This is a genomic window from Pseudomonas sp. WS 5503, assembly GCF_012985385.1.
Classification (GTDB): domain Bacteria; phylum Pseudomonadota; class Gammaproteobacteria; order Pseudomonadales; family Pseudomonadaceae; genus Aquipseudomonas; species Aquipseudomonas paracarnis.
On record NZ_JAAQWI010000008.1, the window covers coordinates 115,344 to 173,014 of the forward strand.

Annotated in this window: 47 protein-coding genes and 1 pseudogene (2 of these 48 cut by a window edge); 18 read left to right on the forward strand and 30 right to left on the reverse strand. The window is 58.6% G+C overall.

Annotated elements, in window-relative coordinates; genetic code table 11:
- From HBO10_RS20415 to HBO10_RS20450, 8 genes are all read right to left on the reverse strand, one after another.
- Nucleotides 1-1,037: the 5' portion of a site-specific DNA-methyltransferase gene (locus tag HBO10_RS20415; RefSeq protein ID WP_026067335.1), read on the reverse strand. 844 nt of this gene lie to the left of the window's left edge; only the first 1,037 of its 1,881 coding nucleotides appear in the window; it begins with the start codon at nucleotides 1,035-1,037; the stop codon falls past the left edge of the window.
- Between the two features lie 81 nt (nucleotides 1,038-1,118).
- Nucleotides 1,119-3,812, reverse strand: coding sequence for an ATP-binding domain-containing protein (locus HBO10_RS20420; protein ID WP_017528841.1), 2,694 nt, complete (start codon nucleotides 3,810-3,812; stop codon nucleotides 1,119-1,121).
- On the reverse strand, nucleotides 3,809-4,510 hold the full coding sequence (locus tag HBO10_RS20425; RefSeq protein ID WP_017528842.1) for a DUF4391 domain-containing protein: 702 nt from the start codon (nucleotides 4,508-4,510) through the stop codon (nucleotides 3,809-3,811). The genes HBO10_RS20420 and HBO10_RS20425 overlap by 4 nt, the downstream gene beginning before the upstream one ends.
- Nucleotides 4,507-7,806, reverse strand: a complete 3,300-nt coding sequence (locus HBO10_RS20430) for a helicase-related protein (RefSeq protein ID WP_026067336.1) — start codon at nucleotides 7,804-7,806, stop codon at nucleotides 4,507-4,509. Before HBO10_RS20430 ends, HBO10_RS20425 begins: the two co-directional genes overlap by 4 nt.
- The gene (locus tag HBO10_RS20435) at nucleotides 7,793-8,002 is read right to left on the reverse strand and encodes a hypothetical protein (protein ID WP_017528844.1); all 210 of its coding nucleotides are present in this window, start codon (nucleotides 8,000-8,002) and stop codon (nucleotides 7,793-7,795) included. The genes HBO10_RS20430 and HBO10_RS20435 overlap by 14 nt, the downstream gene beginning before the upstream one ends.
- Nucleotides 8,003-8,005: 3 nt before the next feature.
- Nucleotides 8,006-8,170 (reverse strand): hypothetical protein, encoded by a 165-nt coding sequence (locus tag HBO10_RS20440; RefSeq protein ID WP_169922097.1) that lies wholly within the window; start codon nucleotides 8,168-8,170, stop codon nucleotides 8,006-8,008.
- A 309-nt stretch (nucleotides 8,171-8,479) separates the two neighbouring features.
- Nucleotides 8,480-8,680, reverse strand: a complete 201-nt coding sequence (locus tag HBO10_RS20445) for an AlpA family transcriptional regulator (RefSeq protein WP_017528845.1) — start codon at nucleotides 8,678-8,680, stop codon at nucleotides 8,480-8,482.
- 271 nt (nucleotides 8,681-8,951) lie between these two features.
- Nucleotides 8,952-9,608 carry an inovirus Gp2 family protein gene (locus tag HBO10_RS20450; protein ID WP_017528847.1) on the reverse strand — a complete coding sequence of 219 codons (657 nt, stop codon included), beginning with the start codon at nucleotides 9,606-9,608 and terminating at the stop codon, nucleotides 8,952-8,954.
- Between the two features lie 985 nt (nucleotides 9,609-10,593).
- On the opposite strand from HBO10_RS20450, the gene HBO10_RS20455 reads away from it, so the two are divergent.
- From HBO10_RS20455 to HBO10_RS20475, 5 genes are all read left to right on the forward strand, one after another.
- Nucleotides 10,594-11,460, forward strand: a complete 867-nt coding sequence (locus HBO10_RS20455; RefSeq protein WP_026067337.1) for a hypothetical protein — start codon at nucleotides 10,594-10,596, stop codon at nucleotides 11,458-11,460.
- A 773-nt stretch (nucleotides 11,461-12,233) separates the two neighbouring features.
- Entirely contained in the window at nucleotides 12,234-12,752 is a 519-nt protein-coding gene (locus tag HBO10_RS20460) for a cysteine hydrolase family protein (protein ID WP_034126968.1), read from the forward strand.
- 339 nt (nucleotides 12,753-13,091) lie between these two features.
- Nucleotides 13,092-13,346 (forward strand): DUF6124 family protein, encoded by a 255-nt coding sequence (locus tag HBO10_RS20465; RefSeq protein WP_034126967.1) that lies wholly within the window; start codon nucleotides 13,092-13,094, stop codon nucleotides 13,344-13,346.
- A 105-nt stretch (nucleotides 13,347-13,451) separates the two neighbouring features.
- Nucleotides 13,452-14,477: a hypothetical protein gene (locus tag HBO10_RS20470; protein ID WP_034126966.1), complete on the forward strand. Its 1,026-nt coding sequence runs from the start codon at nucleotides 13,452-13,454 to the stop codon at nucleotides 14,475-14,477.
- Between the two features lie 116 nt (nucleotides 14,478-14,593).
- A complete protein-coding gene (locus HBO10_RS20475) occupies nucleotides 14,594-16,027 on the forward strand; it encodes a glycosyltransferase family 39 protein (protein ID WP_034126965.1) in 1,434 nt (477 codons plus the stop codon).
- 15 nt (nucleotides 16,028-16,042) lie between these two features.
- Here HBO10_RS20475 and HBO10_RS20480 read toward each other — a convergent pair whose 3' ends face one another.
- Nucleotides 16,043-16,531: a TIGR00645 family protein gene (locus tag HBO10_RS20480; RefSeq protein ID WP_014719996.1), complete on the reverse strand. Its 489-nt coding sequence runs from the start codon at nucleotides 16,529-16,531 to the stop codon at nucleotides 16,043-16,045.
- A 162-nt stretch (nucleotides 16,532-16,693) separates the two neighbouring features.
- Between HBO10_RS20480 and HBO10_RS20485 the strand changes: the two genes are divergently transcribed.
- A complete protein-coding gene (locus HBO10_RS20485) occupies nucleotides 16,694-18,517 on the forward strand; it encodes a hypothetical protein (RefSeq protein ID WP_080757743.1) in 1,824 nt (607 codons plus the stop codon).
- Nucleotides 18,518-18,576: 59 nt separating this feature from the next.
- On the opposite strand, the gene HBO10_RS20490 is transcribed toward HBO10_RS20485, so the two are convergent.
- Nucleotides 18,577-18,894: a hypothetical protein gene (locus tag HBO10_RS20490; protein ID WP_003194269.1), complete on the reverse strand. Its 318-nt coding sequence runs from the start codon at nucleotides 18,892-18,894 to the stop codon at nucleotides 18,577-18,579.
- A gap of 314 nt (nucleotides 18,895-19,208) precedes the next feature.
- A complete protein-coding gene (locus HBO10_RS20495; protein WP_034126964.1) occupies nucleotides 19,209-21,647 on the reverse strand; it encodes an ATP-binding protein in 2,439 nt (812 codons plus the stop codon).
- 263 nt (nucleotides 21,648-21,910) lie between these two features.
- Here HBO10_RS20495 and HBO10_RS20500 point away from each other — a divergent pair, with 263 nt between their 5' ends.
- From HBO10_RS20500 to HBO10_RS20520, 4 genes are all read left to right on the forward strand, one after another.
- Complete coding sequence (locus HBO10_RS20500; RefSeq protein WP_003194274.1) at nucleotides 21,911-22,399, forward strand: DUF3015 domain-containing protein; 489 nt, start codon at nucleotides 21,911-21,913, stop codon at nucleotides 22,397-22,399.
- A gap of 92 nt (nucleotides 22,400-22,491) precedes the next feature.
- Complete coding sequence (locus HBO10_RS20505) at nucleotides 22,492-24,345, forward strand: DUF4105 domain-containing protein (RefSeq protein ID WP_034126963.1); 1,854 nt, start codon at nucleotides 22,492-22,494, stop codon at nucleotides 24,343-24,345.
- A 217-nt stretch (nucleotides 24,346-24,562) separates the two neighbouring features.
- The gene (locus tag HBO10_RS20510; RefSeq protein WP_019818009.1) at nucleotides 24,563-24,919 is read left to right on the forward strand and encodes a hypothetical protein; all 357 of its coding nucleotides are present in this window, start codon (nucleotides 24,563-24,565) and stop codon (nucleotides 24,917-24,919) included.
- Between the two features lie 172 nt (nucleotides 24,920-25,091).
- Nucleotides 25,092-25,589 carry a GreA/GreB family elongation factor gene (locus tag HBO10_RS20520; RefSeq protein WP_034126962.1) on the forward strand — a complete coding sequence of 166 codons (498 nt, stop codon included), beginning with the start codon at nucleotides 25,092-25,094 and terminating at the stop codon, nucleotides 25,587-25,589.
- On the opposite strand, the gene gdhA is transcribed toward HBO10_RS20520, so the two are convergent.
- From gdhA to HBO10_RS20555, 7 genes are all read right to left on the reverse strand, one after another.
- On the reverse strand, nucleotides 25,586-26,923 hold the full coding sequence (gdhA, locus tag HBO10_RS20525) for an NADP-specific glutamate dehydrogenase (RefSeq protein ID WP_034126961.1): 1,338 nt from the start codon (nucleotides 26,921-26,923) through the stop codon (nucleotides 25,586-25,588). The genes HBO10_RS20520 and gdhA overlap by 4 nt on opposite strands.
- A 351-nt stretch (nucleotides 26,924-27,274) precedes the next feature.
- Nucleotides 27,275-28,165 (reverse strand): phosphoenolpyruvate mutase, encoded by an 891-nt coding sequence (aepX, locus tag HBO10_RS20530; protein ID WP_034126960.1) that lies wholly within the window; start codon nucleotides 28,163-28,165, stop codon nucleotides 27,275-27,277.
- 48 nt (nucleotides 28,166-28,213) lie between these two features.
- Nucleotides 28,214-29,059 (reverse strand): hypothetical protein, encoded by an 846-nt coding sequence (locus HBO10_RS20535; RefSeq protein WP_034126959.1) that lies wholly within the window; start codon nucleotides 29,057-29,059, stop codon nucleotides 28,214-28,216.
- Between the two features lie 24 nt (nucleotides 29,060-29,083).
- The gene (locus tag HBO10_RS20540; RefSeq protein WP_034126958.1) at nucleotides 29,084-30,313 is read right to left on the reverse strand and encodes a pyridoxal phosphate-dependent aminotransferase; all 1,230 of its coding nucleotides are present in this window, start codon (nucleotides 30,311-30,313) and stop codon (nucleotides 29,084-29,086) included.
- Nucleotides 30,314-30,352: 39 nt separating this feature from the next.
- Entirely contained in the window at nucleotides 30,353-31,570 is a 1,218-nt protein-coding gene (locus HBO10_RS20545) for an MFS transporter (RefSeq protein WP_034126957.1), read from the reverse strand.
- Between the two features lie 33 nt (nucleotides 31,571-31,603).
- Nucleotides 31,604-32,428 carry a hypothetical protein gene (locus HBO10_RS20550; RefSeq protein WP_019818016.1) on the reverse strand — a complete coding sequence of 275 codons (825 nt, stop codon included), beginning with the start codon at nucleotides 32,426-32,428 and terminating at the stop codon, nucleotides 31,604-31,606.
- A 35-nt stretch (nucleotides 32,429-32,463) separates the two neighbouring features.
- Nucleotides 32,464-33,657 carry an MFS transporter gene (locus HBO10_RS20555; RefSeq protein ID WP_034126956.1) on the reverse strand — a complete coding sequence of 398 codons (1,194 nt, stop codon included), beginning with the start codon at nucleotides 33,655-33,657 and terminating at the stop codon, nucleotides 32,464-32,466.
- Between the two features lie 95 nt (nucleotides 33,658-33,752).
- On the opposite strand from HBO10_RS20555, the gene HBO10_RS20560 reads away from it, so the two are divergent.
- A complete protein-coding gene (locus HBO10_RS20560) occupies nucleotides 33,753-34,682 on the forward strand; it encodes a LysR family transcriptional regulator (RefSeq protein WP_034126955.1) in 930 nt (309 codons plus the stop codon).
- A gap of 66 nt (nucleotides 34,683-34,748) precedes the next feature.
- Here HBO10_RS20560 and ettA read toward each other — a convergent pair whose 3' ends face one another.
- Nucleotides 34,749-36,413 (reverse strand): energy-dependent translational throttle protein EttA, encoded by a 1,665-nt coding sequence (gene ettA / locus HBO10_RS20565; protein ID WP_014720011.1) that lies wholly within the window; start codon nucleotides 36,411-36,413, stop codon nucleotides 34,749-34,751.
- A gap of 285 nt (nucleotides 36,414-36,698) precedes the next feature.
- Here ettA and HBO10_RS20570 point away from each other — a divergent pair, with 285 nt between their 5' ends.
- Both HBO10_RS20570 and glyA read left to right on the forward strand, forming a co-directional pair.
- Complete coding sequence (locus HBO10_RS20570) at nucleotides 36,699-40,550, forward strand: bifunctional diguanylate cyclase/phosphodiesterase (protein WP_169922098.1); 3,852 nt, start codon at nucleotides 36,699-36,701, stop codon at nucleotides 40,548-40,550.
- A 228-nt stretch (nucleotides 40,551-40,778) separates the two neighbouring features.
- Entirely contained in the window at nucleotides 40,779-42,032 is a 1,254-nt protein-coding gene (gene glyA, locus HBO10_RS20575) for a serine hydroxymethyltransferase (protein ID WP_003194304.1), read from the forward strand.
- Nucleotides 42,033-42,302: 270 nt separating this feature from the next.
- On the opposite strand, the gene yjiA is transcribed toward glyA, so the two are convergent.
- From yjiA to HBO10_RS20590, 3 genes are all read right to left on the reverse strand, one after another.
- Nucleotides 42,303-43,259: a GTPase gene (yjiA, locus tag HBO10_RS20580; protein ID WP_014720013.1), complete on the reverse strand. Its 957-nt coding sequence runs from the start codon at nucleotides 43,257-43,259 to the stop codon at nucleotides 42,303-42,305.
- 156 nt (nucleotides 43,260-43,415) lie between these two features.
- Nucleotides 43,416-43,613, reverse strand: a complete 198-nt coding sequence (locus tag HBO10_RS20585; RefSeq protein WP_003194308.1) for a YbdD/YjiX family protein — start codon at nucleotides 43,611-43,613, stop codon at nucleotides 43,416-43,418.
- A gap of 14 nt (nucleotides 43,614-43,627) precedes the next feature.
- Nucleotides 43,628-45,694, reverse strand: a complete 2,067-nt coding sequence (locus HBO10_RS20590) for a carbon starvation CstA family protein (RefSeq protein ID WP_034126953.1) — start codon at nucleotides 45,692-45,694, stop codon at nucleotides 43,628-43,630.
- A gap of 174 nt (nucleotides 45,695-45,868) precedes the next feature.
- On the opposite strand from HBO10_RS20590, the gene HBO10_RS20595 reads away from it, so the two are divergent.
- A complete protein-coding gene (locus HBO10_RS20595; RefSeq protein WP_034126952.1) occupies nucleotides 45,869-46,237 on the forward strand; it encodes a PilZ domain-containing protein in 369 nt (122 codons plus the stop codon).
- Nucleotides 46,238-46,364: 127 nt separating this feature from the next.
- Here the strand turns inward: HBO10_RS20595 and radA are convergent, their stop codons facing one another.
- From radA to katB, 3 genes are read right to left on the reverse strand one after another with little or no spacing between them, the layout of a single operon-like run.
- Complete coding sequence (gene radA / locus HBO10_RS20600) at nucleotides 46,365-47,732, reverse strand: DNA repair protein RadA (RefSeq protein ID WP_003194313.1); 1,368 nt, start codon at nucleotides 47,730-47,732, stop codon at nucleotides 46,365-46,367.
- A 35-nt stretch (nucleotides 47,733-47,767) separates the two neighbouring features.
- Complete coding sequence (locus HBO10_RS20605; protein WP_169922099.1) at nucleotides 47,768-48,307, reverse strand: ankyrin repeat domain-containing protein; 540 nt, start codon at nucleotides 48,305-48,307, stop codon at nucleotides 47,768-47,770.
- Nucleotides 48,308-48,364: 57 nt separating this feature from the next.
- Nucleotides 48,365-49,906, reverse strand: coding sequence for a catalase KatB (katB, locus tag HBO10_RS20610; protein WP_034126950.1), 1,542 nt, complete (start codon nucleotides 49,904-49,906; stop codon nucleotides 48,365-48,367).
- 287 nt (nucleotides 49,907-50,193) lie between these two features.
- On the opposite strand from katB, the gene mscL reads away from it, so the two are divergent.
- Complete coding sequence (gene mscL, locus HBO10_RS20615; protein ID WP_014720019.1) at nucleotides 50,194-50,610, forward strand: large-conductance mechanosensitive channel protein MscL; 417 nt, start codon at nucleotides 50,194-50,196, stop codon at nucleotides 50,608-50,610.
- 41 nt (nucleotides 50,611-50,651) lie between these two features.
- On the opposite strand, the gene HBO10_RS20620 is transcribed toward mscL, so the two are convergent.
- A complete protein-coding gene (locus tag HBO10_RS20620) occupies nucleotides 50,652-51,428 on the reverse strand; it encodes a ferredoxin--NADP reductase (RefSeq protein ID WP_034126949.1) in 777 nt (258 codons plus the stop codon).
- A gap of 446 nt (nucleotides 51,429-51,874) precedes the next feature.
- On the opposite strand from HBO10_RS20620, the gene HBO10_RS20625 reads away from it, so the two are divergent.
- Both HBO10_RS20625 and HBO10_RS20630 read left to right on the forward strand, forming a co-directional pair.
- Nucleotides 51,875-52,585, forward strand: a complete 711-nt coding sequence (locus HBO10_RS20625; protein ID WP_034126948.1) for a LuxR family transcriptional regulator — start codon at nucleotides 51,875-51,877, stop codon at nucleotides 52,583-52,585.
- A gap of 140 nt (nucleotides 52,586-52,725) precedes the next feature.
- Complete coding sequence (locus HBO10_RS20630) at nucleotides 52,726-53,850, forward strand: class I SAM-dependent methyltransferase (protein WP_034126947.1); 1,125 nt, start codon at nucleotides 52,726-52,728, stop codon at nucleotides 53,848-53,850.
- A gap of 12 nt (nucleotides 53,851-53,862) precedes the next feature.
- Here the strand turns inward: HBO10_RS20630 and HBO10_RS31395 are convergent.
- From HBO10_RS31395 to HBO10_RS20645, 4 genes and pseudogenes are all read right to left on the reverse strand, one after another.
- Nucleotides 53,863-53,952, reverse strand: a pseudogene (locus tag HBO10_RS31395) (outer membrane lipoprotein carrier protein LolA); the annotation flags it as partial.
- 16 nt (nucleotides 53,953-53,968) lie between these two features.
- Entirely contained in the window at nucleotides 53,969-54,133 is a 165-nt protein-coding gene (locus tag HBO10_RS20635; RefSeq protein WP_003194328.1) for a DUF2474 domain-containing protein, read from the reverse strand.
- Between the two features lie 12 nt (nucleotides 54,134-54,145).
- Nucleotides 54,146-55,153, reverse strand: a complete 1,008-nt coding sequence (gene cydB / locus HBO10_RS20640; protein WP_034126946.1) for a cytochrome d ubiquinol oxidase subunit II — start codon at nucleotides 55,151-55,153, stop codon at nucleotides 54,146-54,148.
- A 1-nt stretch (nucleotide 55,154) separates the two neighbouring features.
- On the reverse strand, nucleotides 55,155-56,594 hold the full coding sequence (locus HBO10_RS20645; protein WP_034126945.1) for a cytochrome ubiquinol oxidase subunit I: 1,440 nt from the start codon (nucleotides 56,592-56,594) through the stop codon (nucleotides 55,155-55,157).
- A 317-nt stretch (nucleotides 56,595-56,911) separates the two neighbouring features.
- Between HBO10_RS20645 and HBO10_RS20650 the strand changes: the two genes are divergently transcribed.
- Nucleotides 56,912-57,671: the 5' portion of an MFS transporter gene (locus HBO10_RS20650; RefSeq protein ID WP_034126944.1), read on the forward strand. The gene runs 479 nt beyond the window's last position; the window shows 760 of its 1,239 coding nt (coding positions 1-760); the start codon lies at nucleotides 56,912-56,914; its stop codon lies beyond the right edge, outside the window.

A 57,671-nucleotide genomic window follows, 5' to 3' on the forward strand; every position in this document is an offset into this window, starting at 1 on the left:
TGGGCCATCCCATTGCCGTCTTTACCAAAGTAAATTCGATCGTCAGCCAATAACACTTCGAATTTTTCCTTTGTAGTACTCCAACACCGTCCCGCTGGAGGCATAAGAACTCGCCCACCAGGCGTGGTGATAGGGTAAGTCAAATTAGGTCGAAGATTTGGCGCATGAAATGGAACCGCAAGCCAATCCCCTCTTGGGTCGTTATCGCGATTGGTATAGGTTGCGCGCTGCTTTTCATCCGCATCGACACGAAGTATTTGTGCTTTTGTAATGTCTCGCGCATAAGCCAGAATATATTCGTGAGCAGTAGAAACAAGGCGCGCATCATTTCTTCTTGTGAGTGTCTTTTGCCAAACGAAGCATGTGATGAAGTTTTCGCTTCCGAATACCTCATCGCAAATGCTTCTCAACCGGCTGACTTCATTGTCGTCAATTGATATGAATATAACGCCATCATCTTGCAGCAGATTCCTTGCCAGCCTCAGTCTTGGAAAAATCATTGTGAGCCAGTCCGAGTGAAACCGCCCATTGGCCTCGGTATTGAGGACTAAACGATTATTCTCCGTATCGGTCTGATTTGATCTCGCTAGATAGTCGCCGAAGCCTTCCGCAAAGTCATCGTCATATACGAAATCTCCCCCAGTGTTGTATGGAGGGTCGATGTAAATTGCTCTTACCTTGCCAAGGTAGTTATCCTGGATCAACTTCAGTGCATCAAGGTTATCGCCTTCGATGAAAATATTCTTCGTGGTATCAAAGTCCACGCTTTCCTCACGGCAGGGCCTAAGCGTCTTGGCAATGGGCGCATTCGCCGTCAACAGGGCCTCGCGCTTCCCTGGCCAGTTCAAGTGGTAGCGCTCTTGAGGGCCTTCGACAATTGATTCAGCCAACTCTTGTCGCAGTTGATCAAAGTCCACCGCCAGCTTCACCGCGCCATTTTCGCCCTTGGCTTCGGTGATGCAGTGCGGGAACAATTCGCGAATACGGGCGACGTTGTCCTGCGTGAGATTGGGTGAGTGCATTTTCAGTTTTTCCAAGTTCTTTTCCTCTAGCAGCCGTACTTCCTTGAAAGAAACTCAGCGGCTCAGTTCAAGTTCGTTTTGATAAATTCAGTCGCCTTATTGCCAGTCCTGGCAAAAGTGCACGCGCAGACTCTCGATAGTTGATGGCAAGATACCATCACAGGTCACGCCCAGATAAGTGGCCGCACGAGTGGTACCCACGTACAAGTATTTGTCGAAGAGAGCAGGATGTAGCTCGGCAAGCTGGTCGACGCCAATAAAGAAAACAGCCTCAAACTCCAGGCCCTTGATGTGCTGGATATCGAATACGCGCACATTGCTTTCTTGCCCTACCGCCTGGCCCTCACGGCAGGCGATGACCTGAATGTTGTGCTCGGCTAGGGCGGCATTCAGTGCCTCAGCCACCGGGGCCACGTCGTTTTCGGTATTCACAAAGATGGCGGTGGACGGCAATTGGCCAACAAAGCGCTCAATCTCACGAATGCGATCTGCGAGCCAGCCAACAACGACCACTGTCTCGCCGGCATGCTCCAATAAGACAGGTGCCACGCCAGAGCTATCCATATTCGCGGGTAAGCTGACGTTTTGCTCGGTGCCAGCGACGGCGTGGATCATGGCACGAGCCAAGTCGTTCAGTTGCTTGCTCTGACGGTAGGAGACGGTGATCTCCTTGATGACGAAGTCGGCAAAGACCCACTTCAAGTCGTCAGCGGAACGCGCGCCCCAGGTAGTTAGGCGCTGGTTGAAGTCGCCGCAGGCAAAGAACGAGCGCAGTTGTGGGTGAGCCAGTGCTGCCATGCAGGCGAGCTGAATAGGCGAAAAATCGGTCGCTTCGTCCACCAATACTTGGTTGCGGTAATGCCCTAGGATGGGCTGGAGCGATGACCAAGCGGGGCTGTCGATATCGCGCAGGACGCTGGGCCGGCTGATCAGGTCGCCTGCGGCGCGCAAGATGGCCAGCAGCACAATATCGAGTTCGAGTGGATGGATGTCGCGTGCCTCGAAGCCCTCGCTGCGATACCAGTTTCCGGTTTCTTGGCGTTCTCGCCGGAACGCACGGTAGTGTTTGGGAATGCCGTCGAGGTAGCGCTTGACCGGGCTCACGAAGCGCCGGGCGTTGGTCTGCACCAGAAGACTCGCTCCCACATCTGCACGGTCGGTCTCTGCCAGGCCACGATCGGCCAGCCACTCAATGATTTTGCCGTTGCGAGAGGTCTTGTTCAGCATACGCTTGGAGGCCGCTGACCGAGCCTGAGCACGCACGGCTTGCATGTAGGCGTTGAGAGCAGCCGCGCGCCCCGTGCGCGATGTTGTGGTGTCTTCTTCCTCGTCGGCATCGAAATCGTCTTGCTCGTCGGTCTCAGTTGCCTGCGCCTGCTGCAAACTGTCGATGACACGAGCTAACTCATCTAAAAATGCCCGGTTGCGGTTGAGCTGCAGGTTGAGCGCAGCTTTGATCTTGCCGTCAGAAGCTTCCTTCAGACTAGTGACGAGCGCCTGCACCTTGGGGAGCTCTGCGGCCAATGATCCGAATGTGGTGGCCAGAGTGCTATCACCGGCACGCGCTAAGATGTCTTGCAAGCGTGCGCCCAAGCTTTTGACGTCAGGGGTCTTGGCATCATGGAGTAGAGCCGCTGCTTCATGCAGCTCCTGCACGTAGGCGCTGCGTTGCCATGCATCGAAATCGTCAAACCATTGGATAGGCCGGTCGAGCGCAGCTTCGCTAAGGCTAGGCAAGCTCTCTTTCAGAACGAAGGTGCCACCGCCAGAAGCAGTTCTGAGAACACCAAAAGCATTTCTGGCCAGCTCGCGCCGATAGTCCTGCCAAGTTCTGATGCGCAGATCTGAGGCAGGAACGCCTTCTCGGGCAAAAGCCTCTTTGAGGTACTGCTTGAGCAGTTCGGTAGGCGTGAACATCAGCCAGCTATTGGAATGCGCAACGCCTTGCGCTGCAGCAACTGTCTCAGCCAGGCGTTGCTCGCCGTCTTCCAGAAAAGCAGTGTCGAGCTTTTGGCCGAGGCGCCGGATCAGGGTCGTCGTTTTGCCGGTACCGGGTGGACCCAAGATCAGCAGGCGCTTGTCGAGAGGAAGACGGAAAATCTCGTCTTGGTATTGATCGAGTACGGGCTGATCCCGCAACCCCATCTTGGTGATGACGCTGCGGCGAACGCCGTCGATGATGTTGGCCTTGACGGTCTCCTCAGCCAGCAATTGGCCCAGGATATCTTCTGTGACCTCTTCCCCGGCAACCTCAGTCAGCAGCGCTCGCAGCGACTCGATGGTGAGAGGCCCGAAATGTTCGGCTTCAACCACGGTGTCGCGGGAGTCCCACCCATTGGCGAGTGCACTTGGCCGGAGCTGAGCTCGCTCAAGAACCTCAACAACGGTTCCATTGGGAAGCGTGAACTCTGCACCAATCGCCAATGAGGCCAATCGTCCAACAGGAGCCCGGTAGCTGGCCAAGTTGGGAAAACCCGATACCGGCGTAGTGCGGCAGATGTAGTAGGTTTTCTCTTCGCCCTCTTCATCAACGACCACAACGCGAGCAATGGCGGGCTCTGCCACCAATACCCGGTAGCTTTCGCGGTTCGCCTGGCTGATCTGATCCAGTCTTTGGATAGCCGAACTGGACGTCATCGTATTGATGCTTGCCAGGGCATCGGATCCCAGTGTTCGTCCATCAAGAAGCTTGCTCTTGGAGGCCTCGGCGATGCTTTCGAGTTGCGCTAACGCCTCGCCCGCGACCTGCTCGATGTGTCTCTTCGATTCGTCATTCAGGCTCTGCGTCATGCGCTATCCCTACCGGTCAACTGTTCAAGTTCGTTTCTTAGCTTTCGCAAGAGCGCGTTGATCTCTACCTTGCGGTTGAATTGCTTTTCTTTGGCAAGCTTGCTCGCGGCCTTCTCGACCTCACGCTGCTTCGCCGCAACCTGTTCGACACGAGCGACCAAGTCAACAAGGTCTTCTTGCTGGCGCGCAGGTGTTGGAATCAGACGGTGAAGCAACTGTTCGTACAAGCCACCCAAGTCGAGCGCCAATGGCATGACTGCGCGCTCCACATCGCTCGGTAACCACGCCGTCGCAAAGTAGTCGCTCAACACCCAACGGCTCGCGTCTGATTCGTTCGGGCGCTTGAACGCGGCGACTACCTGCGTTCGGCCGTCAAAGCTCAGCTCGAAGATGATGGGGAACTGCACCGCACCATCTATGCAGCGCAACACATCCAAATTCAGCTCCGACGTCTTGAGCTGGATGGCGAAGATCTGAAGCTCCGGCACATTGGGTCTAGCGGGCAGGTTGATCGTTTCCGGAGCCAGCTTGTATTGCCAGACGATCTGTTCCACTTGGTAAACGAACAAGTCTTTCAGTCGTGTGTTGGCTCCACTGTGTTCGTAGATCTTATTCTTTGGCAGGTTGCGGCCAAAAGCGGCCTGCTTCGGGTAGCTGATGAACGCGGCGTTCGACTCCCATGGAGATATATGACTCATCCGGCCTCCTGAATTATCAAGAAGGTGATGAGCTCGAAGTCATCCAGTCCGGCAATAGTGTTGACCAGCGCAGTGGTTTTGCCGCTGCTGAACAGGCTGTCCAGATCCTTCTCTTCCTTCACCTCGATCATCGAACGAATGGTCTTGCCAAGCAGGTCGGAATACACCTGCATCTGCCGCCCGTCAGCAGTTTCCTTGTTAAACAAACTGCAAGCCTCCGGAATGGGCTGCGCTTGGCCCTTGCAGCAACTGCGCACCAGATCGAGCAGGCGTTTGACCTCGGTGTGATCATGAATGACCTCACCCTCACGACTGATGTAGACGAGGTAATACGGGTGCAGACGATTATGATGGCTAACGCTGACGCTCGAGTTGCGGTTACGCAGTGTAAAGATCACCCCTGGACGCAGGCCAAGCTCAGGTTTAGCTGACACAGCGGCGTGCATGCCGCTCGGTACGTTGTTCAACTCACCATTGGCTTTGACGTAATTGAGCAAGTCCATGCGGAAGTCATTGAGCCCCAGATCTGTGATCGAAACGCCCGTTTTCAGGTCTTCCAGCTCGATGACTTCGTCTTGTAGGCGGCGCAACTGCTCCTTGCGGTAGGACACGTCGTTGGCTTGAGCGCTCAACACATTGTCGTCGCCCGTGGCAGTGACGTCGGCAATCATCATCCGGCTCTCGACACGCTCCTTGAGGTTGATGTACTCGTCGAGCGAGATGTCGGGCCAGTAATTGACCAGTTGGATGCTGCTGTTGGGCGATCCAATGCGATCCACTCGACCGAAGCGCTGGATAATGCGCACGGGGTTCCAGTGGATGTCGTAGTTGATGAGGTAGTCGCAGTCCTGCAGGTTCTGGCCCTCGGAGATGCAGTCGGTGCCGATCAGCAAGTCAATCTCTGCCGGTTCGTTGGGCAGCACGATGGCCTTTTCTTTGGATCGTGGCGAGAAGAGGGTGAGCAGCTCTTGGAAGTCGTAGCTTTTCTTTTGAGCTGTGTTTTTTAGCGTCGACTGAGGCGCGCTACTACCAGTGACCTTCGCTGTATGCAGGTTCTGATTGGCGAGCAGCTCAGTGGCCAGATTGTCATAGAGGTAATTGGCCGTATCAGCGAAAGCCGTGAAAATCAGTACTTTTTTATTACCTGGATTAATGGGATTGGCAATCTTGTCGAGTACTAGCGATTTCAGGTGCTGCAACTTGGCGTCTTCGACTGGCGTGATTTTGCTCATCGAGATCAGTAAAGCGGAGATGATTTCCAGGTCAACCTGGAGTTCATGCTCCCAAGAAGGCAGATCCATATCTGCCAGCTTTATCCGAATTGTGTTGCCGATTTCTAAGTCATGAAACGACGGAATACCGTCTTCTTCAGCGTCAATTGAACCCATGGCTTCTGTAAGGCTGGCGACCTCTGTTACACCGCCCCGGCTCTCGAACTCCTTAATCAGGCCGAGAACGCGCTGGTGGTTTTCTTTCAAAGCATTAAGTGTGCTGCGGAATGCATAAACAGAGCTTTCAAGGCGCTTCAGCAAGTTCGTTGTCATCAGCGCTACCAGGCTTTTTTCCCGGTCAACCTGACGTAGCTTGCCTCGACCGCCTTCAACCTGCGTGTCGTACATCTCTTCATACTTCGCCAATCTGCTAGGCAAGATGTAGCTGATGGGGGCATATACGGCGAGCTTGAGCAGAGACAACTGCTCGAAAATCTCGTTGAAACTCATTACATCCGTTCGCTGCTCAGCATCCACAACCAGTGGGCTACGGAACGACAAGGGCTTGCGCCGTTCAGGGAATTGCCCGATATCCGTGGTGTCGTAGAAGGTCTGAATGTGTTTACGCGAGCGTGCAATCGTGACGCTGTCTAGCAACTCGAAGAAATCGAAGTCGAGCGAGTCCAAAATGGCACGCGCCGTGCGTTCCTCGGGCGGAAGTTTTGACCAAGCGTTAAAACTGGCCTGCGCACCACGGAAAATTTCCTCGACAGTTTTGCCAGTTCTCAGCTTCTTGCTTAGGTTTTCGGAGTTGCCTTCGTAGGCTAGAGCGAGTTGGTTGCGCAGATCATTGAAGCGGTTGTTCACTGGGGTCGCTGAAAGCATTAGCACCTTGGTTTTCACACCCTCCTTGATGACTTTGTTCATCAGCTTCTGGTATCGGGTTTCCTTGTCCTTGAAAGCATCGTTGTTGCGGAAGTTGTGCGATTCATCGATGACGACGAGGTTGTAGTTACCCCAGTTGATGCGGTTGAGCGGAGTGCCAAACGACTCTCCACTCGTGCGAGTGAGGTCGGTATGGCACAGCACGTCGTAGCTGAATCGGTCACGAGCAAAGATGTTCGTCTTAAGGTTACGGTTGTAATTGAGCCAATTGTCCGCCAGTTTTTTGGGGCAGAGCACCAGCACCGACTTGTTGCGCAGTTCGTAATACTTGACGACGGCTAGGGCTGTGAAGGTTTTCCCCAAGCCGACGCTGTCCGCCAGGATGCAGCCGCTATAGGTTTCTAGCTTGTTGATGATCCCGGTGGCCGCATCCTTCTGGTAGTTGAAGAGCTTGTTCCAGATGAGCGTGTCCTGATAGCCGGTACGTTCGTTGGGTAAAACGTCCTCATCGATGTCGTCCAGGAACTCGTTAAAGATGTTGTAAAGCATTAGGAAATAGACGCTCTCGGGCGAGTTCTCCTGGTAGACAGCCGCAATGTGATCACAGATCTGCGTGGTGACGTCTTCCAGTTTTTCCGGGTCGCTCCAGATCTGATTGAACAGACTCAGGTAAGTTGCCGTGAAGGTTGGCTCGTCCATTTTGTTGACTAGGTTAGAGACAGCATTGCCTTGCTGGTAACCAAGATCGACGGCTGTAAAACCGTGCAATGGCATGTAAGAGGTGTCCCCTCCAGCAGATTGCACGCAGGCGAACTGCTGCATAGGGGCCTTGCTACGGTTGGACTTGAAGGTAGCCTTGCGCCGCATCCAATCTGCGCACTCTTTGGCAACCGCTCGCTGGGTGAGCTTGTTGCGCAACTGAATCTCGAACTCGCTGCCGTACAGGCTGCGCTCACGATCCAGCTTCGGGATGTGGAACTCTTTTCGCTCTTTGCGGACCTTGTCGGCAACCTCGTTGGCAACGAACGTTGGCGAGGTGAAGATGAAGTTCAGCTCGTCGAGTTTTTCCAGCTCAGCTTTCAGCGCTTCGAATGCATACATCGAAAAACAAGACGCTGCGATACTCAGGCGGGAACCGGGTTTTAGCGTCGCTTTGAGGTCGTCACCCAACAGCCTTGTAATATTGTCAATGAGCTCCATCGTTTCCCTTACCTTTTTTCGTCTCTTCCACTGACGGCGTTTCTGCCTGCAGCCCCTGTTCCTGAGCATATCTCAGTATCAATACCTCAATCATCGAGGCAATGGAGCGCCGCTCTCTGTCCGCTGCAATTCGCAGCAGTTGCTTGATGTCACTCGAGGTACGAATGGACAGGGTTTCGTCCTTGGGACGCTTCATGACTCAGTCCTGCAGTTTTTGTGCTGCAAATGTACTGCGTCGTGCCTTCAATAGCGACTCAAAAAATCCAGAACCAGGCGAACTGCTATTCCCACCCACTAAATCTAAGATCAGGGTCGCGATCGACACAGCAGCCGCAGCTTGCAGGTTCTCAACAAATTCAGACAAGACAGGTTACCAACTGGTCCACCACACGCTTAGCTCGGCACTGCTGACGAATACATCAAAGCGCTGCAGCACTTGCTCCAGATAGTCTGCATAGTCAGCTAACTGCCATTTTGTTAACGGCAGCGTTGCTGGTGCCTCCCCAAAGTGCGTGAGTCAAGTTCGTAGCTTTTGGTTCATGTGGTAGTGAGCTCAACCGTCTCGTCCAACATTTCAGATTTGACGCTTTAGAAATAAAAGGAAGATTTGGGCCACACAGTCAGCAGCAACTGCCGACCGCATGGCTTGAAGAAATCTCAGTCAATTAGCTGATCACGCCGTGAGAGACTCGTGAACATCCCGCGCCTCGATCCTGGCCATGACCCAACCCATCACCTCACTTTCAACCCAGCCGACAGCCCTGTCGCCCAATGACACGGGTTTTGGAAAGCTCCCCTCGCTGATGTACTTGTAAATTGTGGACCGACCTAGGCCGGTGGAATGCTGGACATCTTTCAGGCGAATGATCCTCATGAACTGGCTCCTCTTATCCGTTCAGAGGATTGGCGTGCTGGTGAAGAAGTACCTATTTGAGCGTCACCTCGCGGTCTGGCTGATTCAGCAAGCCAAACCATCCTTTTAAATAATTCGGCCGCGAGCAGTGATAGCAACGTGTCATTATGCGAACAGGGTTACCTGCTACTCCTAGGCTGACACTAGCCGATAGGCTGCCCTTGGCTCACACCAGGGCAGTCAAGTGCACGGTGAACTCTCACTTATTGGATGCACTCCCCATATGGTGCGCTCAGCTCCTACTGCAACCAAAACCATGACTGCCATCACCAAAGACTTTCGTCGCTGACTTGCAGAGGTAGCTCGCTCTGTAAAAGAATGCAGCCTGTCCTTCCGATTCACCGCGATTAAGGTAATAGAACGGATTGGTGGGAATCTCGACCAAGCCGCTGACAGCCTCTATTGGCAACCCCAGCGCACCGGCCCAAGCCCCTTCGAGGCGATTAAACATGTTGTCCCTGCCAGCCTCGAATTTACCCAAGGCCGTAAACGCATCTCGGTTGAGCAAGATTGCCAGGTGATAGTGGGGCTTACCATGCTGCCCCAGCTCCCGCGCCCAGACGTAGCGGACCTTGCTGTCATGGGCATGCTTGTTCAATTTCCGAGCCTGACTACGGTTATGCTTAATCTTGGCTTTGAACGATTCGATGAACCGTTCAATCACTTCATTGGTAAAAGTGTAATCGGGTAACTGAGTGTGGGCAGGAAGTCGTAGATCAACCCTAAATGCAAATACACGACTGTATTGGATAAGCGCCCGTCCCAACGTTTGATGAAGGCGGTTTAGGTATTCACTGATAAATGGGCCTTTAGCATCCTGCACAGCCAAGCCTAGGTAAGTAGATCCTGCATGGAGAGTTAGATTAGTGTTTTGATGATGTCGGGCCATGATGGTGCTCCAAGTATGTGGGCTCATACCATAAGCACGCCTAGTACAACTTTACTGAAAATCTGAAACAAGCATAGCCCTACGACTACTTACACCCCATCCTCTCCCCGTTCGCATCTCGCCATACACTGACAACAGCCAACACCGAAGACCAATTAACTCAACAATAAGCAATCACACAAATTAACGCCCCCTCCATGGACACACCAGTAACAATTACTAGCCCTATAGTCATTAATGATACACATAAAAGCATATTACCAATACCGAGGACTTACCGAGATTTCTCGCGACTAAAACGCCAAGTGAAATCATTCCACAAACATCAAAATCAAGAAGGCAGGCACTCCGATAAAAAACCATCATGACTGAGTAGACCAGACATGTTTGGCGCCATCACCGACATACCCACCAAAGCCTTTGATAAAAAATTCTAGCTAATAACCCCCCCTGACTTTTCCTACAATCCACTCCTGCACCTCACTTTCCAGTCAATCTACACATCGCTCGCCCAGCGGCATCGGACTGCCCAAAGATAAATTCATAAACTCTTAATTGAACCAAGCCGATCGACTCGATGACTTTTTAGGACGAATAAACTTCATGAATGAGACTCTTTCTATTCGTTCAGAGGGTCGACTGCGCGGTAAAAGTTAACCGCCATCATCGTAACCCTCTACAAAGTAATACAGCTAGACCCGGACTCCTTGAGCTCAATTTCAGGAATTATCGAACGTCTGGGCGGACGATCTGACCGTGAGCGCCAAGAGGAGAGCGCGCCCTTCCATGCTTCACCCCCCCCTTCAGGATGGAGGTACCAAACGACGTATTTTTTTGTAGAAAATCTAGCTGAACCCCAGTAAATGATGGCCACTCAAGAATTTCATCTACTAGAGACATTCTAGAAAACAACCTAAAAAATTAGAAGACCCTTCTTTAACAATCAAATAAATGTTATATAGAACCTCTACAGTTAGGAGGCGATATGGCGATACACTTCAATGACCGGCTAGCACGTATACTTGATGATACGAGTCACAATCGCAGACATGACATTTGGCTATGGCTTCAGCTAACAACTAATAACGTTCAATTATCCGGAGACGTTAATCAGCCGGGAATGCGATCCACGATGACACACGTCATATCCAGCACCCCTGGCCTTTCCGAAATAATCAAAAACAAAGAAACCGAACAGCTTCTTCCAGAAAAATGTCTTGAATGGATGAATGAAGGAAAGCGGCAAGCTGAATGGTTAAGCTCAAAGCTCAGAGAGCGCATGCCTTTTAGTGACTCCATAGCGCCATTAACATCAGGATTAACTGGAAAGGATTTACTGATCGCAAGCATTGACTCATGGACTATCAACATCAAACAGAAAGGTTCATTTTTAAATGAGTTAGAAACCAGCTGGAACGAACACAAAAAAGGAGACAAGCAGTTTAAATGGTTCGAAGATGATGAGCAAAAATGCTTACTAGCAGGGAAGCTGATTAATAAACACATCCCATTGGACGGGCTTATTTCGATAAAGCTATCAGTATACCAACCTATTGAAAACCACGAAAACCTGTTGACTTTTTTCGACCACGCCAACCTTGATCACAACCAAAAAAGTTTGTTCATAGAAAGAGTTAAAATAAGCTGGCGCCAGCAAAAATATCGAAAAAAACTGACTGGAAAAGGGCAGTACAACTTCATCCTCTCCGATAAAGCGATAGCACGCCTTGACAAACTCTCCGACACTTACGAACTCAGCCGTGCAAAAATTTTAGACATTTTATTAAAAATGGAAGCTGAACAAAACAGATATATACCTGAGCGAATGAAACTGCTAAAAGACGAGTCGTAACTCCTCGTACAGTCACGATTGAAACATCGCTGTACATATGACTTCCAGCCCTGGAACTCAGAGTGCTAATTTCATGACTTTTCTAACATTTAAACTTAGCCGTTATCTCGCAGAAGGTGGACTGACAGTCGCGAGACTGTCTACACCATGATCGACAACCTGCTTTTGAAATCGCACCAGGCCAGCTCGTAAAGCTCGCTCCAGAGTGAAGTCATTCGACATAGCAAAGCTTTGACCTGTCGTACATCGCACCGAAGATCTTGACGCAGGGCATAGATAGCCAAAACCTATGCCGACGAAAGCCAGATACGTAGCCATGACTGTAGTACGGTAAATACCTCGGCTTAGTTCAATGACCGCCCTGCGCTCAGACCCAGCATCCGAGACGGTCGCAGGTTCGAATCCCAAGAGAAGTAACGCTTAGGAAAACGGTATTCCAAATGGTATTCCACAACAAAAATCAAACCGTAAATATCATTAAAAATCAAAATGTTATTATTTAAGTTCAGATTACCCCGGCGCACCACACTAATGAAGAAAGACGTCCATGGACGTCTTTTTTTTGTACCTGGCGTTCCATCAACCACAATGCTAGTGTCGCCCCATGACTACCTATTGCCTCACCTCGACAACCACCACCACGACCGCATCAAGCGGAGCGTGCGAGGTGTCGTGAGCCAATAACAAACGAACACTTCAAAGGCCCGCCAGCGATGGACAGGGCCTTTTTTTATGCCCTTGTGTCGCTGGTTCACACGCAAGGAGATGCACCCATGTACGCCCTGTTGATACTCGATATCCAAGTCGGGCTTGTTCACGGCCCGGAAAAGCCCTGGCGCTGCGAAGAGCTGTTGGAAACGCTCAACACCCTGATGGACAAGGCCCGCAGCGCAGGCGCGCCGATTTTTCTCGCTCGCCACATCGGCCCCGCTGGCTCGCCAATCGAGCTGGGCAGCCCGCTTACGCTGATTGCAGAGGAGCTGAAGTTGCTGGGTGGGGAAGTGGTGTTCGAAAAGCGTCGGCCTAACGCTTTTGCAATGACTGACCTGGCGGACAATCTGCGCTCCAGCGGCGCCACCAGCGTGGTAATCACCGGGATGAAAACGCAATACTGCGTCGACAGCACCTGCCGTGCCGCACGTGATCTTGGCTTCGATGCGGTGCTTATCGCCGACGGTCATACCTGTTCTGATACGCCCTTGATGAAAGCCGACGCCATCGTGGCTCATCACAATGCCACGCTCAACGGGCCGTTCTGCCAGTTGGTTCAGGCTGTGGACTGGAGCTTTTAACAGAGCCTGACGACGGGGACGCCAACAGGGCCGAGCTTCGGAATTTTCCTGCAAGTTGCCGCGCTGTTGGTGAACTGGCGCAACCCCCTTCACAACGCTAACTTCTTTGCGTCGCTGATGATCAGCGACCGGCTTTGACAGGCCGAAAAGTGTAACCTTTCACACCCCGTGATAAGGCGGCATGCTTACGCATTCCGCTCCGTTCATGGCGGCTGTGCGTGGGGCATCTTCGGGTGCGCCGGGTTCCTACACTTCCGGTCTGTCAACCCGCGTACAGCTGCCACCTATTCTGTTTGACAGCAGGGGAGGCAGCTCCTTGAACAGTGTAGGAGCTTCATCATGAAAAAGATCACCCCCAATCCCCCAACCACCCTCTTCACCCTCGCCGAAAACATCCACCCCGAAACCCTGCTAATCCAAGCCAGTGAAACCCTCGCCTCCCTCAACGCGATGACCACCGACCTGGCTTTCGAACTTGAAGGCGCGCACCGCCACAAGTTGCTGGCCGCCCAACAATTGATCGTTCTGGGTGAGCTACTGGTAGAACGAGTGCTGAACACCCAACCATTCACCAGCCAGACGCCACTGCCCTAAAACACGCAAACGGGCGAGCTGCCTCACCGCATCTCGCCCGCTGGCATCCCCTCACACTTCCCATTACCCTGACGGCCTTTATCAGACAACCGGAAGTCAGATACCGTGCTCAAGCCCTTCGCCGTCATCGCTCTCGCCTTCATCCCTTCATTCGCCACCGCTGCTGAGCTGGCCGGGGTTTGGCAAGGTACTTTGGGCAAGTCCGCTATCACCGTGTGTTTCAACGGCGCTGACGGGGAGCATGGCAGCTATTACTACCAGCGCATCCGTACCCCTATCCAATTGACTCAGGCCAACGACGCCGCCCCATGGGTAGAGGAAGGAAACACCGGTTTCTGGGCCCTGCAAAAACCTCAGGGCGATACCCTTTCTGGTGCCTGGAGCAAAACCGATGGCGGTGCGCCGCTGCCACTGGCCCTGCGCCGCATTGGTACGGACGGCTGCGGCAGCGATGCTTATAACGCGCCCATGGAAGCCGCGCCGCTGCCGATCAAGACCGAGAAGAAGACTTTCCACAACCACACCTACCAGCTCAAGATCCAAGGCCCCCGCGTCACGCTCAAGCTGGAGGGCGATGGCCCGGCGGTGCAGAAGATCAACCAGCAACTCGCCGCCCTGGCCGTCAATGACGAAGACCTAACCGACTATTTTTATGAACGGCGTGAATACCTGGGTCGAAACGGCTCGGTCTATACCAGTGAGATCGAGGTTGAGCCTGCCTATTGGTCATCGCAATTTCTCACCGTGCGGTTCTACCGTTGGGCCGCAGGCCAAGGCGCCATGGGCATCAGTTGGGGCCTGCACTCCTGGAACCTGCAAACCGGCGAGAGTGTGGACCCATGGACCTGGCTCGGCGGCCATCAGCAATGGCATGACGCCTACTCCGGCCATTTGAAGCTGCCGGCCGCCTTCAGCACTTGGCTGGCCAAGCAAACCACCACCGACGAGGGCTGCCCCGCGATTACCGATTACTCCAACTTTCACCTCAGCTTCAACACCCAGGGCCTGCAACTCTCGACACCGGCCAATGGTGACGGTTGCGACAACGACTTGGCTTTCACCTGGGAGCAGTTGGAGCCGGTGCTGACCGAACAAGGCAAAGCGGCGGTGCCCAGCTTGAAACTGCCTTGACGCGCCCGAGAAAAACCCTACGGCCGTTCACCAAAGGTTAAGAATCGCGCTCGTATACTCCCTGACTACCCATGACCGGTCGTCCGATCGGTCTCATGCCTCGGTAGCCAGATTCCATGACGCGCCCTGCTCCCCTGCTGCTCTTGCTTGCTGCTCTGTTGTTCTTCTTCGCCCTCGGCAACCACGAGCTGCAAGGCTCTACCGAAGCGCGGGTGTCCGGGATCGCCATGGCGATGCACCTGGACAATGATTGGGTGGTGCCTCGCCTGTTTCGTGAACCCTTCCTGGAAAAACCGCCCCTGAGCCTGTGGCTGGACGCTGGTGCGATTCGCCTGTTTGGCGCCAGCACCGGGGCGGTGCGCCTGGCGTCGGCGTTTGCCGGGTTGTTCAGTGTGATGCTGTTGTACGGGATGCTGCGGCGGTTCGGGCGGCCGCAGACGCTGGCATTCAGCGCTGCGCTGATCCTGGCGACCATGGCCAGTTATTGGGGCAATGTGCGGGGTGTGGGTGAGGATTCGTTGCTCAGCCTCGGTGTCACCGCCGCCCTGCTGGGGTTTTACCAGGCGGTACGGCCCGAGCGTGAAGGTTCGAGTATCTGGGCTTGGGCGTTGTTTACCGCCGGGATGGTCATCGCCACGTTGAGCAAGGGCGTGTTGGGCCTGGCGATGCCGGGCATTGTGATTTTTGTGTACCTGCTCAGCACCAGCCTGATGGATAAGCGCCTGCGGCTGAGCGATTGGCTCAAGCCGGCGCTGTTCACCTTGTTGGCCTTGGTGCCGTTGCTGATCTGGCTGGGGTTTCTGTTTCAGCGCGGCGGGATGCAGGCGGTGGGTGAGGTGTTATGGACCAATAGCGTCGGGCGCTTCAGTGGTTCGTTCGTAGAGGCCGGGCATTACGAGCCGTTTTACTATTACCTCGCGAAACTACCCGAGGCCTTCCTGCCCTGGAATATTCTGGTGTACCTGGGCCTGTGGCACTTCCGCAAAAGCCTGGTACGCAACCGCTACCGCCTGTTTTTCAGTGTGTGGCTGGTGGCGCAGTTCACCCTGCTGACCCTGGCTTCCAGTAAACGCACCGTGTATTTGATGGCGCTGACGCCAGCCGCGGCTGTACTGGCTGCCGAATATGCGCGGGTGCTGCTGGAGTGGGCCAAAGACCATAAGCCGGGGCTGTACCGCTATCACCGGCAGATCATCGGCGGGGTTTTCAGCCTGGCCATCGCCTGCTACCTGAGCGCGGCGTTCTGGTTTGCACCCAAAGCCGATGTGCGCCATTCATTCGTACCGGTGATCAGCCAGATCCAGCCCCTGCAAGACGAAGGCAGGACGGTAGCGATGTACCAACCCAACGAGCGCATCGACGGCGCCAGCGTGTTCTACCTGCAGGCCTACTTGCCGATCCTGAACACCGAAGCCGAACTGCGTGCCTTCCTCAGCGCCAAGCCCGGCAACGTGGCGTTGACGGACCACACCGACCGGCTGAAAGCGCCGGTTACGGTGATCAAGCAGATGGCAGTCAACCGCCAGCCTTACTACTTCGTGGAGCAGTAAGGCCAGCGCGTGGCCTTAATGCTTGGTGAGCTTGTCCAGATAGCCCATGGCAAACGCCGAGACCACGAACGTCATGTGGATGATCACGTACCACATCAGGTGCTGTGGATCGACGTTCTTGGCGTCCATGAAGATGCGCAGCAGGTGGATGGAGGAAATCGCCACGATGGAGGCCGCCACTTTCATCTTCAGCGACGAAGAGTCCATGGTGCCCAGCCAGTTGAGCTTTTCCTTGTTTTCGTCGATATCCAGCTGCGAGACGAAGTTCTCGTAGCCGGAAATCATCACCATCACCAGCAAGCCGCCGACCAGGGCCATGTCGATCAACGACAGCAACAGCAGGATCACTTCGGCTTCCAACATGGTGAAGATGTTGGGAATCACGTGAATGATTTCCTGGAAGAATTTCAACGCCAGGACCAGCAGGCCCAAGGACAGCCCCAGGTAGATCGGCGCCAGCAGCCAACGCGAGGCGTACATTGTATTTTCGATAAAGCGTTCCATTGAATCTCACACAGCTTGGCTAAAAATGGCGCCGAGTATACCAGCCGCCACCCGGCCCCTGTCACCGCGAGAAAACTGACCCAAGTGGCATCTGTAAGAGAATTTTTCTGCTAGTGTCGAGGCCATTCACTCGGCTCGATGATGTCGGACAGGAAAACTCAGATGATGGATGTGCGATCCCCTTTGGCCACTCTCGGCCTGTGCGCGGCGTTGCTGATGGCCAGCGGCTGCTCCCCCAAAGAAGAGCAGAAGCAGGCGACCCTCGAAGAGAAAACCACAAAGTTCGAACAGTCCCTGGACAGCATCCAGGACCCCAAGCTGCGCGATGCCATTGCGGACCTGGGCGGCTCGCTGCTGTTGCTGGAGCGTGCGCGCGTCAAGCTCGCCAGCAAGCCCATCGAAGCCGAGTACGGCGAAGATAGCCTGGCCCTGCTCAAGCATTACCCTACGCCCCAAGCGCTGGTGGACACCTACATCAATGGCCTGTTCGTCCTGCGCAAAACCTCGCACTCCGACTACCTGACGGATTTGCAGCCGGTCTTCCCGTTCAACTTCAACGCCCCGGACCAGTTCCCCTTCCCCCATGGCCTGGAATGGCAGTCGGTCACCCTGAGCAACAATAAAGTCATTCCCTTCCAGCCGGAATGGTCAGAAACCGACCCCGGCATCCAACTGAGCCCCAGCAGCTCCAACTTGACCAACCCCGACGACCTGACGGTGACCTACCCGTTTATTGAAGGGATCGAGACGGAAAACAAGAGCCAGCCACAACCCATCAGCCTCAAGGGCGCGGTGGAGGTGATCACCCCGGGCAAGGTGCTGACGTTCGACCTGACCAAACAAGACGTGGGCCATAAACGCACCGATGGCAACATCACCCTCAACCTGCTGACGCTGGAAAAGAACTACGCCGAGATCGAACTGACCAACAGCCAGCCCCTGGCCGCCGAAGTCGGCGACGCGTCACCCAACCCGCTGCTGGTGCAGGCACGGGACAGCACCGGGCAGTTTCTGACCCGCTCAGGCTCGATCAACGAGAGTGCCGCGCAAGTGGCGTTCTATGAAAAACAACTGGCCGAGATGCAAAAACAGACCGCGTGGTCCGATGCCTTCGATAAACAGCTCACCGACGCGCAAAAAGCCTTCGAGCGCCAGCAGACCAGCCATTACGCCAAGGTGTATTTCAACGGGCTGATCGATAACCTGCAGGTGAATGTGCTGGATTTCTCCAAGGCCACGCTCACCCGTAAAGACCTGGACCTGCCGGTGATGCGCTTTGACAGGAACAGCCTGCAAAACACCGTGCAGCCCCTGCCAATGCCGGTCACGGTGTATGACGACGGCGCCGCCAGTTGGCTCAAAGATGCCTCGATGACGGAGGACCAACTGAAAAACAGCGTCACCATCAGCCAATCGACCGAAGACGCCAGCGCCGCAAAAATCGTGTTCGACCACCCGTTCACCTTCAATGACGACCTGGTCGGTGCCGAGCGCAACAACAGTGACGCGCCTATCACCTTCTTCACCGCCGACGACAAGGGCGAGCGCGGCGAGCCTATCGAGCTGCCGACCGAGGCTTTCGAGCTGAACGCCGTCAGCGGCACGCTCACCTACGACCTCAACCTGTTCCCGGAAACACCGGCGTTTGTGGTGGGCTCGGTCCCGTTGTTTTTGGCCACCATCGAGAAGGCCACGATTGACGCCGCCAAGCTGCCCAAGGGCCTGTCGCTCAAGGACAACGCGCTGATCGTCGACCAGAAGGACTTCCCCGCCGACAGCTGGCGCTTCTACGCCAAGGATGCCAGCGGCAATTACCTCAAGGAGATTCTCGGTGTCAGCCACCGCGCCGAGGAATACGGCACGGCGATGTTTGACGTGCATTACTTCTACGGCCAGCCGACCACGCTGGAAAGTTACCAGCGCACCGACCTCAGCACCGTGCAATACGGCTTTGAGGTGAAGCTGGACAAGCCTGAGAGCAAATAGCCCTGGGTGGACGCGGAGCGTCCGGGGCGGCGTTACCACGCAGAGCGTGGGAACGATCCTCAGAGGGCCAGCCGCTCCTGGCCGCCATTGAGTTGGCGCAGATGGGCCTGCAGGTGCAGGCACCATATCTGCGGCTCGTCCATTTGCTCGTAGCCGTGCAAGGTCAGGCTATCAACGATGGTGCCCAGCATGCGTTCTGCCACGAAGGGCCCATGGAACGGGCCCTGGGATTTGACAGTGGAAGGCTGCTCGCCCGACATGCCGGCGGCAAACAATAGCGTCCACATCCCGTTATCCCCGGCGAGAGGGCGAATGGAGCATTCGATACGGGTGACCAGGCCCAGGCACTGGCGGGTAAGGCAAAGGTTGCGCGACATGGCGGCGCCCCTCGGTAGATCGGTGTTCAGCCCCAGCGCAAGGCGAGGCTGTTTCTATCCTGCGACTCCTGTGGATATCCCTGACTCTGAGAATAGAATAAAAACGCGACAAACCAAGGTTGTAGGGACCAACGGGCGTTGGTCCCTGAGGGTAGAGTCAATTTTGTGGCACGCTAAACATTCCCAAAAACACCACGGACCACTGTGGGAGCTGGCTTGCCTGCGATGACAGACTCACAGCCAACCCCCCAGTTGACTGATACACCGCTATCGCAGGCAAGCCAGCTCCCACCTTGACCGAGTGATGACAGCAATCAGGTTGGCTTGGCTTCTGCCAACGCCTGCTGCGCCAGCTCCTTCTCCGCCTCCTTCAAATCCTCATCACTGATCATCTCGGCAATCGCCCGCAAGCGCTCCACCACCCGCGCATTCACGGTGCCTTCCGGAAACTGCCCCTCGGCGTCCGGCTCACCGGCATCCTCGCCCACCAGCAGGCTCAAGGCCTCATCCGCTTGGCGCACTGCATAGATGTGGAATTGCCCGGCACGCACGGCCTGCAACACCTTCTCGTCGAGCATCAGCGTGGCCACGTTGGCCTGAGGGATGATCGCACCCTGCTCACCGGTCAGCCCGCGGGCTTCGCAAAGACGGAAGAAGCCTTCGATCTTCTCGTTGACCCCGCCCACCGCCTGCACTTCACCAAACTGGTTGATCGAGCCGGTGATCGCAAAACATTGCTTGAGCGGCGTCTTCGACAAGGCCGAGATCAAGGTGCATGCCTCGCCCAAGGACGCACTGTCGCCGTCCACATACCCGTAGGACTGCTCCAGGGCAATACTGGCGGAGATGGCCAACGGGAATTCCTGGGCATAACGGCTGCCTAGGTAACCGGTGAGGATCATCACGCCCTTGGAGTGAATCGGCTGGCCGAGGTTAACTTCGCGTTCGATGTCGACAATACCGCTGCCGCCCGGGTATACCGTGGCAGAAATCCGCGCCGGCACGCCGAATGCCGAGTCGCCGACCTCCAGCACCGTCAAGCCGTTGCACTTGCCCACAGCGGCACCGGCGGTATCGATCAGGATGACGCCGGCGAGCATGTCGTCGAGAATCCGCGCCGACACGCGGCCGGTGCGCGTGGCCTTGGCCTTGAGGGCGCGCTCGATATGCCCGGCATCGGTCATTTCGTCGCCGGCCAGGTGGCGAATAAAGTCCGCCTCGCTCACCAGCTGGAACAAATCACCAATACGCGCCGACAAACGCCCCTGATGTTCGGCCAGGCGTGCGCTGTAGGTCGCCAGGCGCGCCACCGCGTCCGAAGTCAGCGGCGCCATGCCTTCTTCCGAAGTACGGGTTTTGAGCAACTGGGCGAACTGCTCCAGGCTCTCGTCGACCATGGGGATGTCTTCGTCGAAGTCCACCAGTACGCGGAACATCTCCTGGAAGTCCGGGTCGGCGTCCTGCAAGGCGTAATACAACTGGCGCGAGCCGATGATGATCACCTTGACCTGCAAGGGAATCATCTGCGGGTTGAGGGTCACGGTGGCCAGGCGGCCGAGTTCGCCCAAAGGCGATTCCATCTTCAGCTTGCGCGATTGCAGGGAACGCTTGAGCGCATCCCACACAAACGGCTCGCTGAGCATTTTTTCGGCTTCCAGGATCAAAAAACCGCCGTTGGCGCGGTGCAACGCGCCGGGACGCAACTGGCGATAGGTGGTGTAGAGCGCGCCCTGGTCGGTGCTGTATTCGATACGGCCGAACAGGTTGTCGTAGGTCGGGTGCGGTTCAAACACCACCGGCGCGCCACCGTTGACCGAGTGGCCTACCACCAGGCTCGGGCAGTATTGCTCTTCGAGCAGCTTGCGCGCCTGGGCGTCGGTCTTGGCGTCGTCCACCAACTGCTCGACCACGGTTTTGAGCAGGTACACCTGCATGGCCTGCAGGTAGCCACAGACGCCGGCATTTTCTGCGTATTTTTCCGACAAGGGCGCCAGCAAAGGCTGCAGGGCCAGGGTGATGGTTTCTTCGTTGAACTGGCGCAGCTGGTTGTTGGACTCACGCTTCCACTGCGGCAGGCTGGCCAGCTCTTCGTTGAGGCGTTCTTCCAGCTCGGAGATATCGGTGTGGAAGCGCTCGCGATCGGCTTCCGGCAGTTGCGAAAACTCGGCTTCGTCCAGCGCCTTGCCGTCGAGCATCGGCGTAAAGGCGATATTGGAGCTGTCGCGGTACAGCGCCACGTCTTTTTCCAGGGCCAGGCGCTCGATCACGTCCAGCGCTTTGTCGTAGCGCTGGTTGAACGCCCGGTCGATGGCGCTTTTACGCTGTTGATAAGTCGGGTGCTCGAACACCGCCGGGAAGGTGGCGACCAGGTTATCGACCAGGCCGTTGATATCGGCAATAAACGCCGCGGCGGCGCCACCTGGCAATTCCAGGGCGCGGGGCTCGCGGGGCTCATCGAAATTATTCACATAAACCCAGTCCGCCGGGGTTTGCAGGCGCTTGCCTTCGGCTTTGAGGTAGCGTTTGACGAACGAAAAGCGGCCGGTGCCCGGCTCGCCCATGACAAACACGTTGTAACCGGGGCGTGGCATGGCCACGCCGAACTGCAAGGCTTCAACCGCACGTTCCTGGCCAAGCACACCGCGAAAGGGCTCCAAATCATTGGTGGTCGAGAAGCTGAACTGTTCAGCGGAGAAAGGGCGAGTCAGCGCTTCGGGCGCTAGACGCAAGCTGGCAGCAACAGGATCAGGCATCGGGCTTCCTTACATCAGGCGGGGCAGATGGGGCATTCTGGCTCCCGGTTGAGCGCTCTGGCAAGGCGCGCTTTCGGGAAAGCATAGCCATCGCATGCGTCCTGCAAAAAAATCGCCCGCCACTGAATGTTTATAAAAAAACACGGAACCCTGGGAACGTGCCTAAACTCCAAACTGCGCGGGTTGGACTAATAACTGGCCCCTAGGGTGCGTTGAGCACCTGAACCCTTGTCCATTGGTTTGCACACAAAGAGAACAAAGCTATGAAACGGATCCTTCTTGGTACTCTCTTCACCGTCGTCTCCCTCAATGCAATGGCAGAAGCACCAGGTGGCCCGAACTGCGGTTGGGGCAACATGTTGTTCGAAGGCCAGCGCGGTACTCCGGCCCACTTCCTCGCCTCCACCACCAACGGTACTTCGGGTAACGCCACCTTCGGCATGACCTCGGGCACCAACGGTTGCAGCACCAACAGCGCCCTGACCTACGGCGGCAAGTCCTGGATTGCCATGAATGGCATGATGAACGAGCTGTCCGAAGACATGGCCAAAGGCAACGGCGAAGCGCTGACCACCTACGCGGTGGTACTGGGTGTTGCGCCGGAAGATCGCGATCACTTCGCGGCCGTGACCCACGAGCACTTCCAGCAGATCTTCAGCAAGGCTGACGTGACCGCTGACGACGTGCACAACAACACCATTGCTGTACTGAAAAGCGATGCCCGTCTGGCGAAATACGCAACCCAGGCTTAAGCTCGACCTGCCCGCGCCTTTCGAGGCGCGGGTTTTATTTTTTCGACCCGCCCACCTTGGGTCTTTTTTTCCGTCCGACTTAAGTAGCCCCCATGCTCAAACGCCTCGCTTGCCTGGCTCTCTTCGCCTGCGCCCCGCTGCATGCGGCACCGCATCTCGACGATCAACGTTTGCAGCAACTGGCCAATGATCCGTTCTGGCTGTCGCTGGGGCACTACGAAGCCGGCAAAGTCAGTGGCTGGCGCAGCTATGTCAGCGACAAGAAATTCTTCCTCGCTCCCGATGGCGCACACCATCCGGATGCGGAACTCAAGGCCACCGTTGATGCGCTGTATGCACCGGCCAGCCTGGGTGAAAAGCACGCCCAATGCGTCTACCCCGCACGCACCCGCTGGCTCAAGGCCCAGTTGCAACTGAACGACCTGCCCGCCCTGGAATGCAAAGAGTTCACCCAGTGGTTCAAGGATGTCGCGCCCCATAGCGCGGTGATGATCTTCCCCGCGGCCTACCTCAACAGCCCGTCGTCGATGTTCGGCCACACCCTGCTGCGCATCGACCAAGCTGACGTGCAAAGCAACAACACCGCCCTGCTCAGCTATGCGATCAACTTCGGCGCCTATATCGAAGGCTCCGACAACAGCATCCTCTATGCCTGGAAGGGCTTGATGGGCGGTTATCCGGGCCTGTTCGCCCTGGTGCCCTATCAGGAGAAACTCTCGGAATACCGTAGCCTCGAAAACCGCGATTTGTGGGAATACCGCCTGAACCTCACCGAGGTCGAGACCAAGCGTATGGTCGAGCACGTGTGGGAGCTCAAGCAGATCCAGTTCGATTACTTCTTCTTCGACGAAAACTGCTCCTACCGCCTGCTCGAACTGCTGCAAGTGGCCCGCCCTGGCCTGCGTTTGACTGAGCAATTCCCACTCACCGCGATCCCTACCGATACCGTCAAAGCGGTAAAAGATGCAGGGCTGGTGGAAAAGATTGACTATCGCCCCTCCCGTGAACGTGAACTGCTGGAACGCGCCAAGCCACTCGATAGCGATGAGCAACAGTGGGTGCTGAAAATCAGCGACGACCAAAAGCAACTGCAGGAACCGGCATTCAAAGCACTGCCCCGCGAGCGCCAGGCACTGATCGTGGATGCCGCTTACCGCCTGGGCCGCTACCGCGCCAATGGCCTGGAGCGCGATGCGACACGCTCCCAGCGCAGCTTCGAACTGCTGCGCGCGATCAACCAGAACCCGGCTCCAGACCTGAAGATCACCCCGCCTGGCCTGCCGGAAAATGGCCATGAGTCGCGCACCTGGCAAGCCGGCATCGGCACCCGCGGCGACAAAGCCTTCGGCGAATACGGCCTGCGCATGGCCTACCACGACCTCAACGACAACGCCGAAGGCTTCCCCCTGGGCGCGCAGATCGAAATCCTGCAAATGAAATTGCGCCAGTACGAAGGCAATCACTGGCAGCTCCAGCAACTGGACCTGGCCACCATCCGCTCGCTGACGCCGCGCAATGCGCTGCTGCAACCCTGGTCGTGGCAAGTCACCGGCGGCCTGGAACGCGTACCGGGCAAACACGACGACGAAACCCTGGTCGCCCACGTCAACGGCGGCGCGGGCGGCACCTGGCAACTCTCCGACGACATGCTCGGCTTCGCCCTCGGCACCGTGCGCGTGGAGCACAACAACGACTTCAGCGAAGCCATCTCCCCGGCCGCTGGCTTCAACACCGGCGTGCTGTGGAAAAACCCGTTGGGCAACCTGAGCCTGGAAGCCAAGGGTGATTTCTTCACCAACGGCGAAGTGCGGCGCAGCATCAGCCTCAACCAGCAGTGGGAACTGTCGCGCAACCTGGGCCTGCGCCTGAGTGCCCAGCGTGAGTTCAGCCACCTGTCCACGCCAGTCAATGAAGTGATGCTTGAGCTGAAGTGGTACCACTACTGACTCAAGCGCTCGCTCTCTGTAGGAGCGAGCTTGCTCGCGAAAAACTCACAAACGCCGCGGTTATTCAGGAAACACGCGTTATCGTTGACGTTTTTCGCGAGCAAGCTCGCTCCTACAGTTAAGTCCGGCACATCCCTCTGACACCCCTTTCACATACAGCTGACAAATCCCCTTCTAGACTCTCCTTATCAGCCGTTAACCGGCCAGGGAGTACGCCATGTGGCGGTATGCGGTCATGCTGTGCGCGGTGGTGGGGTTGTCGGGTTGCCAGTCAACTCATCAGGAATTGCTGGCCAAAGGTTACCCACCCGCCTTCGCCGATGGCTTCGACGACGGTTGCAGCAGCGGTCGCCAGGCCGCTGGGGTGATTACCGGGGCGTTTCGCAAGAATGTGCCGCGCTACCTCAAAGACCGGCCATACGCCGAAGGCTGGGAAGATGGGTTTCGCCAGTGCAAGGCCATGCGCGAGAGCCAGGAACTGCGCGATTACGAGGAAAACCGCAGGGACGACCGCGAGCGCGATTGGCAGCAGGAAAAAGATCGTGACGCCGCCAAAGCCTATCGCTCACGCTGATCGTTCCCACGCTCCGCGTGGGAATGCCGCCCTGGACGCTCCGCGTCCGCTCGCGAGGTCGTGACGCGGAGCGTCACAGGATGCATTCCCACGCGGAGCGTGGGAACGATCAGCGCCGGTGGGAACGATCAGGCAGCGAACGTGGCCCAACCTTCATAGGAAGGAGAACGCCATGAGCCGAGCTTTTGTAAATGAAGATAACGCGGCGGCCCAGGCTGATCAGCCGGTGGAGCGTCAGGTCAGCGCGCAACCTAACCGCCTGACCGCGCAAGGGTTGGCGCAGTTGCAGGCCAGGGTGGCACAGTTGCAAGGGGAGCACAGCGACGAAGCCGCCAAGGGCGAACAGGCTGATAAACAGCGTCAGGCTGACCTTGAGCGGGACCTGCGTTACTTCAACCAGCGGGTGCAGAGCGCCCAGGTAGTCGCGCCGGCCACGTCCACCGACAAGGTGCAGATCGGCAGTTGGGTCACGTTCGCCAACGAGCAGGACGAACAGCAGCGCATCCAGTTGGTCGGTGAAGACCAGGCCGATGCCAACGCAGGCTTGATCAACTGGGGCTCGCCCCTGGGCCGTGCCTTGTTGGGCGCCCAGGTGGGCGACGAGGTGCTGTGGCAGCGCCCCGTCGGCGATCAGTTGATCGAAGTGCTGCGCATCGAAGCCGAGGCCTAGACGATACCCTGGGCCAGCATCGCGTCAGCCACTTTCACGAAGCCCGCGATGTTCGCGCCCTTGACGTAGTTGATACGGCCGTTTTCTTCACCGTAATGCACGCAGGCATGGTGGATCGACTGCATGATGTTGTGCAGCTTGCTGTCCACTTCCCCGGCGGTCCACAGCAGGCGCATGGCGTTTTGCGACATTTCCAGGCCGCTCACCGCAACGCCCCCCGCGTTGGACGCCTTGCCCGGCGCAAACAGGATGCCCGCGTCGATGAAGATATCCACAGCCTCCAACGTGGTCGGCATGTTCGCGCCTTCGGCCACGCAGAGGCAGCCGTTGCGCAGCAAGGTGCGCGCAGCGTCGGCATCGAGTTCGTTCTGGGTGGCGCAAGGCAGCGCGATATCGCAGGCCAGTTCCCACGGCGCCTGGCCTTTGCGGAACTCCAGGCCGAAACGTGTGGCCAGTTCACTGATACGCCCACGCTGTACGTTTTTCAGCTCCAGCAGCGCCGACCATTGTTCTTCGGTCAAGCCGCTTTCGGCGTACAGGGTGCCTTCGGAGTCCGACAGGGAAATCACCTTGCCGCCCAGGTCCATGACCTTGCGCGCCGCGTATTGCGCCACGTTACCGGAGCCGGACACGGCTACACGCTTGCCTTCAACCCGCTGACCTTGGCGTTTGAGCATTTCCTCGGCGAAATACACACAGCCGAAACCGGTGGCTTCCGGGCGGATCAGGCTACCGCCATAGGTCATGCCCTTGCCGGTCAGCACTGAGGTGAATTGATTGCTCAGGCGTTTGTACTGGCCGAACAGGAAGCCGATTTCCCGTGCACCCACACCGATATCACCGGCCGGTACGTCCACGTCCGCACCGATATGGCGGTACAGCTCGCTCATGAATGCCTGGCAGAAGCGCATCACTTCGGCGTCGCTCTTGCCCTTGGGGTCGAAGTCCGAGCCGCCTTTGCCGCCGCCCATGGGCAGCGATGTCAGCGAGTTCTTGAAAGTCTGTTCGAAGGCGAGGAATTTCAGCACACCCAGGTTGACCGAAGGGTGGAAGCGCAAGCCACCTTTATAGGGCCCAATGGCGCTGTTCATCTGGATACGGAAACCGCGATTGACCTGGACCTTGCCATGGTCATCCACCCACGACACCCGGAACGTGATCGCGCGTTCCGGCTCGCAGATGCGCTCCAGGATGCCCGAGGTCAGATAGTGCGGGTTGGCTTCAAGAAAGGGCCACAGGCTGCGCAGAACCTCTTCTACAGCCTGGTGGAATTCCGGTTGGTCCGGGTCGCGTTTCTTGAGGCGGGCAAGGAAGGAATCGACGGATTCGGTCATGAAAAGTCTCGGCAAATTGATTGTTGTTAAACAGAGAATGAGCCGGACTTTATCAATTCGTTTCGCACCGTGACAGGGCAAAATGTCGCTTTTGTGAAATTAAATGGTGCAATAAGTATAAATAACCTACGTTTTCTGCCCTTAAATGGGGATTTCACTCTGAATTTCGCACCAACAGGTAGGCCGCCATCGCAGGCAAGCCAGCTCCCACATTTGATCGAGTACACCGGTCATGTGGGAGCTGGCTTGCCTGCGATGGCGGCGGTGCAGTGACAGATGCAGCGACTGACCCAACGCTTTCGCGAGCAAGCCCGCTCCACACAGCATTTGCCCACAGACCCGCGCATGTCTCTAACGCGTGCCCGGCACCAGGTCGAGTATCTCGTCGATGCCCAGGCAACGTGGCTCCAGCTCCAGCGTCCTGCCATTGGCGAGGATTCCGACGGCGGTATCGCGCATGGCCAGGTAGGCACTGCGCAACATGTGATTGGCATAAATCACCGCGTTGAAACCTGCTCGCTCCAGCACCTCGAACTTCAGGTGAACATAGCTGGTCGGCACGCAAATCAGCGGTACTCTGGGCCGCTGCAGGCGAAACTGCCGGGCGAATTCCAGGATTTCCAGGCCATCCTGCTTGCGGCTGTGGATCATGATGCCATCCGCCCCCGCCTCGACATACGCCAGGCACCGCGCCATCGCCTCTTCCATGCCGCGATCCAGGATCAAGCTTTCACACCGGGCAATCATCATCAGCCCTGAGCCGGTGCGACTCGTGCACCCGGCCTGGAGCTTGGCGCAAAAGGCCTCAATGGACTCCTGCGCCTGGTCGACCTCGATACCCAAGAGTGAATTCTTCTTCAGGCCGCATTTGTCTTCGATCACCACCGCCGAGACGCCCGCGCGCTCCAGCATCTTGATATGAATCGCGAAATGTTCGGCCTTGCCGCCGGTATCGGCATCGAATATCAGCGGCAGCGAGCACACATCGAATATTTCGCGAATCCCCGGCAACCGGTTACTGGGCGAAAGGATTTCGATGTCGGGTAACCCGCGCTGGGTCGAGTCGGTCAGCGAACTCGACCAGATGGCGTCGTACCCCACCGTATGCCCGGGGCTGATCTCCAGCCTGGCGCGTTGCGCGAGCAACGCCGATATCGGGCTATGGGCTTCGAGTACACGCAGGCAACGGTTGCTATCCAATAGCGCCGACAGAGGGCGTCGGCGCGCTTCGGTATCCATCATAGGGTTCAGGCTCCTTATCAGCGGCACAACAAGGGTTATCGAACAGCCTCAATCCCAGGCGGGCTGTTCGCACTTGAGCACCGACGCCATCTTTTGCAGATGTTCGCAGGCCCTGGCCACGTACTCCTTGGAGAGCCGTGCGATACGCGCGTAATCCACGGCCTGCCCGGTGGCGCTGGCATACAGCCGCAACGCCTCAGCGGCATGCTTGAAGTGGCGTGCTTCCACGCTGCCGCAATGCACACTGAGAAAACTCGCGACGCGGCTGGCCTCACCGGCGCTATAGCCCCGTACATCGCGTAACCACTGTTTCCATAGCGGGGTCATCAGGTTGTATTCGCCAGTATTGAACAACTCCGTCATGGCCATCATTTCCAGCGCTTCGATGAGCAGCGGCGCCAGCGGGCGCTTTTCCCCCACCCAACCGGAGAACTCCTTGGTAATCGGGTTGAGGAATTTGTCTTGCAGGCGCCATTCATCGGAGCCGCAGATGGCCGAAGCCATGCGGTAATACAGCTTGGAATGGTGCGGATGCCCATGCATTTCACCCAGCCCGATGTCCTCGACAATGATCTCCCCACAATGGGCCGCCGCCTCGAGCATTTTCAACCGGGCGTCATCCGTCAACGATGCCGACTCCTGGAGGATGCGCACGATGATGCTCGAGACGGCATGGGCGGCGCCGTCCGGGCTACGCCAGCCACAGAAGAACGTACACAGTGACGACTCGCTCCAATTACTGGAGGTCATGTCGACATAGGTCTCGCAGTACGTGTCCAGCGCGTTGGTTTGACTGTTGAAACCGCTGAGCAGGGCCTGGGCCAGATGTCCGTCCTCGACATCCACCAGCGCCTGGTTCACGTATCCGATAAATTGGCGGCTCAGATTTTCCACGGCTCATATCCTTTTAAGGTGGGGTTAATGCGCAACGATTTCTGACATGAAACGAGCGAAGCGTGTGAGGCCCTCAATCAGCGCTTCACGCTCAACGGCGTAGGAGATACGGATGCTGTTGCCGTCACCACAGCCAGAGCCTGGCACTACCGCAATATGGGCCTCGGTCAATAACAGATCGGCCAAGTGGTCGACGTCACGAATAACGGTGCCCAGGTAGCGGCCCCCCAACTTGCGGGACACATCGATAAACAGATAAAACGCCCCTTCGGGCGGGGCGCACCGAATGCCGTCGACATACCCCAGGCAGGTGCAGGCCGCGAGCAATTGCTGGTCGAGGAAGGCATTGACCTTGCGAGTAAAGTGCGGCGCGTCCGCCATCAGGCTGCCGAGCGCGGCATATTGGGACAGGCTGCTGGGGTTGGACGTCGTATGCCCTTGCAGGTTGTGCATGGCGGCGATGACTGGGGCCGGCGCGCACGCATACCCTACCCGCCAGCCGGTGACCGCGTGGCTCTTGGAAAACGAATCGACCAGTACCGTCTGATGTTTGAGCGGCGCAAACAGCGACACGATGTTGTGATGTTCATGGGGCGCGCGCACCAGTTTGCGGTAACACTCGTCGAACACTACCCAAAGCCTGTGTGCGAAGGCGAGCCGGGCAATACCCAACAGTTCTTCGCGCTGATAAACCGTGCCTGTCGGATTGTTCGGGGTGTTGATCACAATCATCCGGGTACGCGGGGTCAGGGCCTTCTGGACCGCTGCGCAGGTGAGGCGATAGTCATCCGCAGCCGTGTCGACATAGACGGGAACGCCACCGGCCAGTTGGATCTGGGTGGGGAAGGTTTCCCAGTACGGCACCGCGACGATGACTTCATCCCCCGGATTGAGCAGCACCATTGCAGCGTTATACAGCGCCTGCTTGGCACCCGCGGTCACCGCTATTTCATCGGCGGCGTAATTCACCCCGCAGCGCTGAGTGACCTGCTGCGCCAGCGCGTGGCGTAGCTGGGGCAGGCCGATGGGCGGCGTATAGCGGTTGCGGGCAGTGGCGAGCGCATCGGCCGCGGCGGCTTTCATGATCGGGCAGGCATCGAAGGACAATTCGCCCGCGGCAAAGTTGACCACGTTGACGCCGGCTTCTTTCAAGGCATTGGCTTTACTGCGCATGCTGGATGTGCCGGGTGCGCTAAGACGTTGCGCACGCTGGGACAACGGCAATGACACGGCAGACGGTTCACTGTTATTCATTGTTATACCTGCCAGAACACGTTGGAACGTTCGTTCGCCCTACCGGGCTTGGGCCTCCAGCCCTTGCTGAACCCGCCAGGACAGCGGCAAGGTCAGCAACAGGGTGGCGGCCAGCAACAGGACGGCCATGGGCACACCGGTGGCATCCCCAAGGCTGCCGAACAGCACCGGCGCCAAGGCGCCGCCACCGATGGTGCCGGTGTAGAACACGGCGAACGCCTGGTCGCGCCTGCCCGGCCCTGCCAGGTCCGGGACTGCGCCGTACAGCACCGACGACGTGCCGTTCAGCGCCAGCCCCAGCAGCGGCAACATCACCATCAAGCCGGCGTAGGGCAAGTACACCGCCATGACGATCAACACGGCCGTGGTGAACTCCGTGGCCCATACCGTTTTCATCATGCCGATGCGCGCACCGAGGTAACCGCACAACAATTTGCCGAAGGCGCCCCCCACGAACAGCATGGTCAGCGCTAGGCCGATGCCCGCAGGCCCGGCGCCCTTGGCCTTGAGCAAAAACGGCAGGAACGTGAGGAAACCCATGCGCACGGCGCTGTCCAGCGTGCCGGTCACGATCAGCGCACGCAGCCCGCTCGCAGAGCCGGCGCCGACGCTCGTACGGGCGGCTTTCACCGGCGCTGCCGAAGCCTCGGCGCGTGCCGGGATCAGCCACCACAACAGGCCTGCCGCCAGCAGCCCGAGTACACCCAGCAGGGTGACACTGGCGCGCCAACTGATGACCGCCAGCAACAGCCCGATCAACCCCGGGATCAGGGTCTTGCCGATATCGCCGCTGAAGTTGTACTGCGACAGCGCTTGTTTGACGCCCCCTCCGGCCTCGTGCGTATCGGTGATCAACGACGAGGCCAGCGGGTGCTGCGTACTCGCGCCGAGCCCGCCCAGCAGCAGCGCCAACAGCAACACGCCCAGCCCGCCAGCTTGGCCGGCCAGAAGGTAGGCCAGGCCCGCCAACGCAGTGCCACCTACCAGCAAGCGTTCACGCCCCCAGCGTGCGGCAGCACGGCTGGCCAGTAACTGAAAACCGGCCATCATGCCCGCGTAAGCACCACGCAACAGGCCGATCTGGGCGTAGCTGAGGCCGAACTGCGCTTGCCAGATCGGCAACAGCACATAAATCACATCGGTCAGCCCATCGTGCACGGCATGCGCGCCGCAGCCTGCCACCAGAGCGCGGCGACGCACGCTGACCGGGTCCGGCGGCGACAACGATGGCGCTGCGGTCTGCTTCAGGGTGTTCATCTGGGTCAGAGGCTCTCAGGCAAAAAGGCCGGGTTAACCCAGCAACTGCGCACAGTCGCTCATCACACTGGCTTTACGCTGCAGGTATTGAGCAAAAATGTCGCGCGCCGTGGCGGGGTCCACTTCAATCTGCATGGCAGTGGTGAACTCATTCACCGCCGCCACCGCATGGGCGAAATGGTTGCTCTCGGTACCGCCGGTGTGCACCGTGACCCAGGCCACCGTCGCCCGGGATTTCTCCGGAGGCACGCCCATGTCCCGCACGAACCACTGCGAGTACAGCGGGTGGATGAATTCCACTTCGCCGTGGGTGTACACCTCGTGGATCAACGTGGTCAGTAACCCCTGCAACAGGTCGCGATCACGCAGGCGGCGGGTGTCGGTCCAGTCTTTGAACGCCTGTGCCGAGGGCAGGCAATTGTCCTTCAATATCCACTGGTCATCACCGCACAGCGCGGTGGCCATGGTGTAGAACAGGTCAGCGTGCAAGGTATTACCCAACGCGCCCAGATCTTCATCGGTGATGCGTTGCAGGCTGCCGCAGGCGCGGTACAACTGCGCGGCGGCGGCGGAGCCTTCATCGGAGCGCGCCAGCAAGGTAATGCGGTTGGCCAGGCCGGACACACTGGCCGCCGAATTATTGGTCTTGGACCAACTGGCGAAGAACTTGCGCAGTACTGCCGGCGAATGCCGACGCGAGGTAAGTCGCGCAAAAGCGTCTTCGATATCCACCAGCGCGTCTTCCTGAGCCCAGAAGGCTTCGAACAGCGCGTGGCGCAAGGCACCGGCCGGCATGTCGTTCAATACCGGTTCGATGAGCTTCAACAACTGGCTGCGCTTGATCACGGTGTTAGTCATGTTCACCTCTCATAGTCCTTTATTGGATGAAAAAATCAGGCTGGTTTGCCGCGTTGTTCGACGACCTGGGCCTGGGGCTTTACCGGTTTCCAGCCCAGCAGGGCAATCGCCAGCGACAACAGCTGAAAACCTGCGACCAACGCCACGCAGCCCGGCCAGCCCCATTGATTCCAGAGCATGGCCGGGGCCACGGCGCCGGCGCTGCCGCCCAGGTAATAACCGGTCAGGTACAGCCCCACGGCGCCGGACTTGTCCGGGCCTGCCGTGGTGGCGATATACGCATTGGCGGATGCCTGTGCCAGGAATACGCCGGTCGAACTCAGGGCCAGCCCCAGCACGATCAGCCACAGGGACGGCAACAATGTCAGCGCCGAGCCACAGATGCCGAGCGCCACAGCGCCGGTCAGTAACTGCGATTGTGGTCGCGATTTGCTCAAGCGCCCCGCAACAGGAATGACCACCAGCGCCAGCAGGAACACCGCATACAAAGTGCCCAAGGCTGCGGCGCCCAGATTGAACGGGGCCTGGCTGAGATACAGCCCGGCATAGGTAAAGGTTGCGACTTGGGAGAACAGCACGCAGAAACCGACGCCATAGGCCGCCAGCAAGGGTTTGCGCAGAAGCCGGCGCACCCCGTGCATGCCCACGGCCGCAACGCCGGGCCGCGCCACCGGATTGGCCGGCAACAGCCACACAATCAGCAGGCCGACCAGCAGGCTGATGACCGCCAACAGTTCGAAGGCTTCGCGCCAGCCCACATATTGGGTCATGACCCCCGAGACAAAGCGCCCGGCAAACCCACCGAGCACCGTCCCCGCGACGTACAAACTGGTGATCTCGGTGACCGTGGCCGCACGCCAGCGATCACCGATATAAGCCACGCTGGTGGCGAACACCACGGGAATCAACATCCCTTCGACAAAACGCCACACCAGTAGCTCGGCAAAACTGTCCACATAGGCCGTCAGCAGCGTCGGTAGCGCCAGCAGCAATGCGGCCACGGCAATCACCGTGCGCTGCTCGAAACGGCCGGTCAGGCGCCCGACAAACGGCGCGGTCACCGCCACCGCCAGCGTGGTCACCGTAATGCTCCACCCTGCCTGCCGGGCACTCACCTGGAAGCTTTCGGCAAACGCAGGCAGGATGCTCTGTGTCGCATAGAGATTCAGAAACGCCGCACAGCCACACAGGAACACGGCGAAGCGGGCGTGATGCATGCGCGGGTTCATGTGGCCTCTCGTCTTATAGTCGAGGATGTTTATAGAATACCCAGCGCAGCGAACACCAATACCGAATTCGGACCGATCAATACCCAGGAAACAGAATGCTTGATCTACGCAAGTTACGTTACTTCCTGACGGTCGCCGAAGAGCTGCACTTCGGCCGCGCAGCCCAGCGCCTGCACCTTGCCCAGCCGCCCCTGACGCGGCAGATTTCGGCCCTGGAAACCGAGCTTGGCTTTCGCCTGTTCGACCGCACCAGTCGTACGGTCACACTGACCGCCCAAGGCCAGCACTTTTTGCCGTATGCCCGCGCAGCGCTGGAACACGCCAGGCTTGCACAAGACATCGCCGCCAAACTGGCTGCCGGCTCGACCGGCCAACTGGTCGTAGGCTATGCCAGCTCGATCGCGTTGTCGGAACTCTTCAGCCAAACCCTGCAAGCCTTCGCCCAGCGTTTTCCCGATGTGCAACTGACCCTGGTGGAGAGCGCTTCCGGCAGCCTGCACACGCACGTGCTGGACGGGCGCATCGACGTCGGCATGAGCCGCCTGCTGCCGGAGGCTGGGCAAACCGGCGTCGAGGCTTTGTCGTTGGGGCAAGAACCGCTGGTGGCGGCTCTTTGCAGCGACAACCCGCTGGCGGAGCAGAGCGAAGTCACCCTCGCCCAGCTCAGTGAGTACCCGTTGATACTGTTCCCCAGCGATTACGGTTCGGGCCTCAACGGCTCCATCGAGCACCTGTATCAACGCCGTGGCCTGGCGCTGCGCCCGGGCCCTGCGGGGCGCCAGATCACCTCGATCATCGCCCTGGTGGCGGCAGGCCAAGGTGTCTCGCTCGTGCCCCAGTGCACCCGAACCCTGGCCAGGAAAGGCGTGGTCTACCGCCCCTTGGCAGACCCCGAAGCCTGGGTACACCTGCTGATACTCACACGCTCACCGTCACGCTCATTGTTGGTCGAGGCGTTTATGGGGGTGGTCGAAGAATTGCTGCGCAGCCGCCCAGCGCTGGCGCCCACGACGCTCCCGGCATAACGCGGGCAAAAAAATACCCCTGCGTGAGGGGTATTTTTTCAACAGGCTGTTGCGGCTATTGCAGCATCAGGCCAGTTTTTTGTGGCGTACGCGGTGCGGCTGGGCAGCGGCCTCACCCAAGCGCTTTTTACGGTCGGCTTCGTACTCGGTGTAGTTACCTTCGAAGAACACCGCTTGGGAGTCATCTTCGTACGCCAGGATGTGGGTCGCGACGCGGTCAAGGAACCACCGATCGTGAGAGATCACAATGGCGGCGCCCGGGAAGTCCAGCAGGGCTTCTTCCAGGGAACGCAGGGTTTCAACGTCGAGGTCGTTGGACGGTTCGTCGAGCAGCAGGACGTTGCCGCCCTCTTTCAGGGTCAGGGCCAGGTGCAAGCGACCGCGCTCACCACCGGACAGGTCCTTGACGAACTTCTGCTGGTCGCCGCCCTTGAAGTTGAAACGGCCGACGTAGGTGCGCGACGGGATTTCATAGTTGCCGATGCGGATCTGGTCGGAACCGTCGGAGATCTGCTGGAACACAGTCTTGCTGCCGTCGAGGTCGTCGCGGCTCTGGTCCACACAGGCCAACTGCACGGTGTCACCGATCTCGATGCTGCCGGAGTCCGGGGTTTCCTTGCCCATCAGCATGCGGAACAGTGTGGATTTACCCGCACCGTTACCGCCGATAACGCCGACGATCGCGCCTTTTGGCATGGCGAACGACAGGTTGTCGATCAGCACGCGGTCGCCATAGCCTTTGGTCACGTTCTTGAACTCAATGACCTTGTCACCCAGGCGCGGACCAGCCGGGATGTAGATCTCGTTGGTTTCGCTGCGCTTCTGGAATTCCTGCGACTGCATTTCTTCAAAGCGTTGCAGACGGGCCTTGGATTTGGACTGGCGGGCCTTGGCGCCTTTGCGCACCCATTCCAGTTCTTCCTTCATGGCTTTTTCGTGGGCCGATTGCTGCTTGGATTCGGCGGCCAGACGGTCGGACTTGGCTTCCAGCCAACCGGAGTAGTTGCCCTCGTAAGGGATACCGGCGCCGCGGTCGAGTTCGAGGATCCAGCCGGCAACGTTGTCCAGGAAGTAACGGTCGTGCGTGATCGCAACCACGGTGCCCGGGAAATCGTGCAGGAAATGCTCCAGCCAGGCGACGGAATCGGCGTCCAGGTGGTTGGTCGGTTCGTCGAGCAGCAGCATGTCAGGGGCCGACAGCAGCAGGCGGCACAGGGCCACACGACGCTTCTCACCACCGGACAGGTGTTCAACCTTGGCGTCCCAGGCTGGCAGGCGCAGCGCATCGGCGGCGACTTCCAGTTGGCGCTCCAGATTGTGGCCATCGCCCGCCTGCAGGATCGCTTCGAGCTTGGCCTGTTCGGCAGCCAGCTTGTCGAAGTCGGCATCCGGTTCGGCGTAGGCGGCGTACACCTCATCGAGGCGGGCCTGGGCGTCCTTGATCACGCTGACGGCTTCTTCGACCACTTCGCGCACGGTCTTGGTCGGGTCCAGGATCGGCTCTTGCGGCAGGTAACCGATGTTCAGGTCCGGCATCGGGCGGGCTTCGCCTTCGAACTCGGTGTCGACGCCCGCCATGATTTTCAGCAGGGTGGACTTACCCGAACCGTTGAGGCCGAGCACGCCGATCTTGGCGCCTGGGAAGAAGGACAGCGAAATGTTTTTCAGGATTTCCCGCTTCGGCGGAACAACTTTTCCCAGCCGATGCATGGTGAAGACGTATTGAGCCATGGTGAACCTAGCGTCAGTGACTGATGAATTAAGCGGACGAAGCCCGTGCCAGGCCATGCGCCGCGCGGGCCTTTGACTATCATCAATGCCAGCGAGCAAAAAAAGCCTGAATGTCTGGGGCTGGAACGCCCCCGCGTAACCGGCAAAGCTACCTGAATGCGCTGGGGCAGTCCAGCCAGGCAGGACTGGCACTTTGCCACAACTCAAGGCATGCTAGCCGCCCTTCGGGCGTCCGGCTTATAGTGCACGTCGCGCGCCAGTCCAGCCAAACCGCAGGATCACAGTTTGTCCAACGTCACGCCGCCCACGCCCTTGCGCGCCGCTCATATTGCGCCGGGAGCGCCCCTGCACGGCACCTTGAAAGGCGCGTTGGCGACGCTTATCCTGCTGTTGCTCGCCTTGTTGTTCTGGCAACTGTTGGACCAATTGCAGCAGAACCAGAAAAACCAACAGCAATACACCATCGACTACAGTGCCGACCTGGCCGAGCAGATCAGCCAGAGCATGGCCCTGAGCGCGCAGATCGCCCTGAACCTGTTGCCGATTGTCGAGCCGCCGCGCAACCCCGAACAGCAGCAGGCCCTGATGCGCACGTTGCAGCGCTCGCTGCCGGACCTGCGCAGCTTCGCCCTGCTCGCCCCCAGCGGCGCACTGATCAGCGACACTGCCGAAGGCAGCCAAGACAGTGCCCTGCTCGAAGACCTGGTCAAGCGCAGTCACGCCCAGTCCTACTACCTGAGCAACGACAATGACGGCACGGTCATCTATCTGTTGCTGCACCAACCCAGCGGTGGCTCCAAGGTGTACTGGGCCTTGCGCCTGGCGCCCAATTATCTGGCCAACCTCACGCGCCAGGATGTCCAGGGCCAGCGCCCGATGTGGGCGATCGAGAACAGCCTGAACCATCGTGTGGTCAGCCGTGACAGCGGCATGCCGGCGCAATGGTCCGGCGCCCTGACGCCGGAAGAATTGAACCGCAGCGTGCTGGTCACGCCGTTGAGCAAAAGCGATTGGCAACTGCGCGGCATGTTTGACCGCAGCGCGGTGTTGGAACAACTACTGCCCGCCTTTATCGGCAAGTGCCTGCTGGGCCTGGCGTTTTCGCTGATCCCGGTGATCGTGCTGCTCAACATGCGCCGCCGCCAACGCCAGGTGAATGAAGGCCGGCGACGCTACCAGGACATCTTCGAAGGCACCGGCGTCGCGTTGTGCGTGTTGGACCTGTCGGGGCTCAAGGCGTTTTGCAACAAGACCCAGGTGCAAAGCCGCGAGCAGTTGCTCGCCTGGTTGCAGGCCAACCCCGCCGAGCGCAAGCAACTGCTCAAGGAGTTGCGCGTCACCGAGGTCAACCAGATGGCCGTGCGCCTGCTCAACGTCGCGTCCTGCGAGCAGGCGTGGGAACGCCTGATCGATGACTGCCCGCGCAATGCCACGTCCATCGGCTATCAGGTGCTGGAAGCCGTACTGACCCGGCAAAAACAGCTGGAGCTGGAAATCCAGCTCAACGACGTGGCCGGCAACGAACAGTACCTGTGGCTGGTGATGCGTTTGCCGGAGCAGCAGGATGACGTCAAGGCCGTGATTCTCAGCATCAGCGACATCACCAGCCGCAAGCTGATCGAGTTGTCGCTGGTGGAGCGTGAAAGCTTCTGGTCGGATGTGGTGCGCACCGTGCCCGATCACCTGTATGTGCAGGACGTGATCAGCCAGCGCATGATTTTCAGCAACCACCATCTGGGCCACACCCTGGGCTACAACAAAGCCGAACTGCAGCAAATGGGTGAGTACTTCTGGGAAATCCTGCTGCACCCAGAAGACGCCGAGCACTACCATGACGCGCGCGAACAGCAACGCCAGGTCGGCTATACGACCCAATTGCACTGCCAACTGCGCTTTCGCCACCGCAATAACCAGTGGCGCCGCTTCGATATCCGCGAACAGGCGCTGGCCCGCGATACGTCTACGGTGGTCACCCGGATCATAGGCGTGGCCAAGGACATTACCGACCAGATCGAGGCCAGTGAATCACTACGCGACAGTGAACAGCGCTACCGGATGCTGGCCGAAAGCATCAGCGACGTGATCTGCTCCACCGACAGCCAACTGGCCCTCAACTACATCAGCCCCTCGGTCAACACCGTCCTGGGCTATGACGTGGACTGGGTGTTCAAGAACGGCTGGCAGTCGATCGTTGCCAACCCTCAGCAGTTGACCGGCATTTACAGCCTGATGGAACAGGTCAGCCGCGCCCTCGGCAACCCCGACGCCTTGAACACGTTGCGCGATGAAGTCCAGACCCAACTGTTTCTGTTCGACTGCCTGCGCGCCGACGGGCGCAAAGTGCCGATCGAACTGCGCCTGGTGCTGGTGTGGGATGAACATGGCGCGTTTGAAGGCATCCTCGGCGTAGGCCGCGATATCAGCCAGCAACGACGCGCCGAAAAAGACCTGCGCATGGCAGCCACGGTGTTCGAACATTCCACTTCGGCGATCCTGATCACCGACCCAGCCGGTTATATCGTGCAGGCCAACGAGGCGTTCAGCCGGGTCAGCGGCTATGCGGTGAGCGATGTGCTCGACCAGTTGCCCAATATGCTCACCGTCGATGAGCAGCAGGAAGCCCATCTGCGTTATGTGCTCAAGCAATTGCACCAGCACAGCACCTGGGAAGGCGAGGTGTGGCTCAAGCGTCTCAATGGCGAGCATTACCCGGCCTGGGTCGGCATTACCGCGGTGTTCGACGACGAAGGCGACCTGGCCAGCTACGTGTGTTTCTTCAGCGATATCAGCGAGCGCAAGGCCAGTGAGCAGCGCATCCACCGCCTGGCCTACTATGACGCCCTGACCCACCTGCCCAATCGCACCCTGTTCCAGGACCGCCTGCACACCGCGTTGCAGTCCGCCGAACGGCAGAAGTCGTGGGTGGTGCTGATGTTCCTCGACCTTGACCGCTTCAAGCCGATCAACGACTCCCTCGGCCACGCGGCCGGCGACCGGATGCTCAAGGAAATGGCCACGCGCCTACTCGGTTGTGTGGCCGAGGACGACACCGTGGCGCGCATGGGCGGCGACGAATTCACCTTGCTCCTGCAACCACGGGTCAGCCGCGATATGGCGCTGAACCGCGCCATTCATGTGGCCGAGCAGATCCTCGCCAGCCTGGTCAAACCCTTTGTGCTGGAAGGCCGCGAGTTCTTCGTGACCGCCAGTATCGGCATCGCCCTCAGCCCGCAAGACGGCAACGAGCTGAGCCAATTGATGAAAAACGCCGACACGGCGATGTATCACGCTAAAGAGCGCGGCAAGAACAACTTCCAGTTCTACCAGGCCGACATGAACGCCAGCGCCCTGGAGCGCCTGGAACTGGAAAGCGACCTGCGCCACGCCCTGGACCAGAACGAATTCGTGCTCTATTACCAGCCGCAATTCAGCGGCGACGGCAAACGCCTGACCGGCGCCGAAGCCCTGCTGCGCTGGCGCCACCCGCGCCGTGGCCTGGTACCGCCGGGGGACTTTATCCCGGTGCTGGAAGAGCTCGGGCTGGTGGTGGACGTGGGCGACTGGGTGATCGGCGAAGCCTGCCGCCAGCTCAAGACCTGGCACCAGAACAAAGTGCGCGTGCCGAAAGTATCAGTGAACATCTCGGCGCGGCAGTTCTCCGACGGCCAGTTGGGCACGCGCATCGCCACCATCCTCAAGGACACCGGCCTGCCGCCGGCGTGCCTGGAGCTGGAACTGACCGAAAGTATCCTGATGCGTGAAGTCAACGAAGCCCTGCAGATCCTCGCCAGCCTGAAAAACCTGGGCCTGAGCATCGCGGTGGATGACTTCGGCACCGGCTATTCGTCGCTCAATTACCTCAAGCAATTCCCTATCGACGTGCTGAAGATCGACCGCACCTTCGTCGACGGCCTGCCCTCGGGTGAGCAGGACGCACAGATTGCCCGGGCGATCATTGCCATGGCCCACAGCCTGAACCTGGCGGTGATTGCCGAAGGCGTGGAAACCCATGAGCAGTTGGACTTCCTGCGTGAGCATGGCTGTGATGAGGTGCAGGGTTACCTGTTCGGGCGGCCAATGCCGGCGAACCGGTTTGAAGTGCAGTTCAGTAATGATGCGCTGTTCATGTTTGACTGAAGTCCCTGATCGTTCCCACGCTCCGCGTGGGAACGCAATTCTGGACGCTCTGCGTCCGCTTTTAAATGTGACGCAGAGCGTCACGGGATGCATTCCCACGCAGAGCGTGGGAACGATCATCCGCAGATGAACCCCACTTGTCCGCGACATGATGTCCTTTCATATGCCATCTAAAACCCATTGAGTTAGAATGCCCTCCTTTTCTGCCCCCGATCCTTGAGGACCGCCATGTTCAGCCGTGATTTGACTATTGCCAAGTACGACGCCGATCTCTTCGCCGCCATGGAGCAAGAAGCCGTGCGCCAGGAAGAGCACATTGAGCTGATCGCTTCGGAAAACTACACCAGCCCTGCGGTGATGGAGGCTCAAGGTTCGGTTCTGACCAACAAGTACGCCGAAGGCTACCCAGGCAAGCGCTACTACGGTGGTTGCGAGTACGTCGACGTGGTTGAGCAGTTGGCCATCGACCGTGCAAAAGAGCTGTTCGGCGCCGATTACGCCAACGTCCAGCCACACGCCGGTTCCCAAGCCAACAGCGCCGTGTACCTGGCCCTGCTGCAAGGCGGCGACACCATCCTGGGCATGAGCCTGGCCCACGGCGGTCACCTGACCCACGGCGCCACGGTTTCGTCCTCCGGCAAGCTGTACAACGCCGTTCAGTACGGTATCGATGCCAACGGCCTGATCGACTACGACGAAGTCGAGCGCCTGGCGGTCGAGCACAAGCCAAAAATGATCGTGGCCGGTTTCTCTGCCTACTCGCAGATCCTGGACTTCCCACGCTTCCGTGAAATCGCCGACAAGGTCGGTGCCTACCTGTTCGTCGACATGGCCCACGTGGCCGGTCTGGTGGCTGCGGGCGTTTACCCCAACCCAGTGCCTTACGCTGACGTGGTCACCACCACGACCCACAAGACCCTGCGCGGTCCACGTGGCGGCCTGATCCTGGCACGCGCCAACGCCGAGATCGAGAAGAAGCTCAACTCCGCCGTTTTCCCGGGCGCCCAAGGCGGCCCGCTGGAGCACGTGATCGCGGCCAAGGCGATCTGCTTCAAGGAAGCACTGCAGCCTGAGTTCAAGACCTACCAGCAACAAGTGGTCAAGAACGCCAAGACCATGGCCAGCGTGTTCATCGAGCGCGGTTTTGACGTGGTGTCCGGCGGTACCGAAAACCACCTGTTCCTGCTGTCGCTGATCAAGCAGGACATTTCCGGTAAAGATGCTGACGCTGCCCTGGGCAAAGCTTTCATCACCGTGAACAAGAACTCCGTGCCGAACGACCCACGTTCGCCGTTCGTCACCTCCGGCCTGCGCTTCGGCACCCCGGCAGTGACCACCCGTGGCTTCAAGGAAGCCGAGTGCAAGGAACTGGCGGGCTGGATCTGCGACATCCTGGCCGACCTGAACAACGAAGCCGTGATCGACGCGGTACGTGAGAAGGTCAAGGCCATCTGCAAGAAGCTGCCGGTATACGGCGCGTAATACCGAGAAGCCCACTGTAGGAGCGAGCTTGCTCGCGAAAAACGTCAACGATAACGCGTGCATCTTGGGTGCACGCGTTGCCTGTGAGTTCTTCGCGAGCAAGCTCGCTCCTACAAGTGGGCTTTTTTATGCCGATTTCAATTTGAAACAGGGTCAAGTGTGGGAGCTGCCTTGCCTGCGATGGTGGTTTTGCAGTCAGCCCATCAGTGATTGACCTGCCGCTATCGCAGGCAAGCCAGCTCCCACATTGGAGTGCATTTCAAGCCGGATTTATTGGTAGACCCGCTCAAAGCCTTGGCGGATCTTGTCTTCGGGCAGCTCATCGGCAATAAACACGATCACACTCTCCCGCGCCTCGCCCTCGGCCCATTCGGTATCCCAGTCGAAGCCATACAGCTTCAGCACGCCCTGGAACACCATGCGTCGGTCTTCTCCGGCAATGTTCAATACGCCCTTGTAACGCAGCAGTTGCTTGCCATGGTCTTCCAGCAGTTCGTTCATGAACTCGCTGAGACGGTCGATATCCAGCGGCTGGTCGGTGCGCAGCACCAGGCTGGAAATACGGTCGACCGAAGGCGCTGCACTGACCGGGCGCAGGCTCATGCCGGCATTGAGGTTGAAGCCGCGCACATCCAGCAATTCGGCCAGGTCAATCTTGCCGTGATCCACCACACGAATTGGAGCACGGCGGTTGATGCGGGTGAGGCGCTGGCTGAGGGCGTCGAAGCTGGCGTCGTCTACCAGGTCGCGTTTGCTCACCAACAGGCGGTCGGCAAAGCCGATCTGGGCCTGGGCGATGGTCTGGGTCAGATGATGCTCGGCGTGGGCCGCATCCACCAGGGTGATGATGCCGTCGAGGATATAGCGTTCGCGCAGCTCTTCGTCGATGAAGAAGGTCTGGGCCACCGGCGCAGGGTCGGCCAGGCCGGTGCATTCGATCACCAGCCTGTCGAAGGCGATCTCGCCGCTGTCCAGGCGTTCCAGCAACAGGTACAGGGCTTTGGTCAGGTCGGTGTGGATGGTGCAGCACACGCAGCCGTTGGACAGGGTCATCACTTGCACTGGCTCGTCGCCCAGCAATTGGGTGTCGATACCGGCGTCACTGAATTCGTTTTCGATCACAGCGATTTTCAAGCCGTGCTCGGCTTTGAGCAGGTGGCGCAGCAAGGTGGTCTTGCCGGCACCGAGGAAGCCGCTGAGGATGGTGACGGGGATGGGAGAGGACAAAGAGATTCTCCTGAAATATGAGGGCGCAAAAACAACTGTAGGAGCGAGCTTGCTCGCGAAGAACGTCAACGATAACGCGTGCTGTCTGGATGCACGTGGTGTCCTTGGGTTTTTCGCGAGCAAGCTCGCTCCTACAGGTACAGCCGTTTTACCAACTTAGCAGCACTTGGGCCCACCCTTGCCGCCGTAACGGGCTTCCTGGCGTTCCCGGAAGAACGCCTTGTAGTCCATCACCGGCTTGTCCGGGTGTTTGGTTTGCATATGCTCGACGTAGGTGTCGTAGTCGGGCATGCCGACCATCAGGCGGGCGGCCTGACCGAGGTATTTACCGAGGCGACTGATGTCATTGAACATGTCTGCAATCCTCGTTATGCGTCCGGTACAGCCTGGAACGGGGCTTCTTTATCCGTACGCTCTTTGTTGCCCCAGGCGGCGACGCCGACTTTGAGCGCATAGAACAGGATGCTGAACACCACGAACAGGAACAGCGCCGTCAGCGTTGCGTTGGTGTAGGCGTTCCAGATCACGTGTTGCATCTGGTCGATGCTCTTGGCCGGGGCGAGGATCTGGCCGTTAGCTAGGGCATCGCTGTATTTCTTGGCCAGCGACAGGAAGCCGATCGCCGGGTTGGCGTCGAACAGCTTGATGAAGCCTGCGGTGGTGGTGCAGATCAACAGCCACACCGCTGGCAACATGGTCACCCAGACGTAGCGCTGACGCTTCATTTTGATCAGCACAACGGTCGCCAGCATCAGCGCGATACCGGCCAGCATCTGGTTGGAGATACCGAACAGCGGCCACAAGGTATTGATGCCACCCAGCGGGTCGATCACGCCCTGGTACAGCAAGTAACCCCACATCGCCACGCAGCCTGCGGTAGCAATCAGGTTGGCAGTCCACGACTCGGTGCGTTTGAGCGCAGGCACGAAGGAACCGAGCAGGTCTTGCAGCATGAAACGACCGGCGCGGGTACCGGCATCCACTGCCGTAAGGATGAACAGCGCTTCGAACAGGATCGCAAAGTGGTACCAGAACGCCATGGTGTTTTCACCTGGCAGCACACTGTGCAGGATCTGCGCGATGCCCACCGCCAACGTCGGCGCACCGCCGGCACGGGCCAGGATGGTGGTTTCGCCGATATCGTGGGCAACGGCCGACAACGCCTCAGGGGTAATTGCAAAGCCCCAGCTGCTGACGGTTTGCGCCACGGTGACCACGTCGGTGCCGACAATGGCAGCCGGGCTGTTCATGGCGAAGTACACGCCAGGCTCGATCACCGAAGCGGCAACCATCGCCATGATGGCCACGAACGACTCCATCAGCATGCCGCCGTAACCGATGTAACGGGCATGGCTTTCACTGGCCAGCAGCTTGGGCGTGGTGCCCGAGGAGATCAGCGCATGGAAGCCCGAGACCGCGCCACAGGCAATGGTGATGAACAGGAACGGAAACAGGCCGCCCTTCCACACCGGGCCGGTGCCGTCGATGAACTGGGTGAGTGCCGGCATTTTCAGGTCAGGCATGGTGACCAGGATGCCAATCGCCAGAGCGATGATGGTGCCGATTTTCAGGAACGTCGACAGGTAGTCGCGGGGCGCCAGGATCAGCCACACCGGCAGCACAGCGGCCACGAAGCCGTAGCCGATCAACATCCAGGTAATCTGGATGCCGGTGAAGGTGAACGCCTTGGCCCATACCGGATCAGCGGCAATCTGCCCGCCCAGCCAGATCGAACCCAGCAGCAACAGCACGCCGATGATCGAGATTTCCCCGATGCGGCCCGGGCGGATGTAGCGCATGTAGATGCCCATGAACATCGCGATCGGGATGGTCGCCATCACCGTGAAGATGCCCCATGGGCTCTCGGCCAGGGCCTTGACCACGATCAGCGCCAGCACCGCGAGGATGATGATCATGATCAGGAAGCAGCCGAACAGCGCGATGGTCCCCGGAATGCGGCCCATCTCTTCGCGAACCATGTCCCCCAGGGAACGGCCGTTGCGACGAGTGGACAGGAACAGGACCATGAAGTCTTGCACCGCACCGGCCAGCACCACCCCGGCAATCAGCCAGAGGGTGCCGGGCAGATAGCCCATTTGCGCCGCCAGCACCGGGCCGACCAACGGGCCTGCACCGGCAATCGCCGCAAAGTGGTGACCGAAAAGAATGTGTTTGTTGGTTGGTACGTAGTCCAGACCATCGTTGTTGACCACCGCAGGGGTTGCCCGCCGTGGATCGAGTTGCATCACGTTGTTGGCGATGAACAGACTGTAGTAACGGTACGCAACCAGGTAGATGGCCACAGCAGCGACCACAATCCACAAGGCGTTGATCGCCTCGCCGCGGCGCAAGGCCACTACGCCCAGGGCGCACGCTCCTACAATTGCCAGCACCAGCCAGGGTAAGTGGCGTAGCAGGCTATTATTATTTTTCATTTTTATATTCCAGCCAGGGTGGACAGAAAGGACAGCCAGCCCGAGTTTAGCGCTACTGGCCTCAAAGACCAGCCCCCTACGTTGGTCTAGAGCCTTCAACCGCTAAAAAAAGCCGAAATAAACGCCCCTTGATGGCCCCGGGCTACACTCCTCCCATTCACAGAGGGCTTTACCATGACCGAGCATGCGTCCGAACGTCGCCGTTTTCGCCGGATCGCCTTTGATGCCACGGCCGAACTTCGGCAAAGCGGCAGCGAATGGCCGGTAAAACTGGTGGATTTATCACTCAAGGGATTGCTGGTGGAACGGCCTGACAACTGGAAGGGAAATAAAGCGCTGCCCTTTGACGTCGACATACGCCTGGACCAGAAGACGCATATAAAGATGCAAGCGCGGCTGACCCATGAAGAGCAGGGTCAATTGGGCTTTGTGTGCAAACACATTGATCTGGATTCGATCAGCCATTTGCGTAGGTTCGTTGAGTTGAACCTGGGTGATGAGCAAGAACTGGAGCGCGAGCTGGGCGCCCTGCTGGAGTTCTAGCCGCCAACATGAATCAAGGGTGGAGCTGGCTTGCCTGCGATGGCGGTTCATCAGACAAGGATGGGTGAGCTGACCCGCCGCTATCGCAGGCAAGCCAGCTCCCACAGGGGTTCAGCAGTGCTGCGGATTATTCGAACAGGGCATCCAGCGCCTGCTCCAGCCGCGTCACAGCAATGATCTGCAACCCTGGCGGCGCCTCCTTCGGCGCATTGCCCTTGGGCACAATCGCCCGTTTGAAGCCATGCTTGGCCGCCTCTTTCAACCGCTCCTGCCCACTCGGCACCGGGCGCACTTCGCCCGACAAACCCACCTCGCCAAACACCAGCAAGTCATGGGGCAACGGCCGATTACGCAGGCTGGACATCACCGCCGCCATCAGCGCCAGGTCGGACGCAGTCTCCAGCACCTTGACCCCGCCCACCACGTTAAGGAACACATCCTGATCGTGGGTCGGAATGCCGCCATGTCGGTGCAGCACCGCCAGCAACATCGCCAGGCGGTTCTGGTCCAGGCCCAATGTGACCCGCCGTGGGTTGGCCAAATGGCTGTCATCCACCAGCGCCTGGACTTCCACCAGCATCGGCCGGGTGCCTTCCCACGTCGCCATTACCACACTGCCCGGAACTTCTTCCTGAGCGCGGGTGAGAAAAATCGCCGAGGGGTTCGAGACTTCTTTCAGCCCCCGATCGGTCATGGCGAACACGCCCAGTTCGTTGACGGCGCCAAAACGGTTCTTCACCGCCCGCAGCAGGCGCAGGCGACCGTCAGATTCCCCTTCGAAATACAGCACGGTGTCGACCATGTGTTCCAACACCCGTGGCCCGGCCAGTGCGCCTTCTTTGGTCACGTGGCCGACCAGGAAGATCGCCGTGCCGCTCTGCTTGGCGTAACGCACCAACAGCGCCGCGCTTTCGCGCACCTGGGACACGCCGCCGGGTGCCGATTGCAGTTGTTCGGTGAAAATCGTCTGGATCGAGTCAATGACCATGACTTTAGGCTTTTCGATGCGCGCCGTGGCGATGATGCTTTCGATGCAGGTTTCGGTCATGACCCGCAGTTGGTCCTGGGGCAAGCCCAGGCGCCGGGCGCGCATGGCCACTTGCTGCTGGGACTCTTCGCCGGTGACATACAGCGCTGGCATGCGGCTGGCGATGCTGCACAGGGTTTGCAGCAGGATCGTGGACTTGCCGATGCCCGGATCACCGCCAATCAATACCACTGAGCCATCCACCAGACCACCGCCCAATACCCGATCCAATTCGCCGGAGGCGGTAGAAAAGCGCGGGATCTCTTCGACGCTGACTTCGGCCAGAGTCTTGATCTGCGCCTGTTGCCCGGTCCAGCCGGCACGGCCGGTGGGGGCCGCGGCACCGCCACTCTCGATCATGGTTTCAGTCAGCGTGTTCCACGCGCCGCATTCGGAGCACTGGCCCGCCCATTTGGGAAAGGTCGCGCCGCACTCTGTGCAGCCGTACATGCGCTTGGCCTTTGCCATGTGAGAACCTCCAACCGAAAAACCGCGATGATAGCTCAGCGCGACGCTGGGGTCCGGATTTCGCCCTTGGCTAAACGTGAAGCACTGTTACCCACGGGGTCCTCGGCGTTCAGGTCTGCGCCTTTGGCTTGCAGCGCCCCCAACAATTCGACGCGCTTGAACAACCCGGCGTACATGGCGGCGGTCTGCCCTGCGCCGTTGCGCTGGTCGGGATTGCAGTCGGTGGCCAACAGCCGCTGGGCGATTTTCAGCTCGCCTTTGAAGATAGCGCCCATCAACGCTGTGTTACCGCGTTTATCCTGCACGCAGGCGTCGGCGCCGGCATCGAGCAGACGCTCCACATACGGGCCCTGGCCGTGATAAGCAGCCAGGATCAACGCGGTGTAGCCCTTGTCATCCTGGGCATTGAGGCCGTAGCCGGACGCTATGAAGGTGTTGAGCATGTCGAGGTCGCCACGACGGGCGGCGTCGAAATAGTAGTCCTGCAACTGTGCCTTGAGCGCCACCGGGTCGGGGGACTCGGCTTGGGCAGCGAAGGCCAGCATGGCCATCAGTAAACCGATAGTGATGCGCATAGGGTGTTCTCCTGCCAAAGGTCGACGCCCGTGAAGGCGCCGACCATAACCAACGAATCAGTCAGTCAGTTTTTCCGCCAGCGCCTTTACGCGAGCCAGATCGCCCTTGGCGACCTTGGCCACGCCGGTGCCGTATTCCGGATCCGCCTTGTAGAGGAACGACAGGATGATGTGCTTGCTCTCGTCATCGGTGGTGGCCAATGAGCCGCCAAAGTTGTTGATGAGGTCTTCGCGCTCTTTCTTGGTGTAGGAGCGGTACAGGTCACCGGCCTGCTTGAAGTTCTGCTCACGTTGAATCTTGGCCTGCTGGGTGCTGCCCGACAGCGGCGACTGGCTGTAGCGTGCGGCTTGCGGCTCTTCGCGGGGCAACAGGCGGCTTGGCTGGTAGTTGACGCCGGTGGTGGTCTTGCCGACGTTCATCGCGCCGTCCTGGTTGCCGTTGTTGACGGTGATCCGTGGAGCGTTGATCGGCAACTGCAAGGCGTTCGCGCCCAGGCGGTACATTTGCGTATCGGCGTAGGAGAACACGCGCCCCTGCAGCAGGCGGTCTTCCGACGGCTCGATACCCGGTACCAGGTTGGCCGGGGCCATCGCGACTTGCTCGGTTTCCTGGAACACATTGGCCGGGTTGCGGTTCAGCACCATTTGCCCGACTTTGCGCTCGGGCACATTCGGCCAGATCTTGGTGGCATCCAGTGGGTCGAAATCAAACTTGGCCAGGTCTTCAGGCTTGAGCACCTGCACATACAGGTCCCACTTAGGGAAGTCGCCTTTGTTGATGTGCGTGACCAGATCATTGGTCATATGGCTGTAGTCACGCCCCTGCACCTCGGTAACTTGCTTGGGATCAAGGTTCTTGATGCCCTGCTGGCTCTTCCAGTGGAACTTGACGTAGTGCACTTCGCCTTTGGCGTTAATCAACTTGTAGGCATGTACGCCGTTGCCGTCCATTTCGCGGTAACTGGCTGGGGTGCCGGAGTCCGAGTACAACTCGGTCAGTGTACGAGTGGACTCTGGAACATGGGAGAAGAAGTCGAAACGGCGCGAGTCATCGTCCAGGTTAGTGCGTGGGTCCGGTTTAAAGGCATGGACCATGTCCGGGAACTTGATGGCATCCCGAATAAAGAACGTGGGGAAGTTGTTACCGACCAGGTCCCAGTTACCTTCGGCGGTATAGAACTTGGTGGCGAAGCCCCGTGGGTCACGCAGGGTTTCCGGGGAGTGGTTGCCATGCACCACGGCCGAGAAGCGTACGAACACTGGTGTGGTTTCACCGGCGGCGAACACTTTGGCCTTGGTCAGGTCGCTGAGGTTGTCGGTCACGGTGAAGGTGCCATGGGCGCCCGTGCCGCGTGCGTGCACTACGCGCTCTGGGATGCGTTCGCGGTCGAAGCGTTGCAGTTTCTGGATCAGTTGCACATCTTGCAGCAGCACCGGGCCATTGGCACCGGCGGTTTGGGAGTTCTGGTTATCACCGACGTTGGCCCCGTTATCGCGGGTCAGGTTGGCGGCTTGTACGGAGAGGGAAAGCAGGCTGGCGGTCACCAGTGCCAGCGCGTGGCGCGCCGACACGGGCCTGCGGCTGATTGGAGTATTCATCGAGGTTTCCTCTGGTTTTTTTAATGCACATTCAGTTGTGCTTGCCAGAGGCTAGTGACCTGCGAGTCAGAAGATAAATAGAAAAACACCACAGGCCCGATTAAGAAAAAAATCTGGTAACCCGCTGAAATAGCGGCTAATTCGCGCGCGACTAGTGGCACTTTGCAAACTATTTGCGATTTGATGTGTCGATAAAAACCGACAGTGTTAACAGTTGTTTCGAGCAAGCGCTGTTCGACTGAATTACACTGACCTCCACCCTCCTCAACTGTAACAAGGAATAACCTATGGGCGTGATCAGTGAGTTCAAGGCCTTCGCGGTCAAAGGTAATGTGGTCGACATGGCCGTCGGTATCATCATCGGTGCTGCCTTCGGCAAGATTGTTTCCTCATTTGTAGGCGACGTGATAATGCCTCCCATCGGCCTGCTGATCGGTGGCGTGGACTTTGCCGATCTGGCCGTCACGCTCAAGGCAGCACAGGGTGATGTACCCGCTGTTGTCCTGGCCTACGGCAAGTTCATCCAGAGCATCATCGACTTTATAATCGTCGCGTTTGCAATCTTCATGGGTGTGAAGGCGATCAACCGTCTGAAGCGCGAAGAAGCCGTGGCCCCAAGCTTGCCGCCGACGCCAAGCAAGGAAGAAGTGCTGCTGGGCGAGATCCGCGATCTGCTCAAGGCACAGAACAACAAGCCGCTTTAACCTGCGGATGCAAAAAAGGCGCCTCGCAAGGCGCCTTTTTTCTACCAATAATTTTCTACCGCCACCTGGCCAGGTCGTCGGCTCAGGCTCAGTTGCATGTCCCGCTGCTTGAGCAACTGGCGCGTGTCATCGACCATCTGCGGGTTGCCGCAAATCAGTACACGCGAATCCTGTGCCGTCAGCTCCACGCCGGCGGCCCGCTCCAATTCGCCATTTTCGATCAAGGCCGTAATACGCCCATTCAACGCGCCCGGATGCTGCTCGCGGGTGACGATGGGAATGTAGGTGAGCTTGTGGGCGTACTCGGCCAGGTACTCGCGCTCACCCAGCGTGTCGATCAGCGACTGGTAGGCCAGTTCCTTGGCTTCCCGGGCGCTGTACACCAGGATGATGCGCTCGAATTTTTCCCACACTTCGAAGTCCTGCAGGATCGACAGGAACGGCGCGACGCCCGTTCCGGTTCCCAGCAACCACAAGTCACGCCCGTCGACAAAGCGGTTGAGGGTCAGAAACCCGGTGGCCTGGCGCTCGACCAGCAAGGTATCGCCCACCTTCAGGCGGCTCAGTTCACTGGTGAACTCACCACCGGGGACCACGATGGAAAAGAAATCCAGATGCTCGTCAAACGGCGAAGACACGATGGAATAGGCACGCCAGACGGTGCTGCCATCCGCCCTGGTAACGCCCAGGCGCACGAACTGGCCGGCGGTAAAACGAAAACCGGCATCGCGGGTGGTGCGCAGGGTGAACAGGCTGGGGGTCAGCGATTGCACATCGAGCAGGGTCTGGCGGGTAAATTTCTCAGCACTGGCCGTCATGGGGGGCTCCGTTTTGCACAGGCCGTTAGTGTCCCTCAAAACAGACCGCGCAAACACTGATGATTGGTACTGGCTTTGCCGTCACTCAAGGTTCACGCGGGTGGCCTGCGCGTTTTTTAACCAGTCCAACAGGTCAGCCATGGCTCCACGCTGGCACTAATTATTTGGCTATTAACGCGCCCTGAATACCTCACTAGATGAAGCGGTACTTAAAGCGACATCACTTTGACACTACCTTCAAGACCTTAAAAGTATTGAAAAAAAGATACCTGCCTAGCGCTCTTATACAAAGCTCCAAGTCTTGTACAAAACCGGCCAACTAGACAAACCCTACAAGTAAAATATTTTTCAAGCTCAGTTGTAGGACTTACCCTACACTTGTTTTCGAGCTGCAATGGGGGATCAGGACGTACCCAGGTCACATATACACGCATGGAGAGTCACCGATGGTCAATTGGCATAATGCCCGGCTGCCCAAGCTGGACGGCGAGAGTGAAATCACCAGTGTGTTTGAGATGGTGATAAACCACACTTATGAACTAGGTTTCGAATATTGCTCCTTTACCATGAGTTCCCAATCACAAAGCACTCAAACAAAACCCATTTTGTTTAATAACTATCCAAATGAATGGCTTAGCATTTATAAACAAGCGCACTTCTTCGATGTAGACCCCGTTGTAACCCACTGTAAGACCTCGGTACTGCCCATTCTCTGGGAACAAAAAACCTTTGCCAACACCCCCAAGCTTTGGGAGTTGGCCCAGTCATGCGGGGTGCATTTAGGCTGGACCCAAGCCGTGCATGACTTCCAGGGTGTATTCAGCATGCTGACCCTGGTTCGCAGCAAGGGCGAGGTCAGCCCTGAAGAGCTTTACGAAAAAGCCGGCCAGGTGTTGTGGCTTTGCCATGCGATGCATGCGGTCGTCGCGCAGAAGTACGCCGACGCCCCCGACATCAAAGCGCCCAGCAAATTGACTGCCCGGGAAACAGAAATCCTCAAGTGGTCGGCGATGGGCAAGACCGCCTCCGAGATTGCCGCGATTCTTTGCCTGTCCGAGCGCACCGTGGGCTTTCATATCAGCAGTACCTTCAAGAAACTGGGCGTGCATAACAAGATCCAGGCGGTGCTGCGCGCCGCTAAAGCCGGGCTGTTTTAGCCCACGTAAAACACCGCATGTCATCGCGTTGAAAAAAACGTAACATTTACGGCCAATTCTGAGTGTTGAGGGTGCGCTTTGCACGGTTGCCCCGCCGTTCACTCAGACGGTCCGTCGATTACCCAGAGCCTCGCCCCGCCATGCCCCTGCTTGACAGCCCTTTCGCCCAGCTCGACCTGATTCGTCAGCCAGAGCAACACAATGATCCGCTGCAAGCCTTCGATGCCGCCGACGAATACCTGCTCAGCCACCTCGCCGCGCAACAGCTTACTGCTGCCACCCGCGTGCTGGTGCTCAATGACAGCTTCGGCGCCCTGGCAGCCAGCCTTCAAGGCCAGGTGCAAGTGACCTCCAGCGGTGACTCGTTCCTCGCCGCTCAGGGCCTGGAGAAAAACCTGGTGCGCAACGGCAAGCACTTTGATGCCGTGCCCTTCATACCGGCCAGCCAGTTCGCGACCGGGCCGTTCGATCGCGTGTTGATCCGCGTGCCGAAAACCCTGGCGTTGCTGGAAGAACAACTGATCCGCCTGCAAGGGCAACTGGCGCCAGGCGCCGAGGTGATCGCAGGCGCAATGGTCAAGCATTTGCCACGGGCTGCGGGCGAATTGCTGGAGCGTTACATCGGGCCCATGCACGCCTCATTGGCGGTCAAAAAGGCGCGGTTGCTGATTGCCAGCGTCGAGCCGCGCCCTGCCGCGGTCTCGCCCTACCCGACCCGCTATACCCTGGATGCGCCGGTCATCGAGTTGTGTAACCACGCCAACGTCTTTTGCCGCGAAGGCCTGGACATCGGCACCCGTGCCTTCCTGCCGCACCTGCCAAAAAACCTGGGCAGTGCACGCGTGGCGGACCTGGGCTGCGGCAACGGCGTACTGGCGATTGCCAGCGCCCTGCAGAACCCCGACGCGCACTACACCTTGGTGGATGAGTCGTATATGGCAGTGCAATCGGCCGCCGAAAACTGGCAAGCCGCCTTGGGAGAGCGGGACGTCAGCGTACGTGCCGACGATGGCCTGGCCGGCCAGGAGGCGCAATCGCTGGAAGTGGTGCTGTGCAACCCACCGTTCCACCAACAACAAGTGGTGGGCGACTTCCTCGCCTGGCGCATGTTCCAGCAGGCACGCGAAGCGCTGGTGGTCGGTGGCGCCTTGTACATCGTCGGGAATCGTCACCTGGGCTACCACAGCAAGCTGGCGCGGTTGTTCCGTGGTGTCGAGCAAGTAGCGGCCACGCCCAAGTTCGTCATCCTCAAGGCGCGTAAATAAAAAAGCCCTGCTTATTGTAGGAGCGAGCTTGCTCGCGAAAAACCTGAGAACACCGCAGGGCGTCAGGCACCCCGCGTTATCGTTGACGTTTTTCGCGAGCAAGCTCGCTCCTACAGTGTCAATGCGTGCTCAGGCCTGCCGCATTCATGAACATGCGCATCAGGCTGGCCACCACGAACAGGGCCAGCACGCTGCCGGTCCAGATCATCGCCAGCCACCCCAGGCGCCGCCACAACGGCTGCTTCTCGGCCTGTTCAATCTCATGCAACGAAGGTTTTGACATGGTTCAACCCTCCTAGTGATAGCCGTCTTCGTGGGTGACCTTGCCGCGGAACACGTAGTAGCTCCAGAAGGTATAGCCCAGGATAAACGGGATGATGAACAGCGTACCCACCAGCATGAAGCCCTGGCTTTGCGGCGGCGCGGCGGCATCCCAGATCGACACGGACGGCGGGATGATGTTCGGCCACAGGCTGATCCCCAGCCCGCTGTAGCCGAGGAAAATCAGCACCAGCGTCAACAGGAACGGCGTGTAGTGCGCATTACGTGCCACGGCGCGGATCAGCCCGTACATGGTGACCAGCACCAGGATCGGCACCGGCAGGAACCAGAACAGGTTCGGCAAGGTGAACCAGCGCGAGGCGATTTCCGGATGGGTCAGCGGCGTCCAGATGCTGACGATGCCGATCACCGCCAACACTACAAACGCCAAAGGCCGCGCCAGATTGTGCATCTGCTCCTGCAACTTGCCTTCGGTCTTCATGATCAGCCAGGTGCAGCCGAGCAAGGCATACGCCACGATCAGCGCCACGCCGCAGAACATCGTGAAGGGTGTGAGCCAGTCCAGTGAGCCGCCGGCGAACTGGCGATCCACCACCGGAATACCGTCGATAAAGGCGCCCAACGCCACCCCCTGGAAGAAGGTCGCCGCCAGCGAGCCGCCAATAAACGCCTTGTCCCACAGGTGACGCTTGTGGTCCTTGGCCTTGAAGCGGAACTCAAAGGCCACGCCGCGGAAGATCAGGCCGATCAGCATCAGGATCAGCGGCAGGTACAGCGCCGACAACACCACCGAATAGGCCAGCGGGAACGCGCCGAACAACGCCGCGCCCCCGAGTACCAGCCAGGTTTCGTTGCCGTCCCATACGGGCGCCACGGTGTTCATCATTACGTCACGGTCGACTTTGCCCGGAACAAACGGGAAAAGAATGCCGATCCCCAGGTCGAAGCCGTCCATGACCACGTACATCATGATGCCGAAGATGATGATCACGGCCCAGATCAGCGGAAGATCAATACCCATCTCAATTCCCCTTGTGCTGGATGTGGTCGTGGTCGTTATCACTGCCATCGTCGGCAGCAGACAACGGACGCGCGGGGGTGCGTTTCTGGCCGGGGCCACCGTGGGCGGGCTCGGTACTGTCGTGGGTCACGGGGCCTTTGCGCACCAGGCGCATCATGTAGCCCAGGCCCGCGCCGAACAGCGCGAAGTACACCACCACGAACAACACCAGGGTAATGGTCATCTGCGTCAGGCTATGCCCGGAGGAGGCATCTGCCGTGCGCATCAACCCGTAGACCACCCAGGGCTGGCGACCGATTTCGGTGGTGAACCAACCGGCAAGAATCGCAATCAGCCCAGACGGGCCCATCCACAGCGCCAGGTACAGGAACGGTTTGGAGGTGTACATTTTGTCGCCCCGGCGCAGCCACAGGCTGAACAGACCGGTGAAGATCATCAGGAACCCCAGGCCGACCATGACCCGGAACGACCAGAACACAATGGTGGAGTTGGGACGGTCCTCAGGCGGGAAATCCTTGAGCGCCGGCACCTGCTTGTCCAGGGAGTGAGTCAGGATCAGGCTGCCCAGGTACGGAATCTCGACCGCGTATTTGGTTTTCTCGGCTTGCATGTCCGGCCAACCGAACAAAATCAGCGGCGTGGGCTCGTTGCCGATATTTTCCCAGTGGCCTTCAATCGCGGCGATCTTGGCCGGTTGATGCTTGAGGGTATTGAGGCCGTGGAAGTCGCCGATCACCGCCTGGATGGGCGCAACGATCAGGGCCATCCACATCGCCATCGAGAGCATTTTGCGGATCGCCGGGTTGTCCTTGCCGCGCAGTAAATGCCAGGCCGCCGACGAGCCGACGAAGAACGCCGTGGCAACAAAAGCAGCCGTGGCCATGTGCATCAGGCGGTAGGGGAACGACGGGTTGAAGATCACCGCCAGCCAGTCGGTCGGTATTACGCGGCCATCGATGATTTCAAAGCCCTGGGGCGTCTGCATCCAGCTGTTGGAGGCAAGAATCCAGAACGTGGAGATCAACGTACCCACGGCCACCATCACCGTGGCGAAGAAGTGCAGCTTGCGCCCCACCTTGTTCCAGCCGAACAACATCACGCCCAGGAAACCGGCCTCGAGGAAGAAGGCCGTGAGCACTTCGTACGTCAGCAATGGCCCGGTGACGGCACCGGCGAAGTCCGAGAAGCGGCTCCAGTTGGTACCGAACTGGTAGGCCATGACCAAGCCCGATACCACCCCCATGCCGAAGTTGACGGCAAAGATCTTCGACCAGAAGTGGTAGAGGTCACGGTAGGTGTCGTTGTGGGTCTTGAGCCACAAGCCCTCCAGCACCGCAAGGTAACTGGCCAGGCCGATGGTGATCGCCGGGAACAGGATGTGGAATGAGATGGTGAACGCGAATTGAATTCGGGCGAGATCTAGCGCCTCCAAACCGAACATAAGTCTTCCTCTGTCAGGTAATACCGGCTGCTGGCTGGGAGCCTGCACCCACTGCCCCCACGGATATGGAGTGTGGCGAATTTCAATTCGTTTCTTTTATTACCCATCGCGTGGGGAATCTGGCCTTGCGGCCGCCAGAACAATCCCGGGGCAGGTTTTGATCTGGATCAAGCATCGTTGAAAGAGTAGTCCCATTTTTGCTGTAGGACTGTGTGGTCTTTTGCCGCGTGACAGCTTGCCTCAGCCCTGTTCTTGCAACTATTTGTTACAGCTTGATGCTAATCTCGCCATTCCCCCGCTCCTGACCTGAATTTCCGATGCCCAGTGAACCTGCGTTGCTGCTACGTCACCACCGTCCTTTCATCGCGTTCTGGCTGGCGCGGATCTTTACCGCCAGCGGCTTCCAGATGCTCACCGTGGCAATCGGCTGGAACCTCTACCAACTGACCGGCAACGTGCTGGACCTGGGCCTGGTTGGCCTGGTGGAATTCGTGCCGCGCGTGCTGTTCATGCTGCACACCGGGCACGTGGCTGATCGCTATGAACGCCGCCGGGTCGCTGCCATCTGCCAGACCTTGCAGGCGCTGATCGCCTTGTCCCTGGCCATCGGCGGCCTGACCGGCAACGTGACCCGCGAGATGATCTTTATCCTCGCCTTCCTGCTGGGCGCCGCGCGATCGTTTGAAATGCCCACCACCCAGGCGCTCTTGCCCAGCATCGTGCCCAGCGCGCTGTTCCCCCGCGCTGTGGCCGCCTCGCAATCGGCCCAGCAACTGGCGACCATCGTCGCACCGGCCGTGGGCGGTTTGCTTTACGCGTTTGGCAGCGTGTGGGTGTTCGGCCCCACCGTGGCGCTGTACCTGATCGCCTGCGTGCTGACACTTAACCTGCCCGCACGCCAGACTCCGCTGAACAAAGCCAAGGCCACCCTGGACTCGCTGCTGGCCGGCATACGCTTTATCCGCAGCCGCCCGGACATTCTTGGCGCCATCTCCCTGGACCTGTTTGCCGTGCTGCTGGGCGGCGCCACCGCGCTGTTACCGGTGTTCGCCAAGGACATCCTGCTGACCGGTGCCT

Excerpts from the sequence above, each read along its gene's own strand:
- HBO10_RS20420 (WP_017528841.1), bottom strand. The coding sequence starts at position 3,812 with ATGACGCAGAGCCTGAATGACGAATCGAAGAGACACATCGAGCAGGTC.
- HBO10_RS20425 (WP_017528842.1), bottom strand. The coding sequence starts at position 4,510 with ATGAGTCATATATCTCCATGGGAGTCGAACGCCGCGTTCATCAGCTAC.
- HBO10_RS20430 (WP_026067336.1), bottom strand. The coding sequence starts at position 7,806 with ATGGAGCTCATTGACAATATTACAAGGCTGTTGGGTGACGACCTCAAA.
- HBO10_RS20435 (WP_017528844.1), bottom strand. The coding sequence starts at position 8,002 with ATGAAGCGTCCCAAGGACGAAACCCTGTCCATTCGTACCTCGAGTGAC.
- HBO10_RS20445 (WP_017528845.1), bottom strand. The coding sequence starts at position 8,680 with ATGAGGATCATTCGCCTGAAAGATGTCCAGCATTCCACCGGCCTAGGT.
- HBO10_RS20450 (WP_017528847.1), bottom strand. The coding sequence starts at position 9,608 with ATGGCCCGACATCATCAAAACACTAATCTAACTCTCCATGCAGGATCT.
- HBO10_RS20455 (WP_026067337.1), top strand. The coding sequence starts at position 10,594 with ATGGCGATACACTTCAATGACCGGCTAGCACGTATACTTGATGATACG.
- HBO10_RS20460 (WP_034126968.1), top strand. The coding sequence starts at position 12,234 with ATGTACGCCCTGTTGATACTCGATATCCAAGTCGGGCTTGTTCACGGC.
- HBO10_RS20465 (WP_034126967.1), top strand. The coding sequence starts at position 13,092 with ATGAAAAAGATCACCCCCAATCCCCCAACCACCCTCTTCACCCTCGCC.
- HBO10_RS20475 (WP_034126965.1), top strand. The coding sequence starts at position 14,594 with ATGACGCGCCCTGCTCCCCTGCTGCTCTTGCTTGCTGCTCTGTTGTTC.
- HBO10_RS20480 (WP_014719996.1), bottom strand. The coding sequence starts at position 16,531 with ATGGAACGCTTTATCGAAAATACAATGTACGCCTCGCGTTGGCTGCTG.
- HBO10_RS20485 (WP_080757743.1), top strand. The coding sequence starts at position 16,694 with ATGATGGATGTGCGATCCCCTTTGGCCACTCTCGGCCTGTGCGCGGCG.
- HBO10_RS20490 (WP_003194269.1), bottom strand. The coding sequence starts at position 18,894 with ATGTCGCGCAACCTTTGCCTTACCCGCCAGTGCCTGGGCCTGGTCACC.
- HBO10_RS20495 (WP_034126964.1), bottom strand. The coding sequence starts at position 21,647 with ATGCCTGATCCTGTTGCTGCCAGCTTGCGTCTAGCGCCCGAAGCGCTG.
- HBO10_RS20500 (WP_003194274.1), top strand. The coding sequence starts at position 21,911 with ATGAAACGGATCCTTCTTGGTACTCTCTTCACCGTCGTCTCCCTCAAT.
- HBO10_RS20505 (WP_034126963.1), top strand. The coding sequence starts at position 22,492 with ATGCTCAAACGCCTCGCTTGCCTGGCTCTCTTCGCCTGCGCCCCGCTG.
- HBO10_RS20510 (WP_019818009.1), top strand. The coding sequence starts at position 24,563 with ATGTGGCGGTATGCGGTCATGCTGTGCGCGGTGGTGGGGTTGTCGGGT.
- HBO10_RS20520 (WP_034126962.1), top strand. The coding sequence starts at position 25,092 with ATGAGCCGAGCTTTTGTAAATGAAGATAACGCGGCGGCCCAGGCTGAT.
- gdhA (WP_034126961.1), bottom strand. The coding sequence starts at position 26,923 with ATGACCGAATCCGTCGATTCCTTCCTTGCCCGCCTCAAGAAACGCGAC.
- aepX (WP_034126960.1), bottom strand. The coding sequence starts at position 28,165 with ATGATGGATACCGAAGCGCGCCGACGCCCTCTGTCGGCGCTATTGGAT.
- HBO10_RS20540 (WP_034126958.1), bottom strand. The coding sequence starts at position 30,313 with ATGAATAACAGTGAACCGTCTGCCGTGTCATTGCCGTTGTCCCAGCGT.
- HBO10_RS20545 (WP_034126957.1), bottom strand. The coding sequence starts at position 31,570 with ATGAACACCCTGAAGCAGACCGCAGCGCCATCGTTGTCGCCGCCGGAC.
- HBO10_RS20550 (WP_019818016.1), bottom strand. The coding sequence starts at position 32,428 with ATGACTAACACCGTGATCAAGCGCAGCCAGTTGTTGAAGCTCATCGAA.
- HBO10_RS20555 (WP_034126956.1), bottom strand. The coding sequence starts at position 33,657 with ATGAACCCGCGCATGCATCACGCCCGCTTCGCCGTGTTCCTGTGTGGC.
- HBO10_RS20560 (WP_034126955.1), top strand. The coding sequence starts at position 33,753 with ATGCTTGATCTACGCAAGTTACGTTACTTCCTGACGGTCGCCGAAGAG.
- ettA (WP_014720011.1), bottom strand. The coding sequence starts at position 36,413 with ATGGCTCAATACGTCTTCACCATGCATCGGCTGGGAAAAGTTGTTCCG.
- glyA (WP_003194304.1), top strand. The coding sequence starts at position 40,779 with ATGTTCAGCCGTGATTTGACTATTGCCAAGTACGACGCCGATCTCTTC.
- HBO10_RS20585 (WP_003194308.1), bottom strand. The coding sequence starts at position 43,613 with ATGTTCAATGACATCAGTCGCCTCGGTAAATACCTCGGTCAGGCCGCC.
- HBO10_RS20590 (WP_034126953.1), bottom strand. The coding sequence starts at position 45,694 with ATGAAAAATAATAATAGCCTGCTACGCCACTTACCCTGGCTGGTGCTG.
- HBO10_RS20595 (WP_034126952.1), top strand. The coding sequence starts at position 45,869 with ATGACCGAGCATGCGTCCGAACGTCGCCGTTTTCGCCGGATCGCCTTT.
- radA (WP_003194313.1), bottom strand. The coding sequence starts at position 47,732 with ATGGCAAAGGCCAAGCGCATGTACGGCTGCACAGAGTGCGGCGCGACC.
- HBO10_RS20605 (WP_169922099.1), bottom strand. The coding sequence starts at position 48,307 with ATGCGCATCACTATCGGTTTACTGATGGCCATGCTGGCCTTCGCTGCC.
- katB (WP_034126950.1), bottom strand. The coding sequence starts at position 49,906 with ATGAATACTCCAATCAGCCGCAGGCCCGTGTCGGCGCGCCACGCGCTG.
- mscL (WP_014720019.1), top strand. The coding sequence starts at position 50,194 with ATGGGCGTGATCAGTGAGTTCAAGGCCTTCGCGGTCAAAGGTAATGTG.
- HBO10_RS20620 (WP_034126949.1), bottom strand. The coding sequence starts at position 51,428 with ATGACGGCCAGTGCTGAGAAATTTACCCGCCAGACCCTGCTCGATGTG.
- HBO10_RS20625 (WP_034126948.1), top strand. The coding sequence starts at position 51,875 with ATGGTCAATTGGCATAATGCCCGGCTGCCCAAGCTGGACGGCGAGAGT.
- HBO10_RS20630 (WP_034126947.1), top strand. The coding sequence starts at position 52,726 with ATGCCCCTGCTTGACAGCCCTTTCGCCCAGCTCGACCTGATTCGTCAG.
- HBO10_RS20635 (WP_003194328.1), bottom strand. The coding sequence starts at position 54,133 with ATGTCAAAACCTTCGTTGCATGAGATTGAACAGGCCGAGAAGCAGCCG.
- cydB (WP_034126946.1), bottom strand. The coding sequence starts at position 55,153 with ATGGGTATTGATCTTCCGCTGATCTGGGCCGTGATCATCATCTTCGGC.
- HBO10_RS20645 (WP_034126945.1), bottom strand. The coding sequence starts at position 56,594 with ATGTTCGGTTTGGAGGCGCTAGATCTCGCCCGAATTCAATTCGCGTTC.